The sequence below is a fragment of the Mycobacterium persicum genome (assembly GCF_002086675.1).
GTDB lineage: Bacteria > Actinomycetota > Actinomycetes > Mycobacteriales > Mycobacteriaceae > Mycobacterium > Mycobacterium persicum.
This window is the reverse complement of the sequence record NZ_MVIF01000020.1, coordinates 1-55,852: the sequence shown is the minus strand read 5'-3', so window position 1 is coordinate 55,852 and position 55,852 is coordinate 1. Positions and strand designations below refer to the sequence as shown.

Annotated in this window: 55 protein-coding genes, 6 pseudogenes and 1 other annotated feature (1 of these 62 cut by a window edge); of the genes and pseudogenes, 17 read left to right on the top strand and 44 right to left on the bottom strand. The window is 66.0% G+C overall.

Annotated elements, in window-relative coordinates:
• Positions 1 to 834, top strand: the 3' portion of a protein-coding gene (locus BST40_RS09445; protein ID WP_075546472.1) for an SDR family NAD(P)-dependent oxidoreductase. Its footprint begins 6 nt before the window's first position; 834 of the gene's 840 nt are visible here — the last part of the coding sequence; the start codon falls outside the window, past its left edge; its stop codon occupies positions 832 to 834.
• Between the two features lie 283 nt (positions 835 to 1,117).
• Here the strand turns inward: BST40_RS09445 and BST40_RS09440 are convergent.
• The 9 genes and pseudogenes from BST40_RS09440 to BST40_RS09400 all read right to left on the bottom strand — a co-directional run bounded on the left by BST40_RS09440 (position 1,118) and on the right by BST40_RS09400 (position 10,883).
• Positions 1,118 to 1,863 (bottom strand): annotated as a pseudogene (locus BST40_RS09440) (SDR family NAD(P)-dependent oxidoreductase).
• An 8-nt stretch (positions 1,864 to 1,871) separates the two neighbouring features.
• A complete protein-coding gene (locus BST40_RS09435; RefSeq protein WP_075546471.1) occupies positions 1,872 to 4,319 on the bottom strand; it encodes a CaiB/BaiF CoA-transferase family protein in 2,448 nt (815 codons plus the stop codon).
• Entirely contained in the window at positions 4,268 to 5,236 is a 969-nt protein-coding gene (locus BST40_RS09430; RefSeq protein ID WP_075546470.1) for an enoyl-CoA hydratase/isomerase family protein, read from the bottom strand. The genes BST40_RS09435 and BST40_RS09430 overlap by 52 nt, the downstream gene beginning before the upstream one ends.
• Positions 5,237 to 5,238: 2 nt before the next feature.
• Positions 5,239 to 6,357 (bottom strand): M24 family metallopeptidase, encoded by a 1,119-nt coding sequence (locus BST40_RS09425; RefSeq protein ID WP_075546469.1) that lies wholly within the window; start codon positions 6,355 to 6,357, stop codon positions 5,239 to 5,241.
• Positions 6,347 to 7,567: a M24 family metallopeptidase gene (locus tag BST40_RS09420; RefSeq protein ID WP_075546468.1), complete on the bottom strand. Its 1,221-nt coding sequence runs from the start codon at positions 7,565 to 7,567 to the stop codon at positions 6,347 to 6,349. The genes BST40_RS09425 and BST40_RS09420 overlap by 11 nt, the downstream gene beginning before the upstream one ends.
• A 2-nt stretch (positions 7,568 to 7,569) precedes the next feature.
• A complete protein-coding gene (locus BST40_RS09415) occupies positions 7,570 to 8,631 on the bottom strand; it encodes an amidohydrolase family protein (RefSeq protein ID WP_241780209.1) in 1,062 nt (353 codons plus the stop codon).
• A gap of 142 nt (positions 8,632 to 8,773) precedes the next feature.
• On the bottom strand, positions 8,774 to 9,958 hold the full coding sequence (locus tag BST40_RS09410; RefSeq protein ID WP_089025077.1) for a cytochrome P450: 1,185 nt from the start codon (positions 9,956 to 9,958) through the stop codon (positions 8,774 to 8,776).
• Positions 9,959 to 10,020: 62 nt separating this feature from the next.
• A complete protein-coding gene (locus BST40_RS09405; protein ID WP_075546501.1) occupies positions 10,021 to 10,215 on the bottom strand; it encodes a ferredoxin in 195 nt (64 codons plus the stop codon).
• Positions 10,212 to 10,883 carry a TetR/AcrR family transcriptional regulator gene (locus BST40_RS09400; protein ID WP_075546467.1) on the bottom strand — a complete coding sequence of 224 codons (672 nt, stop codon included), beginning with the start codon at positions 10,881 to 10,883 and terminating at the stop codon, positions 10,212 to 10,214. The genes BST40_RS09405 and BST40_RS09400 overlap by 4 nt, the downstream gene beginning before the upstream one ends.
• Positions 10,884 to 10,981: 98 nt before the next feature.
• Here BST40_RS09400 and BST40_RS09395 point away from each other — a divergent pair, with 98 nt between their 5' ends.
• Positions 10,982 to 11,227, top strand: coding sequence for a hypothetical protein (locus tag BST40_RS09395; protein WP_075546466.1), 246 nt, complete (start codon positions 10,982 to 10,984; stop codon positions 11,225 to 11,227).
• Positions 11,214 to 11,609, top strand: coding sequence for a type II toxin-antitoxin system VapC family toxin (locus BST40_RS09390; RefSeq protein WP_075546465.1), 396 nt, complete (start codon positions 11,214 to 11,216; stop codon positions 11,607 to 11,609). Before BST40_RS09395 ends, BST40_RS09390 begins: the two co-directional genes overlap by 14 nt.
• Here the strand turns inward: BST40_RS09390 and BST40_RS33170 are convergent.
• The 3 genes from BST40_RS33170 to BST40_RS09375 all read right to left on the bottom strand — a co-directional run bounded on the left by BST40_RS33170 (position 11,542) and on the right by BST40_RS09375 (position 12,780).
• Positions 11,542 to 11,934 (bottom strand): cytochrome P450, encoded by a 393-nt coding sequence (locus BST40_RS33170; protein WP_371687265.1) that lies wholly within the window; start codon positions 11,932 to 11,934, stop codon positions 11,542 to 11,544. The genes BST40_RS09390 and BST40_RS33170 overlap by 68 nt on opposite strands.
• 259 nt (positions 11,935 to 12,193) lie before the next feature.
• Positions 12,194 to 12,577, bottom strand: a complete 384-nt coding sequence (locus BST40_RS09380) for a type II toxin-antitoxin system death-on-curing family toxin (RefSeq protein ID WP_075546464.1) — start codon at positions 12,575 to 12,577, stop codon at positions 12,194 to 12,196.
• Entirely contained in the window at positions 12,574 to 12,780 is a 207-nt protein-coding gene (locus BST40_RS09375; RefSeq protein WP_075546463.1) for a CopG family transcriptional regulator, read from the bottom strand. The genes BST40_RS09380 and BST40_RS09375 overlap by 4 nt, the downstream gene beginning before the upstream one ends.
• A gap of 99 nt (positions 12,781 to 12,879) precedes the next feature.
• Here BST40_RS09375 and BST40_RS09370 point away from each other — a divergent pair.
• Positions 12,880 to 13,215: pseudogene (locus BST40_RS09370) on the top strand (nucleotidyl cyclase domain-containing protein); the annotation flags it as partial.
• Between the two features lie 42 nt (positions 13,216 to 13,257).
• Here the strand turns inward: BST40_RS09370 and BST40_RS09365 are convergent.
• The 5 genes and pseudogenes from BST40_RS09365 to lpqS all read right to left on the bottom strand — a co-directional run bounded on the left by BST40_RS09365 (position 13,258) and on the right by lpqS (position 18,154).
• Complete coding sequence (locus BST40_RS09365; RefSeq protein WP_075546461.1) at positions 13,258 to 14,067, bottom strand: SDR family NAD(P)-dependent oxidoreductase; 810 nt, start codon at positions 14,065 to 14,067, stop codon at positions 13,258 to 13,260.
• A 32-nt stretch (positions 14,068 to 14,099) separates the two neighbouring features.
• A complete protein-coding gene (locus BST40_RS09360) occupies positions 14,100 to 14,969 on the bottom strand; it encodes a PPE family protein (protein WP_082275343.1) in 870 nt (289 codons plus the stop codon).
• A 257-nt stretch (positions 14,970 to 15,226) separates the two neighbouring features.
• Positions 15,227 to 16,429, bottom strand: a pseudogene (locus BST40_RS09355) (MDR family MFS transporter); the annotation flags it as partial.
• Complete coding sequence (locus tag BST40_RS09350) at positions 16,429 to 17,619, bottom strand: PLP-dependent cysteine synthase family protein (RefSeq protein WP_198929517.1); 1,191 nt, start codon at positions 17,617 to 17,619, stop codon at positions 16,429 to 16,431. The gene BST40_RS09350 and the pseudogene BST40_RS09355, both read right to left, overlap by 1 nt.
• 118 nt (positions 17,620 to 17,737) lie before the next feature.
• On the bottom strand, positions 17,738 to 18,154 hold the full coding sequence (gene lpqS / locus BST40_RS09345) for a putative copper homeostasis (lipo)protein LpqS (RefSeq protein WP_075546458.1): 417 nt from the start codon (positions 18,152 to 18,154) through the stop codon (positions 17,738 to 17,740).
• 112 nt (positions 18,155 to 18,266) lie between these two features.
• Between lpqS and BST40_RS09340 the strand changes: the two genes are divergently transcribed.
• Complete coding sequence (locus BST40_RS09340) at positions 18,267 to 19,880, top strand: multicopper oxidase family protein (protein ID WP_075546457.1); 1,614 nt, start codon at positions 18,267 to 18,269, stop codon at positions 19,878 to 19,880.
• On the opposite strand, the gene BST40_RS09335 is transcribed toward BST40_RS09340, so the two are convergent.
• From BST40_RS09335 to BST40_RS09300, 8 genes are read right to left on the bottom strand one after another with little or no spacing between them, the layout of a single operon-like run.
• A complete protein-coding gene (locus BST40_RS09335) occupies positions 19,868 to 20,695 on the bottom strand; it encodes an alpha/beta fold hydrolase (RefSeq protein ID WP_075546456.1) in 828 nt (275 codons plus the stop codon). The genes BST40_RS09340 and BST40_RS09335 overlap by 13 nt on opposite strands.
• Positions 20,695 to 21,684, bottom strand: coding sequence for a cyclase family protein (locus tag BST40_RS09330; protein ID WP_075546455.1), 990 nt, complete (start codon positions 21,682 to 21,684; stop codon positions 20,695 to 20,697). Before BST40_RS09330 ends, BST40_RS09335 begins: the two co-directional genes overlap by 1 nt.
• Complete coding sequence (locus BST40_RS09325; protein WP_075546454.1) at positions 21,672 to 22,496, bottom strand: coniferyl-alcohol dehydrogenase; 825 nt, start codon at positions 22,494 to 22,496, stop codon at positions 21,672 to 21,674. The genes BST40_RS09330 and BST40_RS09325 overlap by 13 nt, the downstream gene beginning before the upstream one ends.
• A 20-nt stretch (positions 22,497 to 22,516) precedes the next feature.
• Entirely contained in the window at positions 22,517 to 23,827 is a 1,311-nt protein-coding gene (locus tag BST40_RS09320) for an LLM class flavin-dependent oxidoreductase (RefSeq protein ID WP_083154058.1), read from the bottom strand.
• A gap of 2 nt (positions 23,828 to 23,829) precedes the next feature.
• The gene (locus BST40_RS09315; RefSeq protein ID WP_083154057.1) at positions 23,830 to 25,560 is read right to left on the bottom strand and encodes an FAD-binding protein; all 1,731 of its coding nucleotides are present in this window, start codon (positions 25,558 to 25,560) and stop codon (positions 23,830 to 23,832) included.
• Positions 25,557 to 26,498 (bottom strand): 3-carboxyethylcatechol 2,3-dioxygenase, encoded by a 942-nt coding sequence (locus BST40_RS09310; protein ID WP_445928335.1) that lies wholly within the window; start codon positions 26,496 to 26,498, stop codon positions 25,557 to 25,559. Before BST40_RS09310 ends, BST40_RS09315 begins: the two co-directional genes overlap by 4 nt.
• Positions 26,425 to 28,122: a bifunctional 3-(3-hydroxy-phenyl)propionate/3-hydroxycinnamic acid hydroxylase gene (locus BST40_RS09305; protein ID WP_075546451.1), complete on the bottom strand. Its 1,698-nt coding sequence runs from the start codon at positions 28,120 to 28,122 to the stop codon at positions 26,425 to 26,427. Before BST40_RS09305 ends, BST40_RS09310 begins: the two co-directional genes overlap by 74 nt.
• Complete coding sequence (locus BST40_RS09300; RefSeq protein ID WP_075546450.1) at positions 28,122 to 28,985, bottom strand: alpha/beta fold hydrolase; 864 nt, start codon at positions 28,983 to 28,985, stop codon at positions 28,122 to 28,124. Before BST40_RS09300 ends, BST40_RS09305 begins: the two co-directional genes overlap by 1 nt.
• A 116-nt stretch (positions 28,986 to 29,101) precedes the next feature.
• On the opposite strand from BST40_RS09300, the gene BST40_RS09295 reads away from it, so the two are divergent.
• Both BST40_RS09295 and BST40_RS09290 read left to right on the top strand, forming a co-directional pair.
• Positions 29,102 to 29,767 (top strand): IclR family transcriptional regulator, encoded by a 666-nt coding sequence (locus BST40_RS09295; protein ID WP_075546449.1) that lies wholly within the window; start codon positions 29,102 to 29,104, stop codon positions 29,765 to 29,767.
• A gap of 13 nt (positions 29,768 to 29,780) precedes the next feature.
• Positions 29,781 to 31,397 carry an FAD-dependent oxidoreductase gene (locus BST40_RS09290; protein ID WP_075546448.1) on the top strand — a complete coding sequence of 539 codons (1,617 nt, stop codon included), beginning with the start codon at positions 29,781 to 29,783 and terminating at the stop codon, positions 31,395 to 31,397.
• Between the two features lie 8 nt (positions 31,398 to 31,405).
• Here the strand turns inward: BST40_RS09290 and BST40_RS09285 are convergent, their stop codons facing one another.
• A complete protein-coding gene (locus tag BST40_RS09285) occupies positions 31,406 to 32,587 on the bottom strand; it encodes a sensor histidine kinase (protein ID WP_183155049.1) in 1,182 nt (393 codons plus the stop codon).
• Between the two features lie 246 nt (positions 32,588 to 32,833).
• Between BST40_RS09285 and narL the strand changes: the two genes are divergently transcribed.
• Positions 32,834 to 33,478 (top strand): two-component system response regulator NarL, encoded by a 645-nt coding sequence (gene narL / locus BST40_RS09280; RefSeq protein WP_075546446.1) that lies wholly within the window; start codon positions 32,834 to 32,836, stop codon positions 33,476 to 33,478.
• Between the two features lie 46 nt (positions 33,479 to 33,524).
• Here the strand turns inward: narL and BST40_RS09275 are convergent, their stop codons facing one another.
• From BST40_RS09275 to BST40_RS09250, 7 genes and pseudogenes are all read right to left on the bottom strand, one after another.
• Entirely contained in the window at positions 33,525 to 34,745 is a 1,221-nt protein-coding gene (locus tag BST40_RS09275; protein ID WP_075546499.1) for a sensor histidine kinase, read from the bottom strand.
• A gap of 83 nt (positions 34,746 to 34,828) precedes the next feature.
• A pseudogene (locus BST40_RS09270) lies at positions 34,829 to 35,152 on the bottom strand (hypothetical protein); the annotation flags it as partial.
• Between the two features lie 23 nt (positions 35,153 to 35,175).
• Positions 35,176 to 36,510 carry an MFS transporter gene (locus BST40_RS09265; RefSeq protein ID WP_082275342.1) on the bottom strand — a complete coding sequence of 445 codons (1,335 nt, stop codon included), beginning with the start codon at positions 36,508 to 36,510 and terminating at the stop codon, positions 35,176 to 35,178.
• A gap of 328 nt (positions 36,511 to 36,838) precedes the next feature.
• Positions 36,839 to 37,009 carry a hypothetical protein gene (locus BST40_RS30045; RefSeq protein WP_158084000.1) on the bottom strand — a complete coding sequence of 57 codons (171 nt, stop codon included), beginning with the start codon at positions 37,007 to 37,009 and terminating at the stop codon, positions 36,839 to 36,841.
• A 57-nt stretch (positions 37,010 to 37,066) separates the two neighbouring features.
• Complete coding sequence (locus BST40_RS09260; RefSeq protein WP_075546444.1) at positions 37,067 to 37,366, bottom strand: PE family protein; 300 nt, start codon at positions 37,364 to 37,366, stop codon at positions 37,067 to 37,069.
• 135 nt (positions 37,367 to 37,501) lie between these two features.
• Positions 37,502 to 38,386 (bottom strand): methylmalonyl Co-A mutase-associated GTPase MeaB, encoded by an 885-nt coding sequence (meaB, locus tag BST40_RS09255; protein WP_075546443.1) that lies wholly within the window; start codon positions 38,384 to 38,386, stop codon positions 37,502 to 37,504.
• A gap of 35 nt (positions 38,387 to 38,421) precedes the next feature.
• Positions 38,422 to 39,573, bottom strand: coding sequence for a thiolase family protein (locus BST40_RS09250; protein WP_075546498.1), 1,152 nt, complete (start codon positions 39,571 to 39,573; stop codon positions 38,422 to 38,424).
• Between the two features lie 190 nt (positions 39,574 to 39,763).
• On the opposite strand from BST40_RS09250, the gene BST40_RS09245 reads away from it, so the two are divergent.
• Together BST40_RS09245 and BST40_RS09240 are read left to right on the top strand one after the other, a co-directional pair.
• A complete protein-coding gene (locus BST40_RS09245; protein WP_131808274.1) occupies positions 39,764 to 40,141 on the top strand; it encodes a hypothetical protein in 378 nt (125 codons plus the stop codon).
• Between the two features lie 154 nt (positions 40,142 to 40,295).
• A complete protein-coding gene (locus BST40_RS09240; protein ID WP_131808273.1) occupies positions 40,296 to 40,559 on the top strand; it encodes a hypothetical protein in 264 nt (87 codons plus the stop codon).
• Between the two features lie 16 nt (positions 40,560 to 40,575).
• Here the strand turns inward: BST40_RS09240 and BST40_RS09235 are convergent, their stop codons facing one another.
• Positions 40,576 to 40,977 (bottom strand): DUF732 domain-containing protein, encoded by a 402-nt coding sequence (locus tag BST40_RS09235; protein ID WP_075546440.1) that lies wholly within the window; start codon positions 40,975 to 40,977, stop codon positions 40,576 to 40,578.
• Positions 40,978 to 41,188: 211 nt separating this feature from the next.
• Between BST40_RS09235 and BST40_RS09230 the strand changes: the two genes are divergently transcribed.
• Positions 41,189 to 42,076: a proline-specific peptidase family protein gene (locus BST40_RS09230; protein WP_075546439.1), complete on the top strand. Its 888-nt coding sequence runs from the start codon at positions 41,189 to 41,191 to the stop codon at positions 42,074 to 42,076.
• Between the two features lie 39 nt (positions 42,077 to 42,115).
• Here BST40_RS09230 and BST40_RS09225 read toward each other — a convergent pair whose 3' ends face one another.
• Genes BST40_RS09225 through BST40_RS09210 form a run of 4 tightly spaced genes read right to left on the bottom strand, consistent with a single transcriptional unit; the run spans position 42,116 to position 46,254 of the window.
• Positions 42,116 to 42,883 carry an enoyl-CoA hydratase/isomerase family protein gene (locus BST40_RS09225; protein WP_075546438.1) on the bottom strand — a complete coding sequence of 256 codons (768 nt, stop codon included), beginning with the start codon at positions 42,881 to 42,883 and terminating at the stop codon, positions 42,116 to 42,118.
• The gene (locus BST40_RS09220) at positions 42,884 to 43,972 is read right to left on the bottom strand and encodes an acyl-CoA dehydrogenase family protein (RefSeq protein WP_075546437.1); all 1,089 of its coding nucleotides are present in this window, start codon (positions 43,970 to 43,972) and stop codon (positions 42,884 to 42,886) included.
• On the bottom strand, positions 43,959 to 44,864 hold the full coding sequence (locus BST40_RS09215) for an acyl-CoA dehydrogenase family protein (protein WP_083154072.1): 906 nt from the start codon (positions 44,862 to 44,864) through the stop codon (positions 43,959 to 43,961). Before BST40_RS09215 ends, BST40_RS09220 begins: the two co-directional genes overlap by 14 nt.
• Positions 44,842 to 46,254: a class I adenylate-forming enzyme family protein gene (locus BST40_RS09210; protein WP_083154055.1), complete on the bottom strand. Its 1,413-nt coding sequence runs from the start codon at positions 46,252 to 46,254 to the stop codon at positions 44,842 to 44,844. The genes BST40_RS09215 and BST40_RS09210 overlap by 23 nt, the downstream gene beginning before the upstream one ends.
• 73 nt (positions 46,255 to 46,327) lie before the next feature.
• Here BST40_RS09210 and BST40_RS09205 point away from each other — a divergent pair, with 73 nt between their 5' ends.
• A complete protein-coding gene (locus BST40_RS09205; protein ID WP_240316506.1) occupies positions 46,328 to 46,648 on the top strand; it encodes a 2Fe-2S iron-sulfur cluster-binding protein in 321 nt (106 codons plus the stop codon).
• Between the two features lie 20 nt (positions 46,649 to 46,668).
• Positions 46,669 to 46,989, top strand: coding sequence for a 6-phosphofructokinase (locus BST40_RS09200; RefSeq protein WP_075546435.1), 321 nt, complete (start codon positions 46,669 to 46,671; stop codon positions 46,987 to 46,989).
• Positions 46,990 to 47,007: 18 nt separating this feature from the next.
• On the opposite strand, the gene BST40_RS09195 is transcribed toward BST40_RS09200, so the two are convergent.
• The gene (locus BST40_RS09195) at positions 47,008 to 47,898 is read right to left on the bottom strand and encodes an RDD family protein (RefSeq protein ID WP_241780207.1); all 891 of its coding nucleotides are present in this window, start codon (positions 47,896 to 47,898) and stop codon (positions 47,008 to 47,010) included.
• 400 nt (positions 47,899 to 48,298) lie between these two features.
• On the opposite strand from BST40_RS09195, the gene BST40_RS09190 reads away from it, so the two are divergent.
• The 4 genes from BST40_RS09190 (at position 48,299) to BST40_RS09180 (ending at position 52,403) form a co-directional block, all read left to right on the top strand.
• Positions 48,299 to 48,592, top strand: coding sequence for a hypothetical protein (locus BST40_RS09190; RefSeq protein WP_075546433.1), 294 nt, complete (start codon positions 48,299 to 48,301; stop codon positions 48,590 to 48,592).
• Between the two features lie 108 nt (positions 48,593 to 48,700).
• Complete coding sequence (locus tag BST40_RS33165; protein ID WP_371687264.1) at positions 48,701 to 49,825, top strand: Tox-REase-5 domain-containing protein; 1,125 nt, start codon at positions 48,701 to 48,703, stop codon at positions 49,823 to 49,825.
• A 10-nt stretch (positions 49,826 to 49,835) separates the two neighbouring features.
• Positions 49,836 to 50,765: an Imm52 family immunity protein gene (locus BST40_RS29350; RefSeq protein WP_131808272.1), complete on the top strand. Its 930-nt coding sequence runs from the start codon at positions 49,836 to 49,838 to the stop codon at positions 50,763 to 50,765.
• 484 nt (positions 50,766 to 51,249) lie between these two features.
• A protein-coding gene (locus BST40_RS09180; RefSeq protein WP_089025075.1) for an IS3 family transposase occupies positions 51,250 to 52,403 on the top strand; the annotation gives its coding sequence in 2 pieces (ribosomal slippage) (positions 51,250 to 51,529 and positions 51,529 to 52,403; 1,155 coding nt in all).
• Positions 51,522 to 51,650, top strand: a sequence feature (AL1L pseudoknot). (Overlaps the previous gene by 129 nt.)
• A gap of 96 nt (positions 52,404 to 52,499) precedes the next feature.
• On the opposite strand, the gene BST40_RS09175 is transcribed toward BST40_RS09180, so the two are convergent.
• The 5 genes and pseudogenes from BST40_RS09175 to BST40_RS30040 form a co-directional block, all read right to left on the bottom strand.
• Positions 52,500 to 52,784, bottom strand: coding sequence for a WXG100 family type VII secretion target (locus BST40_RS09175; protein ID WP_075546431.1), 285 nt, complete (start codon positions 52,782 to 52,784; stop codon positions 52,500 to 52,502).
• Positions 52,785 to 52,811: 27 nt separating this feature from the next.
• Positions 52,812 to 53,108: a WXG100 family type VII secretion target gene (locus tag BST40_RS09170; protein ID WP_075546430.1), complete on the bottom strand. Its 297-nt coding sequence runs from the start codon at positions 53,106 to 53,108 to the stop codon at positions 52,812 to 52,814.
• 118 nt (positions 53,109 to 53,226) lie between these two features.
• Entirely contained in the window at positions 53,227 to 54,384 is a 1,158-nt protein-coding gene (locus BST40_RS09165) for a PPE family protein (protein WP_075546429.1), read from the bottom strand.
• Between the two features lie 382 nt (positions 54,385 to 54,766).
• Positions 54,767 to 54,868: pseudogene (locus BST40_RS32830) on the bottom strand (type II toxin-antitoxin system VapC family toxin); the annotation flags it as partial.
• Between the two features lie 109 nt (positions 54,869 to 54,977).
• Positions 54,978 to 55,852 (bottom strand): annotated as a pseudogene (locus BST40_RS30040) (PE family protein); the annotation flags it as partial.

Sequence of the window (55,852 nt, the reverse complement as noted above, 5' to 3'; positions counted from 1 at the left end):
GGATCTACCGGATTTGCCGGGCGCGGGGCGGTCATCACCGGCGGGGCTAGCGGCATCGGTTTGGCCACGGCCACCGAGTTCGCCCGTCGCGGCGCGGCTGTCGTGCTGTCCGACATCGACAAACCCGGGCTCGAACAGGCCGTCGCGCACCTGCGTGCCGGTGGCTTCGAGGCGCACGGTGTGATGTGCGACGTCCGCCATCTGCGCGAAGTCACCCATCTCGCCGACGAAGCGTCCCGCCTACTGGACCGCGTCGACATCGTCTTCAGCAACGCCGGCATTGTGGTCGCGGGTCCGATCGCCGACATGACGCACGACGACTGGCGCTGGGTGATCGATATCGACCTGTGGGGCTCGATTCATGCCGTCGAGGCATTCCTGCCGGGGCTGCTCGAACATGGCGGTCACATCGTGTTCACCGCATCCTTTGCCGGGCTGGTGCCCAATGCCGGCCTCGGGGCGTATGGCGTTGCCAAGTATGGCGTCGTCAGCCTGGCCGAAACCCTGGCGCGCGAGGTCAAGGACCGCGGAGTCGGCGTTTCGGTGCTGTGCCCCATGGTGGTTGACACCAAACTGGTCTCCAACTCCGAACGAATCCGCGGTGCCGATTACGGGCTGGCGGCGGCGCCGGAAGTGACGGGGACAACCGGTTCGTTGCCGGCGCAGGATGACAGCCTCACCGTCGACGACGTCGCGCGGTTGACGGCCGACGCGATTGCGGCCAACCGGCTGTATGTGCTGCCGCACCAGGCCGCCCGGGCCTCCGTCCGCCGCAGGTTCGAGCGTATCGATCGAACCTTCGACGAGCAGGCCGCCGAGGGTTGGCGTTTTTAGCTTTAGCACCGCGTGGATCACATCGGCCACCACAGTCACTGCTGTCCGTTTGCGCCGTGCGCTGACGGCGTCGACTGTGCCGTCAGGGCGGGCCAAGCGTGATATTCCCGCCTTACGCGCACACCCAACGCCGTCGGCGCACACTTGATTGGAGGCATGACACACCACCCGGTGAGCACGAGCCCTCTCGGTGCTGCCCCACCACCGAGCTACCCGACTCATGCCCGGCAATGACACCACAAATCACATCGGATACCCCAAACCCCCAGTGACCCAACTGGCGTCACGATCCCAGCCAGTACTCACCGGTCTGCGGGTCTCGATACCAGCCGCCCGCGGCGTGCGTACCGCCGTCCACGTGCAGCGTTTCGCCGGTCAGGTAGCTCGACATGTCAGAGGCGAGAAACACTGCTACACCGGCGATTTCGTCGACACCTCCGGGACGCCCCAACGGCACCACGGTGCCGATGCCGGCCATCGCCGCGCCACCGCCGAGGCGCTCCAGGACTTCGGTCAGCGTGATATCCGGTGCGATCGCGTTGACTCGGATGCCGTGCGGCGCCAGTTCCACAGCCGCGGTCTTGGTGTAGCTGATCACACCTGCTTTGGCCGCGGCGTATACCGCATAACCGGGTGCGGCACGCACGCCTTCGATCGAGGTCACGTTGACGATGCGTGGCGTAAGTTGGCGCGGTAGAGCGCATCCCAGCCGTTTTCGCTGGTCTCCAGCAGCGGCGACGAGAACACGCCGCCGGCGTTGTTGACCACGATGCTCGCCGGCCCCAATTCGGCTTCGGTGCGCCGCAGTGCGGCGTCGACCTGGCCGCTGTCCCGGACATCGGTGATGATGCCCAGCACTCCGAGAGATCCTGCGGTCTGCGCGCATGTTTCCGGGCCGCGTTCCCAGATGGCCACCGAAGCGCCGAAGGCCGACAGACCGGCGGCGATACCGCGCCCGATCCCCGACCCGCCGCCGGTGACCACCGCGACGCGGCCGTTGAGCAGGATGTCCGACGGGTCAATCGCCATGGCACACGTCAGGTTGCCGAGTACATGGCCGGCGCCTGGCCGATCACGCCGTCGGCTTCCAATTCGGCGATCTCGGCGGCCGACAGGCCCAGTTCGGTCAGCAATTCGCGATTGTGCTGTCCCAGCAACGGCGCCGGCACGGTATGGAACCGGCAAGGCCCGCCGGAGAACCGCATCGGCATGCTGCTGAGCCTAATCGCGCCATTCACCGGGTGATCGATAACCTCGAAAAAACCGCGCGCGACCAGCTGCGCCAGCTCCGGCTGGCGGTGTGGCTGCATCACCTTGGCCACCGGCACACCGGCATCCCACAACGCCGCGACGATCGCCGCGCTGCTGCGCTGCCCGCACCATGCCACCAGATGAGCGTCGATCACATCCTCGCGGGCACGCCGGCCCCCGGTGGTCGCCAGCGCGGGGTCCGTTGCCCAGGAAGGTGATTCAAGTGCATTGCACAGGTGTTTCCACTGGTCGTCGGTAGCCACCGCGATGGCCACCCAGCTGTCGGGGCGGCCGAACTCGTCGATGTCTGCGGTGCGGTACAGGTTCTGCGGCGCCGCAGTCGGGCCGTGGTTGCCTGCTCGCTGCAGCACCGCGCCGTAGGCGGTGTATTCGATGATCTGCTCGGCGGCGATGCTCAGTGCCGCATCCACCATCGCCGCCTCCACCAGCACACCCTGGCCGGTGCGACGGCGGTGCTCGAGCGCTAGCAGCAACCCAATGACCGCGTGCACACCCGAATTGGGGTCACCGACGGAATACGGCTCGAACGGCGGAAGATCGGGATATCCGGTCAGCCAGCTGATTCCGGCCGCGGATTCGATGACATAGGCGAATGCCGGATTGTTCCGCCACGGTCCGTCGAGGCCGAACCCGGGCATGCGCAGCAGCACCGCATCGGGACGAATCGATTGGACGGTCGCGAAATCCAGGCCCATCTGGTCTATTACCCGGGGCGTGAAATTCTCCGCAATCACGTCACAGGTCGCGATAAGCCGATGCAGCACCTCTCGGCCGCGCGGGCTGCCCAGGTCCAGGGTGAGGTCCTTCTTGTTGGTGTTCAGTGCCGCGAAGATCGGCGACTTCTCCCACCACTGATCCTCGGTCACCGGGATGCCGGCGATGAGCCGGGTGCCGTCCGGGTGACGGGTGGACTCGATGTGGATGACCTCGGCGCCGAGCATGGCAAGGAAATGGGTACAGCACGGGCCGGCCCAGAAGGTCGTCATGTCGAGGACGCGAAGACCGCTGAGCGGCAACGCCGTTGGTGTATCGGTAGGCACCGGCTTGGGCGTCAGGCAGCCGGACCGGTAATGGTCGCCGTGTTGGTCCAACCGCGGTGCCGGTTCGGGCCGGCGAAGTTGCGCGGGCCACATCCGATACGGATGACCCGGCTGCAGGAATCCGTCGCGGGGATTGCTCACGAAGGAACCGCGTTCCCGGAAGTGGTCGAGTGACGCGATGTTTGCGCCATTGGCCACAGGTGCGTTGGGAATCCGGAACGCCGTGGCGAGTTCCCGGATTTCGTCGACCGGGTGACTGCGTACCCACGCGTAGATCTCGTCGGCGTGGACGTTGGCCTGTTCGGTGATCGACAGCGGCGACTCTTCGTCGATCCATTCGGGGTGACCGACCATAGCGCACAGGTCGAACCACTGCTGGGCGGTCCCACATCCAAGGTCCACCAACCCGTCTCGCGCCGGCGCCACCCCCGGCACGGTGAGCATGCGGGAGTCGCGCCAGGGCCGCCCCAGCATCTCGAAGTAGGTCACGGGATAGTAGGTCAGACCGAGGATCTGGGCTTCCAGCATCGACAAGTCGATCAGTTCGCCTGCCCCACTGCCGATCTGCCGAACACGGAACGCGAGGGTGGCAGCGCCCGCGTAAGCCCCGGCGAGGTATTCGCCGACCTGACCAGCGACGAACACCGGCGCCCGGTCCGGGACCCCGCGTCCCAAACCGACTATGCCGCCCGACCACGCCTGCAGTGTGAATTCGGTTGCGGGACGGTCGCGCCAGGGGCCCTGCAATCCGAAGGGGGTGATCGAGGTGACGACGAGGTGGGGATGGCGGCGATGCATCTCCTCGGGTCTGAAACGCGCGGCGACCCCCGAACCGGCTGACCACACCACCGCGTCAGCCGAGGCCAACAGCGTCTCGACCAAGTCGACGTCGGCCTCGCTGGCGGGATCGGCTACCACGCTGTGCTTGGCGCCGTTCAGGAAACTGAACAACGCCCCGTCGGCGCCCGGCTCGACGACGGCTCCCGAAGCCGACCAGCAACGCAGCGAATCACCTTCTGGTGGTTCGACTTTGATGACATCCGCGCCGCCGTCGGCCAACAGTTTGGTGCAGTAGGCGCCCGCGATACCGGTGGACAGCTCCACCACGGTGTAGCCCGCCACTAATCCTTCTTCTTCTTGCGGTTGGGGCGATCCTTCTTGCTCAGCCGCCATTCCGGGGGGAACCTGCTGTCGTTGTCCTTGACCGCAGTACCGATCCCCTGCTCGATGGCATCGTCGAGCATCAGGTCGTCGGTGTCGGCCCGCACACCGCTGCCCATCGATTCGAAGAAACCGCTGAGCAGGCTGCCCATATACTCCCCCTGAAACTGCTTCATGATCTCGAAGAACACCTTCTGCATGAAAACGGTGTCGTTGGGCCGGTTGCGCGCGCACGCCAGCGCGTACTTCGCCACCTCGGCTTCGAGTTGGTCGCGGGGCACCACGCTGTTGAGGAAGTTGCAGTCATACATCTCCGCGGCGGTGAAAGCCCGTCCGGTGAAAACCATCTCCTGAAACTTCCGGATGCCCATGGTCTGCGCCCACCACCACATCCGCGGACCCCACCCGTAGTAGCGAAACGACGGATGCCCGAAGAGCGCGTCGTCGCTGGAGATCACCAAATCAGCGTCGGCCGCCTGATAGAAGTGCCAGCCGTAGCAATAACCCTTGACCTCCAGGATGCTGATCTTCTTGAAATCCTGCAGACCACGGATCCCCGAGTTCGGGTTGGCATACCACTGGCTGACCGACGCGCCGTGGCGAAATGATCCCGGTGGCGGATACCGGACTTCGTCTGCCCCGATGCGGAATTCGGCAAGCCGCGGCCCCTGATCGGCCGAATTCATGACGTCCATGAATTCCTCGAGATCGGCGCCCGAACCGAGATCTTCCCCGGCACCGCGGATCACCAGCACCTTGACGTCGTCGTCGATGCTGGCGCGGTGCAGCAGGTCGGCGTAGCGCAACCGGGCGGCGATCGTCGGTGCGTTGAGGTGGCCAGGCCGGTCGAACGTGATGGTGGCGATGCGGGTCTTGGGGTCCTTGTCGTAGCGGATGACCTTTTCCACCGGTGGATCCGATTCGGCCATGGCTATGCCCGCCACATCGGGCTGGAGGTCAGCACTTCGGATCCGTCGGCGGTGATCAGCACGGCCTCGCGGCCGAACACCGCGCCGATCCCCGGTTCCCACACGTACCCCGTCACGGCAAGAACCATTCCCGGCTCCAATCGCTCGTCGGCTGCTGTCTGCGGTAGCTGTGCGGAGATGACCGGCGGGTCGAAGCCCATGCCCAGGCCCCGGGCGACGGGCATCGGCGGGTCCGGCTCCCCGGATGCGGCGTAGGCCGCCAGCAGTTCGCCGGCTCCGGCATCCGGCTGGCATGCCGCAATCAGCTTCTGCCACAGGGATTCCCAGCGTCGGTACAGAGCGGCGGAGGGGGCAGCACCGCCGGCCGGCCAGGTTCGGCCCACCTCGCCGATGTAGCCGCCGGCCAGCACCCCGGCCGCGAAGGCGACCAGGTCGCCGTCGTGCACGTGGCCGTCGCGACTCACCAGGCGCCACGGGTGATCGCGCGAAGTCACCCACACCACATCCTGATTCGACGGAGTGCTCACACCGCCGGCGGCCAGGGCTTCCAGCAGCACCCCGGCCAGGAGCTGTTCGCTCACCCCGGGTCGCAGCTCGGCGACCGCTGCGGCCAGGCCCGATTCGGCCACCGCGATGGCTTGACGCAGCGCGGCCACTTCCTCGCCGGTCTTGATCCGCCGGGCCGCGCGCATGGCCAGTTCGCCGTCCACCAGCTCAGCCTGGGGAAAGGCCGCCGGCAACAGGCGGGCGAAAACCGGTGACAGCGCATCGGTTCCGACACGACGCGCGGTCGCGGCACCCCCGATGCGCTGTAACGCCGCAATGGTGTTGGCCGGATTCCAGGAGATGCCATACAGGTTCTCGTGCGGGATGTCGTCGGGGACGCCTTCGTCCCAGGTGCTGAGCAGATGAACGGCACCGGTGGCGCGCACCAGCACACAGGTCGGGCCGAACGGGCGGGTCCCGGCGACCCACAGTTGCGGTGTGCCCGAGACATACCGGACATTGGCCTGGCGCCCGAGAACCAGCACATCGAGGTCGTGCGCGGCCATCTGCTCCAGCGCCCGTTGCCGGCGTCCCGAACGCAGCGCCCGGTCGTCGGGCAGGACTTCAGCCGGCATACGGGTCGTAGGGGTAGTCGGTCAACCGGGTCGAGCCTTCCTCGGTGATCACCAGCACCTCTTCGCTACGGTAGCCGCCGGTGCCGTCCTCCCACACCACCGGCTCCAGAACCAGCACCATGCCGGGTTGCAGGACGAAGCTTTCGTCGAATGCGTCGCCGAGATCGGTTCCGATCATCGGCATTTCGGCGGCATTGACGCCAATCCCATGGCCCAGGTAAAAGTGCGGCAGCCAGGGCCGGGCGCCGCCGTTGGCTTCCGTTGCGGCTCGGCCCAGCTCGGCGGCGGTGGCTCCGGCGCGGGCCACGCCCACCACCGCGGCCATGATGTCGCGCCATCGGTCGAACTGTGCCTGCTGCCGCGGCGCCGGGTCACGCCCGACGATCCAGGTCCGCCCGAAGTCCGAGCAATAACCCCGGTAGGTGATGCTGACGTCGGTCCACAGCACATCACCGGCGCGCAGTTCCCGCTCGGTGGTGAGCAGCGGCAGCGCCAAGTCGCCGTGGGTGGTCCAGACTCCCTCGGCCCTGCTCGGCGGCATCACCTGCCAGATCGGTTCGAGCATGCTGGCGGTGGCACCCAACTCGAAAGCCCGGCGCAGAAACCGTGCGGACAAATCGATTTGGCGTACGCCGGGCGCCAGTGCGTGGTGGACTTCGACCATCGCCTCGTCGGTGATCCGGACGGCGGTGCGGATGCACGCCAATTCGTCGCGAGTCTTGACCACCTTCGCGGCGCCGACGACGGCGCTGGCATCCTCAGGAAACCCATTGGGGAACAATGTTCCCCGGGCTCGTGACATGGCGCCGGTCAGTTCGTCGACCGCTATCGTCGCGCCGCTGTGGATCATGCCGGCCAGCACGCGGGCGAAAATCTGGACGCCTTCGTCGAATTCGAGATAGACCGGCCCGTGCAAATGATCGGCCGGCAACTCCGACTCCTGGGAAGCGCCGGCACGGTACGGCAGAAAAAGATGCGGCCACTCGTCGTCGCCGAGCACCACCGCCACCGGCCGCTCGACGTAGGACAGCCCGGCGTCCCCGAGGGGCCAACTGGTGCCGGTGGCGTAGCCGACGGCGCTGTTGCCGAGCAGGATCAGCGCGTCAATTCCGCGTTCGGCCATCGCCGTGCGCAGCCGGGCACCGGTTTCCCGGCGCATCCGGGCCAGATCCGGGGTGTCGGGAATCTGCAACTGCGCGAGCGTCGTCACCGTTACAGGCCCAGGAATTCGCTGATATTGCCGCTGACGATCCGCGCCGCGTTGGCCGGCCCGACGGCTTGCACCACGGCCGCCAGTGATTTCTCGGAATAGCCGTAGGTGCTTTCGTTGTGCGGGTAGTCCGACGACCACATGACCTTGTCGATGCCGATCCGGTCGATCAACTCCAGCCCCAGCGGGTCGACCATGAACGAGGCGCTCATGTGCCGGTCCCAGTAGTAGCCGATGTCGTGCTCCAGCGGCCGGTTGAACATGTGCCGGTAGGACGCGACCAGGTGCTCAGCGTCCTGCAGTGCCCAGGGCACCCAGGCGATGCCGCCTTCGAACCAGCCGATCCGCAACCCCGGATGCCGGTCCAGGATGCCGCCGAAGATGTACTTGGCGAACGTTTCCCGGAAGCCGTCGATGTTGATCATCATCCCGACGACCACGCTGTTGAACTCGCACGGACTCTTCGGCGGCGTCTCGCCGATATGGTGGCTGATCGGAACTCCGGATTCCTCGATCTCGTCCCACACCGCGCTCATGGCGGTGCTGGCATAGTCGATCGGATTGCCGTCGTCGTCCTTGCCCGGGTTGAGCGGCATCAGAAACGTCCTGAGCCCCAACGACTTCAGCTCGGCCAGGGTGCGCCGCGTTCCCTCCGGATCCCACCAGTTGATCAGCCCGGCGCCGTAGAAATGCCCACCCGAGCGCTCTTGCAGATCCGCGATGTACTCGTTGTAGATGCGGAACGCCAGCTCGCGAAGTTTCTTGTCCGGGTAGTGAAACAGCGCCAGGACGGCGTTGGGGAACGCCAGCTCCTTGTCGACGCCGTCGTCGTGTAGCTCTTCGATCCGGGCCTCGATGTTTGTGCTGGCCGCCCCGGGCAGGTCGTCGTACTGCATGAGTACCGCGCTGAAGTCGCCCGGCAGGAACGACTGGCCATTGCGCCCCACCTGATATGCGCCGTCCTCGTACCAGATGCGCGGCGCCTTGTCCTTCAGGTCATCCGGGAAGCGCTCGTAGAAGATGTCCGCGGCCAACGAGATGTGGTTGTCCGCGGAAAATACCACGGTGCCTTCAGGTAGACCAGGGTCGGTGTCCACGACATGCCCACGCCGATCTTTGGGTGCCCCAAAGCCTTCGGGCGGGTAGAGCGACAGTGTGCTGGTTCGAGCCGACATCATTGGCCCTCCGTTCGGATTGCGGTAGTGGTCACCAGGTGACCGGCAGTTCGTAGACGCCGTAGGCGAGCCGGTCGTGTTTGAACGGGACGTCTTCGACGGGGATGGCTAGCGCGAGTGTGGGGATGCGCCGCAACAAGGTTCGGTACACGATCTGCAGTTCGGCGCGGGCCAGCTGCTGACCCACGCACTGGTGCCGGCCGTACCCGAACGCCACGTTGCGGTCGGCTCCGGAGCGGTGCAGGTACAGCCGGTCCGGTTCGGTGAATGTGTGCCGATCCCAGTTCGCGGGCGCCAGGTCGATGATGATGCCCTCACCGGCGCGGATGGTTTCTCCGGCAATGTGGATGTCTGCGAGCGCAACCCGACGCTGGCCGTTCTGGATGATGCTGAGATAGCGCAGCAATTCCTCGACCGCGTTGGAGACGACCTGCGGGTCGTCGGCGTCGCGCAGGATGGCCGCCTGGTCGGGATGTTCCAGCAGCGCAAGCACACCGAGGCCGATCATGTTCGCGGTGGTCTCGTGCCCGGCGATCAGCAACCCGGTACTCAACTGAGCGGCTTCTTTGACGCTGAGCTCGCCGGCCTTGACCCGCTCGGCCAGATCGGTAACCGCGTCTTGGGCTGGGTCGTCTATTTTGGCTTCGACCAGCCGGGCCAGGTACGTGTGCAGGCTCATCGCCCCTTTGGCGGTGTCCTCGCCGGTGGCATAGCGCGCCAGGCCGACCGTCGCGTGATGCTGGAACATCTCCGCGTCCTCGTAGGGCACCCCCAGCAGCTGGCTGATCACCAGCGACGGCACCGGCAACGCGAGGGCCGCCACGAGATCGGCCGGCTTGGGACCGGCCAGCATCGCGTCGAGGTGGTCGTCGGTGATCTGCTGGATGGTCGGGCGCAGCCCCTCAACCCGCTTGAAGGTGAACGGTTTTGACAACATCCGCCGAAACCGGGTGTGTTCTTCGCCGTCGGAAGTGAACACCGATCTGGGGCGTTTGTGGACCGTCGACAGCATGCCGGCGTTCCAGTGCGGAAAGCCGGGAAGCCGGTCGTCGACGCTGACCCGTGAATCCGAAAAAAGTTCGCGCACTTGCTCGTAGCCGGTGATGAGCCACGGCGTGCTGCGGTCCCAGATCCGGACCCGCGACAGCGGCCCGGCTTTGGCCAGCGCCATCACGTCCGGCGGCGGCGCGAATGGGCACCGTGGGGCGCGGGGCATCGGATAGTCAGGGATCTCCGCGGCCGCCTCGGGGGGGCTACTGGCGAGTGGGTGCGACACGGTCACTCCTCAATGCGGATGGCCATTGCCGGGCAGGCGGCGGCGGCTTTGCGGGCGGCTTCGGCGCGCTCGGCGGGCGGGTGCGCGGTGAGCAGGACGACGACGCCGTCCTCGTCGCACTGGTCGAACACCTCGGGCGCATGCATGACGCAGTTCCCGGACGAGGCGCAAAAATTTTGGTCCACGCTCACTTTCATCTGCCGGCCCCCCACTCGGGCGATGTCACCGGGGCCAGCCACAGGCCCACGATCGCGTCGATGAGTGCGCTAGCCGCGGCCCGCCAGGAGGGCCGGGGCGTCGAAGTGCCCGTCGCCAACGCACGTTCGAGATCAGCGCAGGTGTGCATCAACAGGTTTCGGGCCATCAGGTTGCGCTGGTAGCGGATGTCGACCGGCAGCTCGGGCAAGCAGCCGTTGATGCCGTCGATCACCCGAACCAGCGACGGCGAGCTCAGCGCGTTCTTGACGACGATGTTGTGGTAGGCCGGATCGGTCATCGCCTGCGCGGCGAACCGGGCATACCACGTGGGATTGCCCAGAGCCTCAAGGTGTTCGGTGAGCGGGCATACCAGGCAGGCGACCCAATCGCGCATGTCGGCAGTCTCGTCCAACTCGGCCACCATCTGCTCGCGAAGCCGTTCGACCGGCAGGCGATGCTTCTGCTCGATGGCACGCACCAAGTCGGCCTTGGTCCCGAAGTGATAGCCGACCGCGGCGTTGTTGCCCTGCCCGGCGGCCTCGCTGACCTGCCGGTTGGACACCGCGAACACGCCGTGCTCGGCGAACAGCCGCTCGGCGGCCGCCAGGATCGCCTCCTGTGTGGAACTCGCCCGCTCGCCGCGAACGGCCCTCCCGACGGTGGTCACATCGCCCAGTCAACCGCTCGGCCGGCAGTTAAGTCAAGCGATTGATTTAGCTGTGGATTTGCATCAGATCATGCGATATCGCATGACATAATGCAGCTGTGCCTAAGACGGTTCAAATACGCGACATCGACGACGAGGTGTACGCAGCCTTGGTGCGGCGTGCCGCGGCAGAGGGCATCACGGTGCCCGAGCTACTGCGCCGCGAGGCCGCTCGGCTGGCGGCCCGGCCGTCGGTCACCCAGTGGCTGGCACGCACCGGGCGGCGGCCCTCGGAGATATCCACGGCCGAGGTGCTGGCGACGCTGGACGAGTGGCGCGGCGAGTGGCCCGATGCTGGTCGTTGACGCTTCCTGCCTGTTCGAGGTCGTCGCGGACACACCGCGGGCGAGTGAGATCTCGACCCGCCTGGCGTCCGACACCGACCAGGTAGCGCCGCACGTGATCGACGTCGAGGTGATGGCAGTGATCCGCGCTCAACACCTGCGGGGGCGCATGGACGGAACGGCCGCCGCGCAGGCCCTCGCTGATCTGCGTGACTGGCCCGGCGAACGATTCGGGCACCGCTGGTTGCTGGAGCGGGCGTGGCAACTGCGGAACTCGGTACGCGGATGGGACGCGTTCTACGTGGCACTGGCGGAGGCGTTCGACGCGACGCTGCTCACGCTCGACGCTCGACTCGCCCGTGCGCACGGGCCGTGTTGCCGGATCGAGGTCCTCGGTCGCTAGCGGGAGTATCGCGTGGTCCGCAACGGTGTGCCTGCGGTATGCGACGGGTGATGACTGTCAATGCCTCGGCCAGTTCGATTCTGGCCAGCTGCGCACCGAGGCAACAGTGCATGCCACCGCCGAAGGTCAGCGTCGGCGCCGGGCCCTGCCGGGTGACGTCGAGCCGCTCAGGGTCGGCGTAGACCGCCGGGTCACGATTGGCCGCGCACCAAAGCGATCGGTTACCGGACCTACCTCCTTTTCGGAGCAGCAAAGGCGCTGCGCCATCGCATGGGAGTGGCGCGATCCAAGGTCTACGACGCCGGCTACCAGGATTCGGTGGCATACGGCGTTGGGCGACAACGCCTTTGATGCTGGCGGCCGAGAGTGCGGCATTGTCCAAGGAGGAGGCGATCGCCTATGCGCAGCGGGGTCGTGGTGAGCGGCCGCGGCCGGCCAACGGGTGGGAATCGCTGACACCCCCGGAACTCGACGTTCGTGCGGCTGGTCGCGCACCGTGCAGGCCCACCTCACTCACGTCTACACCAAACTCGGCCTGACTTCTCGCGTGCAGCTGTCTCGGCAGGCAGCCCGCCGCGGTTGACTCAGCCCTCCTCGTAGCTCCATGCGCGTAGTTGTTCGGCCATCTTGGGAAGGTCGGGCAATGCGCCCGTCGCGACCTGGATGACGAATTCGAAGCGGTCATCCTCGGGGGCGCTGATCCACTGGCCGTTGATGGCGAGCAAAGTCCGGCAGGCCGTCCACGCCAGTCGCTTGTTTCCATCCACCAGCGCGTGGTTCCGCGCCAGGGAGTGCAGCAGCGCGGCGGCCTTGAGATGCAGACTCGGGTAGGCATCTTGACCGAACACCGACGCGCGGGGGCGCGCCAGAGCCGATTCAAGCAAGCCGTAATCCCCGACCACGACATCCGCGCCGACAGCCTCGTGGGCAATGTCGAGCAGATCGTCGAGGTCCAGGTACTCGGTCATGCGTCCTTAAGGCGCCGCAGGACCTCGGCCTCCTCCCGCACCACGCGCTGCAGAGCCGCAGCAACCTTCGCCTTGTGCGTGCGCCGCGCAATGTATTCGTCGATGGCCGACAGTGCCACGGCCTGCATCGACCGTCCTTCCGCGGCCGCCTGCCGGCGCAGCGCTTCAGCCTGCTCAGCACTGGTGCGTAGCGTCATCCCCATGACGGCATGATACCTGATTGATACCACAGGTTTGGTCGCCATCTGAGCCCGCGAAATCCGCACCGGGGATTCGCCCTGGCGGACTGGAGTGAGCCGGGTATGAGCACCTTGCCGACCGGAACGGTGACGTTGCTGTTGGCCGATGTCGAGGGATCGACCCACCTGTGGGAAACCCAGCCGGAGCAGACGGCGGCGGCGATCGTCCAACTCGATCGCACCCTCGCCGGACTCATCGCCGATCACGACGCGGTACGTCCGGTCGAGCAGGGCGAGGGCGACAGCTTCGTGATCGCGTTCAACCGTGCCAGCGATGCACTCGGATGTGCGCTGGCGCTGCAGCGCGCCCCGCTGGCCCCGCTGCGGCTGACCTCCGGGGTGCAGCTCGCCCAAGAAGCGGCCCGCCATAGCCATGCACCCGCCACACCTTCGCCCAACGTGTACTGACTGCGACAATTCCGCGAAATATTCGCAGTGGCTTCACGTTCGGCGCGCGGATCGAATCACCTTGCCCGCCACCGTCCCGCCGTCCACCGGGAGCACGGTGCCGGTGACATAGCGGGACCGCTCGCCGGCGAAATACAACACCGCCTCCGCGATGTCCTCGGGCGTGCCCTCGCGCTTCAGCGGCCGGTCGTCCCGCATGGTCTGGCGAATCGCCGCCTCGTACCGCTCGGTTTCGTCTCGACTCATCCCCGCCGCCGACGACGCCAATAACGGCGTGGGTATGTTGCCGGGCGCGATGGCGTTGACTCGAATTTCGTAGTGCGCCAACTCGATTGCCGCTGATTTGGTGAACTGGATGACGGCCGCCTTGGACGCGCGGTAGGTCATCACGCCGCCGCCGGCCTGGATGCCGCCAATCGAGGTGAGGTTGACGATGGATCCGCCGCCGTGAGCGGCCATGTGCCGGGCGGCATCGCGGGTGCCCGCCATGACCCCCAGGACATTGACGGCCATGACCCGGTGGAAATCGGCCAGGTCGTCGTCGAGGAATCGGCGGTGCATGGTTCCGGAGACACCGGCGTTGTTCACCATGATGTGCACGCCGCCGAAGGTGTCGACGGCGGCTGCCACCACCGCCGCGACCTGTCCGGGATCGGAGACGTCGGTGCGCCGGAACATGGTTTCCGACCCCAGGCGGGCCGCCAGCTCCTGGCCCAGGTCCGCTTGGACGTCGGCGATGACCACCCGCGCGCCCTCGTCCACAAAACGCTCCACCGTGGCACGGCCGATACCGGATGCCCCACCGGTGACGACGGCTACCTTGCCGGCCAGTTCGTTGACCACACGACGAGTTAATCGGCGCGCGCCGCCTTAAGTCAAGCAGTTGATTTAGCGGTGAAGCTCAGCCCGGTTGTGCCGAACGCGGCCGCACCCCAACTGCGCGGCACCGACAACCTGCCGATCAAAGCGGCGCGACTCCAGGCCGCCGACACCACCGGCCGAGATGAGCCGGACATGTTGGTAGCCATCGGCGCCGGCGGCCCGCTCGACGTCATGGCCAGCGGGCCACTGATCGCCGCCACGAAAGCGCTCACCGGCGACGGGAAAGGCTTGAGCCGCAGCATGTTCGCGATCGTCGAAGCGGCCGACACCGACTGCGCCGGCCGCCCGAGGCTGCGTAGCGCAGCAGGCACTTGGGCCATCGTTTGGGCCAACATACCGGGCGTGCCTGCGTCGTCGTCCCACGCCAGGAAGCCGGGCGCGCTCTCACCCAGTGTGGGCGGCGCCAACGGCGTCAGGGTCACCGCCGATGCCGAAGCGTTGGCATAGCGATACATCGCACAGGCGTCCTGGGCCCACATTTCGCCGTAGTCGGCCTCGAGAGCCGCGATGCCGGGTGTGTCCTGAGCGGTCGCGTTTGCGCCGATCAGCGATGCCAGCCGAGCGCGGTTGGCGGCTATCACCGGCGGCGGCACCGTGGCGGCGAAGGCGTTTTCGAAGGCGCAGGCAGCCGCCCGGGCCTGGCCCGCGATCTGTTCGGCCGCTGCGGCTGTACCGGTCAACCAACGCAGGTAGGGCGCAACCGCGGCAGCCATCGAGTCCGACGCCGCGCCCCGCCACCCGTCGTCGGTCAATGCCGAAGTGATCGAACCGACGGACGCGGCAGTGCCGTATAGGTCGTCAGCCAGTTTGTCCCAGGCCGCCGCGGCGCGTAGCAGCGGCTCCGACCGAGGACCCGCATACATTCTCGCTGACGTGATCTCGGGTGGTAGTGCTCCAAAATCCACCTCGCCGCACCTCCGGGTCGCCGCCTGGCTTCGGAATGGCCGATTTCCGAACCAACGTCAGTTACCTTGGCGCTCTTCATAACCGCCGGCCGCGCGGTGTCGACGAGCTGGCGCGAGGTTCGGCCGGGATCGTTATCGGACCTACTGTCAATCGTGATGTCAGAGCCCGGCAGCGCCCGAAAGGAAGGCGGGGTGGGGCGCCGTTGCGAAGATCTGTCCAGCGCGTAGAGCCCGGCGACGGTCGCGAGTCCGACGAGAATCAAACCGCCCCACACGGCATCGGCGTTCACCCGGTGCAGCGCGCTCCACAGCGAGCCGACGCCCAGGTTTCCCAGCAGGATGCCGACTCCCACGATGGTGCTGTAGAACCCGTAGTGAGTCGCCACCAACCGGTCATCCGACAATGCCACCACGGTCCGCATTTCGAACGGAAACAACGCCGCCGAGGCGACCGCGAGCAGACTCGCCGACAGCAAGAATGCCGTGACCGCTGCGACGGTACCGAACCGTTCGACGTCCGGGACCACCGCGAGCGGTACGAACGCCGCACCCAGGATGATGGCCCCGATAACCAGGCTGCGTCCGGCACTCCAGCGTGCGGCGAACCATCGGGTGATGCGCAGCTGCCCGGCGACCGCGACCACCCCCGACACCGCGAACATTGTCGCCACCAGCAGAGATTGGTGGCGTGGCGCCAGCACCGACGCTTGCATGGGGAGGGCCAGGTAGATCTGGAATGACAGCAGATAGGCGCCGGTCATGGCCGCGGCGAAGCACCAGAACGCTCGGTTGCGGACAACCGTCCGCCAGCCCTGCCGAATTGAGGTCTTCTCGTATTCGGGGTCGGCCGACGGCCGCGGCAGCGCCAGCAGCTGGGCCACCGTCAGCGCGGCGAACACTACCGCGGCACCCAGCACGGTCATCCGGAAGTCCAATGCCAGCAACGCCAATCCCACCAGCGGGCCGAGCAGGATGCCCGCCTGGTAGAAGATGTTGAACATCGCGAAGGCTTCGATCTTCCGGTCGCCGGAGTCGACGGCGAGGTAGGCGCGCACCGCCGGGTTGAACAGTGCCCCGGCGAAACCGGTTGCGGCCGAGGCGATCAGCACGGTGGGCAGGGACTGCGCGAACACCAGCATGGCGAACCCGCCGGTACGGATCAGACAGCCGGCCACGATCAGCGGCTTATAGCCGAATCGGTCCGCCAGGGTGCCGCCCACGAAGAACATGCCCTGCTGGGAGAAGTTGCGCACCCCCATCACCAAACCGACCGCCCACGCGGCCAGCCCCAGCGGACCGGCAAGGTAGTCAGCCAGGTACGGCATCAGCATGTAGAAGCCGACGTTGATGCCGAACTGGTTGATCATCAGCAGCTGGCTGGGCCGGTTGAAGCTGCGGAATTGGGTGAGAAATCCCATCACGCCGGCACCCGGTTCGGGTCCACCACCGAGGTGGTGCGGGTCCAGCGGGTCACGACCGCAGCCGACGGCGAGGCGATCTCGTCGGGATCGGCGGCGGGCCGGTCACCGAGCAGCCCGTGCTCGTCGCAATAGTCGTCGTTGTAGATCGTGTCGAAATAACGGTTGGGGCCGTCGGGAAACACCGCGGCGATCGTGGTGCCCGACGGCAAGGTGCGCGCGGCCCATCCGGCGACCAGACCAACAGCCCCGACACTCCAACCGCCGCTGGCGTAGTGGGTGGCGGCCAGATTGCGGCAGGCCCAGACGGCTTCGGCCGGCGCAACCCAGTGGATCTCGTTGAATGCGGCGTAGTCGACGTTGCGCGGATAGATGCTCGAACCCAGGCCGCGCATCAGCCTGCTGGTGGCGGGCTGGCCGAAGATCGTCGACCCGATGGTGTCGACGCCGATCAACCGCATATCCGGATTGAACTCTCGCAATACCCTTGCCACGCCGGCAGAATGGCCTCCGGTGCCCACCGAGCACACCAGCACGTCGACCCGCCCCAGCTGGGCGATCAACTCCAGCGCCAGGGGCCGGTAGGCGGCGACGTTGTCGGGGTTGCTGTACTGGTTCGGATTCCAGGCGGCGGGGTCGGCGGCCAGCAGCTGCGCGACCCGATCTTTGCGGGCCTGCTGCCATCCGCCGACCGGGTGCGGCTCGGCGACCATGTCGACGCGGGCACCGTAGGCGGTGAGCATGCGCGCGATAATCGGTTCCAGGCCCGGGTCGGTGACCAGGGTGACCGGGTGCCGGTATGCGTTGCCGGCCAGCGCTAGACCCAATCCCAATGTGCCGCTGGTTGATTCGATGATCGCGGCACCTGGCGCGAGGTCGCCGCGAGCGCGGGCGCGTTCCACCATGTGCATGGCGGGCCGGTCTTTCATGCCGCCGGGGTTGAATCCTTCGAGCTTGGCCCAGAATCCACGGTCGGCGCTGCCGACCGGCCCGTCGCTTCCCGCTATCCACAGCACCGGAGTGTTGCCGACCATGGTGCCGGGCTGACGGTTACGGCTTGGCGGGAGCTGGTAACGCCGCGGGATGGCACGGTAACGATCCCGGTTCTGTCGCCGTACGGAGGTGAGATGCGAGCGGTTGGGTCGCACAACGCGTGAGTTGTTCAGGTGGGCGGGATTTTCCACGGGCATGTTGAGGTTCATGGTGTCGTCGCTTCGGTCTCGAGCCGCCGATCAAGTGCGGCAAGGTGATAAGGGTCAGCAGTCATCGGCCATGGCGAAATGGTCACCAGGGCCTGACACTGACCGGTCAGCAACGAGACAGGCAGAACCGAGTCAACAAGTCTTGACCGGTGCGCACGTCAACCGGCAAGGTCGGCGGTCCGCGCCCGGCGGTCACCACGGCTGCGATGAGCACACCCGCGACGCCGTTGGCGACCACCACCACGGCAGCCGCGAACGCTGGTGTGTCCGACTGCGGCATCACCGCGCCGGCATGTAGCGGAGGGCACGGTGGCGCCGAGTCGTCGGTGAGATGTGCGTGACCGATGTTCACCGCGAATTCGCTACCCACAGCCGTCGACAGCGGGTGGCTCGGATGCGCCGGTTGGCGATCCAACTGCGGCAGCCAGCATTGAGCGGCTACCGCGGCGACGACCACGACCAGGACGATCGCGATCCACGCGAACCGCGTCCACACCGCCTGCCGAAGGTTCACGTCGGCCACTATATACCCCCAGTGGGTATCACGTAAAGTGCGGTATTGCGGCTTGCGCGGCGGTCGATGTCCTAGCAGGGTAGTAGCGCGGGCCCGAATCAACGAAGACGAGGAGCTGTCCATGCCGCTACAGCCAACGAGCGGTCATCCCCTGGGCGGAGTTCAGCTCAGCAGGCGCGGCTTTATCGGCGCCGGAATCGCCAGTGGGTTGGCGCTCGCCGGTTGCGGCCACTCACAGACACACTCGGCAGACGAGACTGCCATGGCTGCCGCAATCGACGCGGCCGAGCGGGCCCGGCCGCACAGCGGTCGAACCGTAACGGCCAGCCTGGTCCCTCAGCAGGTGGAGATCGACCTCGGCGGGCCGATCGCCCGTACGCTGGCCTACGGAAATACGGTCCCGGGACCGCTGATCCGGGCCGCCGTCGGCGATGAGATTGTGGTCGCGGTGGACAATCGGCTCGACCGCCCGACGTCTGTGCACTGGCACGGCATCGCGCTGCGCAACGACATGGACGGCGTCGTGCCCGCCACCCCGAACATCGAGGCCGGCCACGACTTCACCTACCGATTCTCCGTCCCTGATCCGGGCACCTACTGGGCTCATCCGCACGTCGGCCTCGAGGAGGACATGGGGCTCTATCTGCCGGTCATTATTGACGATCCGACCGAGCCGGGGCGCTACGACGCGGAATGGATTGTGGTGCTTGATGATTGGACCGACGGCGTCGGCCAGAGTCCGCAACAGATTTACGACGCCCTGGTCGACCCGAACAAGCCCACCGCAATGCCCATGCCCACGACGACCCAGCCGACCCCGCCAACCACGACGAGCACGACAAGTACGACGAGCACGACGAGCACGACCGAGACGCCGCCGCCATCCCCGACGCCGGGCATGCCGGGCGGCGACGTGGCGAGCAGCGAGCTGCTCGGTGGCGACGCGGGCGACGTCGCCTACCCCTACTATCTGATCAACGGCCGTATCCCCGCGGCCCCCACGACCTTCAATGCCAAACCGGGACAGCGAATCCGGATCCGGATCATCAATGCCGCCGCCGACACCGCGTTCCGTGTCGCGCTGGCCGGACATTCGATGACGGTCACCCACACCGACGGTTACCCGGTCCTTCCGACACCGGTCGACGCACTGCTGATCGGCATGGGCGAACGTTACGACGTCATCGTGACGGCGGCATCGGGTGTCTTCCCGCTCGTCGCACTGGCCGAAGGCAAGAACGCTGTGGCCCGCTCGCTGCTGTCCACCGGCGCGGGCAGCGCGCCCGATCCGCAGTTTCGGCCGGCGGAACTCACCAAGAGGGTTGGCACCATCGAGATGTTCACCGCCACAACGTCGGCCAATCTGGGCCGGCCCGAGCCCGGCCTCGAACTTCCTGTCGTATTGGGCGGCACCATGGCCAAATATGACTGGACGATCAACGGTGAGCCCTACAGCAGGACCAAGCCGCTGCAGGTGCACCAGGGCCAGCGCCAACTTCTGGTGTTCGACAACACCACCATGATGTGGCACCCCATGCACCTGCATGGCCACACCTATCAGATCATCAGGGCCGACGGTTCCCTCGGCGCCCGCAAGGACACCGTGATCGTCCTGCCCAAGCAGAAGGTCCAGGCAGTGCTCGTCGCAGATAATCCGGGTACCTGGGTGATGCACTGCCACAACATGTATCACCTGGCGGCCGGCATGATGACGCGCCTGGATTACGTCTTCTGACCGCTGAAGAAGTTCAGCAGGAGTTCGTTGACCGCCGCGGATTGCTCGATTTGCGGACAGTGGCCCGCGTCGTCGATCACCACCGCGCGTCCATCCCCGACCTGCTCGGCGAGCTGCGCGGCCCACCCGGCGGGCAGCAGCTTGTCGTCGCGACCTTCGACGACGAGTGTGGGCACCGCGATGCGCTCATACCGGCGCACACTCGACGGGTTAGCGGCCGGCTCAGCGCCGGGGCGACGAAAACGCGCCGCCGCCAAGGCTTCCCACGCTCCCGGAGCGATGCTCGACTGGTAGCGGCGCCGCACATAGTCCTCGTCGGCCGGATAGCGGGCGTTGTGGAATAGCGCCTCGACGATGCGGCGCATGCCCGGCAGCGTGGCGTCGTAACGCTGCAGGGCGTCGAAGTGCCGGTTCTGCTGAATCTGTCCCCCGCCGCAGATGATCGCCATGCTTCGGACCGGCAGCCGGGGTGCATCCGAGGTGGTGTCGGTCAGCAGCATGATGGCGCCCATGGAATTACCGGCGAAGTGCGCGGAGTCGACGCCGACAACGTCGCAGAACCGTGCCACGTGCCGGATGCGCATCCCGCGGCCGTCGACGAAGTCCACGACCTTGGCCGACTGCCCGAACCCGAGCAGGTCGGGCGCCAGCACCCGGTAGCGTGCGGCTAGCGCGACGATGGTGTGCTCCCAGCCCAATTCGGCGCTGGCCCCGAATTCGCCGCCGTGCAGCAACACCACCGGGTCACCCGCGCCCGACTCCAGATAACTGGTGACCAGACCGTCGACCACCTCGGTGCGGCGGTGTATCGGCATCACTTGATCGCGATGGGATTCACCGGCGAGCCCACCGCGCCAATGAATCTCAGCGGCGGCGCGATCAGCTGAAACTCGTAGACGCCGTCGGTGGCGCAGTCGGCTGCCAGCGCCGTGAGGTCCCAATATTCGCCCAGCATCAACCCCATGTCACGCAGGCACAGCAGATGAAACGGCAAGAACAGGCCTTCGACTCCCGAAATAGGGTCTTCCACCTGGATATTGTCCGAGGCCACCGCGGCGACCTCGTGATCGTGCAGCCACTGGGCGCAGCGCCAGTCCAGCCCGGAGTACCGCTCGGTCTTGCTGCCGGTCATCAGAAACCGTGCCCACCAACCGGTTCGGATCAGCACGATGTCGCCGCGGCCGACCGTGACTCCTTGGGCACGGACGACGTCGTCCAGTTCCTCCGGAGTGATCGGGTTGCCATGCTCGAGAAAGACTTCCGCGCCGCGATGACGCACCAGGTCCAGTAGCACACCACGCGAGGTGATGCCCTTGACGTCGACCTTGTCGATGCCGCAATGGAAGGCCCCCAGACTGGTCACCGAACCGGCCGGGAAGCCGTTGTAGAGCTGGTCGTCGTAGTAGACGTGCGACAGCGCATCCCACTGGGTGGCCGCCTGCAACGGCATGATGACCATGTCGTCGTTGAACCGGAACGGATTGTCGACCAGGTAGTTGCCCATCTGTTCGGCCGTCGGATTCTGTGCCCATCCCGGCCCGTACCTGCCCAGGGTGTTCGCATCGCCACCGTCCACGGTCATCACGTGTATCGGGTTGTGCCGGAACCCGAAAGCACCCTGCGGGCCCGACGACCCGAAATCCACGCCGAGCGGAAACACCTTCCCGTGCCGGACCAGGCTGGCGGCGTGCCGGACGGTGTCGGCGGTGATGAAGTTCAGCGTCCCGAGTTCGTCCGTATCACCCCACCGGCCCCAGTTGCTGAGATCGCTTGCCACCCGCCTGAATTCGGTTAGGCTGGCCATGACGCCCGTCCCTTCTCGAGTTCACCCGCGATTGCGGCGCCCAGGTTTCCGCCGTCCACCCAGACGACCTGACCCGAAATATAACTGGCGGCACAGCTATTTAAGAACAGCAGCACCGCGGCCTGTTCGGCCGGATCGGCCACCCGGCCCAGTGGCTTGGCGATGTCGTCGAAGAATTCCGGGCCGTAGGCACGCCTCAGCTGCTCGAGCATCGGTGTCTCGGTCACCGCGGGCCCGGTGCAGTTGATCCGGATACCGCGCGCACCGAGATCGGCCGTACGCCGCATGGTGTAGAGGATGACTGCTTCCTTGGACAATGGGTAGCCGCTGCCCACCGCCTCGGGGTGGCAATCGCACCATTCGATGCCTTCGTGCATCGTTGTGGTATTCAGCAGCGGAGCCACTAACCAGCGATGTTCCCGGTAGGCCGCCGCGGCAAGTGATGACACGCTGACAATCGACGCACCCGCGGCCATCGTCGGGATCAGTGCCTCGGTGAGATGGCGCAGCCCAAGGAAATTGATGGTGACCACCAGTAGCGGGTCGCCGATCCCCGAGGAGACGCCGGCGACGTTGAACAGCGTGTCGACGCGTCCGCCGAGAGCCGCGACGATCCGATCGATGGAATCCGGATCGGCGAGGTCAACCTCGTGGAATTCGTTGATCTCATAACCCGGTCGCTGTTTGTCCAAGCCGACCACGTGCGCGCCAAGTTCGCTGAGTTGATGTACCACCTGCGCGCCGATGCCCGAGGAACATCCGGTCACCACCGCACGGCGGCCGTCGTAGCGCCACAGGTCGTTCAGCCCCAACGCCTACCCAACTTCCGGTGTCATGGACGCGGCTCCGTTGCGCGGCGCGCCGCCAACACGCGGCCCTCGTTGATCTCCGCCATGGCTTCGGGAATCTCGCTGGCCGTGAACTTACCGCCGCGCCCGGTCGGCAGGCCGCCGAACGAGTAACTCTCGTCGAATTGCGGTGCGCCGAAGGGTCGTGTTTCCGGCCGGCGTGCCTCGATTCGCTCGATGACGGGAGCCAGCCTGGCGGCCTTGTCCGCGACCGCCTTGGCGTCGCGTTCGATGAACTCCGGCAGCACCTCGGAGCCCATGATTTCGATGGACTCCATGGTGCCCTCATGACTTCGCGGGTTGAGCAGCAGGATGATCTCGTCCACACCACTCTCCTCGTAGCCGCGCAGGAACTCACGCACAGTAGCCGGCGACCCGATGGCGCCGCGTCCCGGCCCGTAGGCCAGCATCGGATCCTTCTGCACCTCTTCGAGATAGCGGGTCCACACACCCGTGCGCCCGGGTGTGTGCACACCGGTCATGTAGTAGTGCATGATGCCGAACGAGAAGAAGCCGCCGCCCTGCCCGAGGCGCAGCAGCGCCTCGTCGTCTGTGCGCGCCACCATCATCGACAGGTCACCGCCGATGGCCAGGATGTTCGGGTTGATCCGCGGCGTCACCGCGATGCCGTTCTCCTCGAATTCCTTGTAGTAGCCGTTTACCCGCTCGGTCAGCGGACCCGGGCCGGTGTAGGCGAAACTCAGTGCGCCGATGCACTTCTGAGCGGCCATCTGGACGGTGGCGGGCCGGGTGCAGGCGACCCACACCGGCGGGTGCGGCTTTTGCATCGGCTTGGGAATGACGTTGCGGGCCGGCATCTGGATGTGCTCGCCGTGGAAACCGGTGAACGGTTCCTCGATCATGCACCGAATCGCGACCTCGAGAGCCTCCTCCCATTGGGCCCGCTTGTCGGCGGGATCGATGTTGAATCCCCCCAGTTCGCCCACCGAGGATGATTCGCCGGTGCCGAACTCGACCCGCCCGTTGGACAGCAGGTCCAGGGTGGCGATGCGTTCGGCCACCCGCGCCGGGTGGTTGACCGCGGGCGGCAGGTGCATGATGCCGAATCCCAACCGGATGTTCTTGGTCCGCTGGCTGGCCGCGGCCAGAAATATTTCGGGTGCGGTGGAGTGACAATATTCCTCGAGAAAGTGGTGCTCGGTGAGCCAGACGGTGGAAAAGCCTGCCTTGTCGGCAGCCTCGACCTCGTCGAGGCAATCCTGCAGCAGGATGCGTTCGTCGTCGGCGGCCCAGGGACGCGGCAGAGCGAATTCGTAGAACAACGAGATTTTCATGCTTACCTCCTATGAGCATTACGTGCTTGTGCCGCCACGTGTTTTGCCGCGACATAGCCAAAGGTCATGGCGGGTCCGATGGTCGCCCCGGCACCGGCATAGCTGCGGCCCATCACCGGTGCGGAGGTGTTGCCCACCGCGTAGAGTCCACGAACCACGGTGTCGTCGCGACGCAGCACCCGCGCGTGTTCATCGGTGCGCAGGCCTCCCGACGTGCCGAGGTCGCCGAGAACGATGCGGAACGCGTAGTAGGGCGGATCACCCAGCGGGTACAGGTTGGGGTTGGGCAGCGTCGGGTCGCCGTAGTAGTTGTCGTAGGCGCTGTCGCCGCGGTGAAAGTCGTCGTCGTGGCCGTTGCGGGCGAGTTCGTTGAAACGTGCTGCCGTTGCCCGGAGTTGGGCGCCCGGGACGCCGATCTTGGCTGCCAGCTCCTCCCAGGTCCGCGCGGCTTTGACGACGCCGGTCTCCAGCCACGCCGCGGGGACCTTCCGCCCGGTGGGTACCGGCGCTCCGGGAATTTTCGGTATCGGCAGATGCCCGGCGATGACGTAGCGGTTCCAGGACCGGTGATCGGTGACGAGCCAGCACGGGATGTGGGTGACCCCGGATTTCTGGCCCTCGATCATGGCGTGACCGAAGTCCAGGTAGGGCGCGGCCTCGTTGATGAAACGCTTGCCGTCGGCGTTGACGATGAACTGCGACGGCATCATCCGCTCGTTGAGCATGAATTGCATTCGGCCGTCCGGCCATTGCATGGCCGGAAACCACCAGGCTTCGTCGAGCAGGTCGGTGGCCGCACCCAGCCGCTGGCCGGCCCGGATCCCGTCGCCGGTGGCCGCGGGATTGCCGAAGCTCCAGTCCCGGTCCACGATCGGTTGGTGTTGCTTACGCCAGGCCAGGTCGTGGTCGAATCCTCCGCAAGCCAAAACCACCGCGTGCCGCGCGCCTATCCGTGCCGGTACGCCGGCTCTGTCCACCAGCGCACCGATCACTGATCCGTCGGTGTCGGTGAGCAATTCGGTCATCGGCGAGTCCAGCCACAGCGCAACGTCGCGCTCCTTCATCGCCAGTCGCAGCCGCGCTGCCAATGACTGGCCGATCGCCGCGATCCGCTCACCGAGCATCCTGGCCCTGACCATGCGGGCTATCAGCTTCAGCAGCACCACCTTACCGCTCCACGATAGGCGAATCCGGTAGAACGACCGCAATTCGTTTGGCCCCAGCCAGATTCCCTTCGGCGCCAGCGACAGCGGCGCGAGTAGCTTCTCCTCATCGACGCCCAACGAGCGCAGATCGATCGGCGGCACGTTGATGGTGCTGCCCAGCTCGGAGCCGCCGGGTAAGTCCGGGTAGTAGTCGGAGTAGCCGGGCTTCCAGACGAATTCCAGCCACGGTGAGAGCCCTTCCAGGAACTGCAGCATCTTCGGGGCCGACTCAACGTACTGGCGTATCCGCGCCGCACTGACCAGGCCGTCGGTAACCCGGCGCAGGTATTCGATCACATCGGCGGGTGCCGGGGTGTAGCCCGCTCGGCGCTGCGCCGGTGCGCCGGGTACCCAGATACCGCCACCGGACAAGGCGGTGGAACCGCCGAAGTGTCGGGACTTTTCCACCACCAGCGTTTGTAGGCCGGCCGCATCGGCGGCCAGTGCGGCCGTCATACCTCCCGCGCCGGACCCCACCACGAGCACGTCGACCACGTGGTCGAACCCATCGCCGCCGGTATAGGTCATGGGCTCGGCGCCGCCGTCCTGATGGCGAACGCGGTGATCAGGTCGGGAGCCTGTTTGTAGTAGCGCAGTGCGGTCCGGTACGGTCCCGCGGTCGCCAGGGCAGCGAAAGCGGCTATCCACGTGCGGATTTCATGCGCGGAGCCACCGCCCTCGTGCATCACGAACGAGTTCGACCACTGATCCAGGTCGTCCAGGTGTCCCCCGTCGACGATCTCCAGGAATCGCTGATCCCAGGCCGGGTTGAGGGGCCGCAGGTTGCTGTCTCCCGCGGCGAAGTTCTTGGCGGCGTCGATCACCGCCGTCTGCCGGGCTTGTCGTTGCTCGGAACTCATCGGCTTACCGTGCACGATCCGCTCCAGACCGGCCGGGCCGGGGTTGTCCAGCGTGGGCACCGGCGGGCTGTGCGACAGCCCACCCGACCCGATCACCAGCACCCGCTTGTCCAGTGAGGCAAGGAATTCGCCCACCGCGGTACCCAGTGCCCGGCAACGGCGCAGTGGTCCCAGCGGCGTGGCGATCGCATTGATGAAGATCGGAATCACCGGGCGCGACGTCGCCGTGCCGAAAAGCTTCTCCAGCGGCTGGACCGTTCCGTGATCGACGTCCATGCTGGCCGAGACGGCGATGTCGACGTCGGCGCTGAGCACGGCGTTGGCGCACTGCCGCGCGATCTGCTCGGGAATGTCGAGTGGGCCGGCGTAACTGTCGTAGTCGCCGACTCCGTTGGCGCGCAAGCCGATACAGAATGACGGCATCACCTTGTAGAAGAATCCGTTGTAGTGGTCGGGCGAGAAGATGACCACCAGCTCGGGATCGTACTCGCCGGCGAATTCCCGTGCCTTTCCGATCGCGGCATTGACATCGTCAAGCAGGTCCCGCGGCGGCCCCGGTAGATTCAGCAGCGGGCTGTGGGATATACAGCACAGAGCCAGTGGCACTTTGGAAATCACCGCCTCTCGGATTCAGGGTGAGGGCCTTGACTAGTGATGCGCTCAACTCGGGAGCGAGTTGGGCGATACACGCGCCGGCGATACACCGGTCGGGACGCAGGAACACCACCGACTCGTCGTGGGCGTCGAACCAGGACTTGAGGTCTCCGGTGTGGTCACCGACCACCACGACATCGGGATCGTCGTGTCCGGTCCAGTGCAGTTGCACCTGCGGACGCGCGGCGACGAACCGGGCACCCAACGCCTGCCATGTCGCAAATGCGTTCTCGCCAAGGATCTTCCGTGGGTTGTTGTTCCAGCACAATACGGCGAACCAGGCGCCCAGCACGTCGTCCAGCAAGACGTTGCGGCAGCTGCGGGTGGTGACCCGGGGTTGGACGAACAAGGTGCCCACCGGGGACCCCGGCTTGCGCGGCTCGGCGTGCACCACTGCGCCGCGCTCGTAGCGCGGCATTGGCTTGAACCGCATCTCGAGCACATAGCGCTTGAGCGACGGCACAATTGAGGCGGCACGCACGATCAGGTCCCGGCCGGCCGCGATCCGGCGGTCGGTCGGCGAGATCACCCTGCCCACCATGGTGGACAGGTCGATCATCGCCCGGGCGTGTTTGCGGCGTTCCATGTCGTAGGTATCGAGCAGACACTCGCCGGCCTGCCCGGTGACCACCGCGGCAAGCTTCCATCCCAGGTTCGCCGCGTCGCGGATGCCGCTGTTGTAGCCCTGCCCCTGCCATACCGGCATGAGGTGTGCGGCGTCACCGGCCAGCAGCAGGCGACCACTCCGGAAGGCCCCGGCGATTCGCGAGTGATGGGTGTAGACGCGCCGGCGGATCACCTCGACCCGTTCGGGGTATGGGACCACCCGTGCCAGCATCCGGGTCAAGAACACCGGATCCTCCGCCTGCTCGTCGGATTCGTCGGCGTGGATCATGAACTCGAACCGGCGGATCCCGTGTGCGATGGAGATCGAGGCGTACGGGCGCTCCGGATCGGCGCCGACCTCGCTGTTGGGGTGGCCGAGTGGGTCATTGGCGATATCGACGACCAGCCACCGGGTGGGCGAGGTGGTGCCGTCGAACGACACACCCATTGTCCGGCGGATGATGCTGCGGCCACCGTCGCAGCCGACGACATAGCCGGCGCGCACCCGCGACACGCCGCCCTCGCCACCGCACTCGACCGTCACCGTGTCGCCGGTTTGCGCGCAGGAGATCACCGGACGGTTCCACCACACTTCGACGTGGTCGAATCTGTCCAGCCCCCCCAACAATTCGGCATCGACCAGCGGCTGCACGAAACCGTTGCGTCTGGGCCAGCCGAAACGCGCGTCGGCCGGTGCGATTTCGGCCAGTATCCGGCGCTTGGCGTCGACGAACCGCAGAATCTGGTTGGGCACCGTGTGCGGGAGGATCTGGTCGACCAGGCCGATCGACTGAAAGGTGCGCAACGCCTCGTCGTCCAGTCCGACCCCGCGGGGATAGTCGATCAGGCTGCCTCGCTCCTCGGCCACCAGCGTGCGAATACCTTGCAGCCCAAGGATATTTGCCAACGTCAGCCCGACCGGACCGGCGCCGACCAGCAACACGGCTACCTCGTTTCCGCTGCCGGTCATCAGCGGCCCAGCAGGAAGTCGAGGTGCAGGCGATTGAACGTCTTGGCGTCCTCGTACTGGGGCCAGTGGCCACAGCCCGACATCACCTCGAAGCGCGCGCCGGGAATCATCGACGCGATCCGGGTGCCCTCCGACACGTCGGCCGTCGGGTCGTGGGTTGTCCAGAGCACCAGCGTCGGCGCGGTGATGGCCCCGTACTCGTCGGGACCCAGCAGGTTGCGGGCCCGGATCTGCGGATCCTGCAAAGCCATGATGTCGCGCATGGCCGCGACGAACCCGGGCTGACGGTAGATGCGCTGTCGGGCGGCGACCAGGTCGTCGTAGCGCTTGGATTTGTCGGCCATCAGCCACTTGATCCGCGCCTGCACGGTCTCCCAGGTCGGGTTCTCCGCGGCTGCCATGGATAGCGCGACGATGCGCGCCATGACTTCCGGGTCGGCCTGCGAGCCGCCGGCGGTGTTGAGCACCAGGCGGTCGACGACGTCCGGGTGGTCGATGGCGGCCCGGGCGGCCACCCAGCCACCCAGCGATTCACCGCTTAGCTTGATGCGGTCGGCCCCGATGCTGCGCACCACCGCGATCAGGTGCTCGACGTAGTGCCGGATTTCGAGTGGATGCCCCGGTTTGTCGGTGTAGCCGTGACCCAGCATGTCGATCGACCAGGTCCAGAAATGTTCGCCGTGCGCCCCCAGGTTGCGGACGTAGGCCTCGGCGTGACCGCCGGACCCGTGCAACAGCACCAGCACCGGCTTGCCGGGATCGCCGGCGCGCAGATAGCGCGTCCGGATCCCCGCGGCGTTGAGGTAACCCTGCTCGAACGGCACACCCTGCAGATCGCTCCACACGCTCTCGAACTCCGCCACGGCTCCTTCCCGGATGGAAGTCTGGTTCTCGGTTACGGATACGGATTGTGCTATTATCGCACACTAATGTGCGCTATATATAGAGCTTTGCTCTCGTCCGGGGCCCTGTCAAGACTGTGACCGGCTCGCAGACCCTGGCCAGGGGGCTGACTGCGCTGCAACTGGTGGCGGGTTCACCCAACGGGCTCACCATGCAGCAGGTGGCCGACCAGGTTGGCGTACACCGGACCATCGCCTACCGACTGCTGGCCACGCTGACCCAGTTCCGGCTGATCTCCAAGGGCGAAGACGGGCGCTATCGGCCGGCGGCGGGCCTGGCCGTCCTCGGCTCGTCCTTCGACCACAACCTGCGCCAGCTGAGTCTGCCGACGCTGCGAGCGTTGGCCGACGAACTGGGAACCACCGTGTCATTGCTGGTCGCCGAGGGCGACGAGCAAGTGGCGATCGCGGTCATCGTGCCGACCCAGGTCGCCTACCAGCTCGCATTCCACGAGGGCAGCAGGTATCCGCTGGACCGCGGCGCCGCCGGAATAGCCCTGCTGGCGGGCATGCGGCCGCGTCCGGGTGAACGAGACCTGGTCGTCGCCACCCGGGAGCGTGGCTGGGTCATGACCTACGGGGAGATCGAACCCAATACCTACGGCCTGGCCGTGCCCGTGCGCCGCGTCGCGCCGTCCCCGCCGACCTGCATCAACCTCATCTCCCACCGCGAAGACGTGGTGCTCCGGGGAAAGGACGCAGTCATCAAGGCCGCCGAGCAGTTGTCCACGCTGCTGAGCTGAAGGGATACCGGGCATGCAGTGGGATCAGGAATTCGATGTCGTCGTGCTGGGCAGCGGCGGCGCCGGGCTCACCGCCGCATTAACCGCGGCGGTCGCCGGCGCATCGGTAGCGGTGTTCGAGAAGGCGCCGACCATCGGCGGGACCACCGCCGTCTCGGGCGGCATCGCCTGGATTCCGGCTCATCACCGCTGTCCCGACCGCGAGCTGACGGTGGCTGACGCCCTGCGATACCTGCGCGCGCAATCCTGGGGATCGATGGACGACGCCTTGGTGGAAACGTTCGTGCGCACCGGCCCGGCCATGCTCGACTTCGTCGAGAAACACAGCGGCCTGCGCTTCGAGGTCGCCGCCGGATTTCCGGATTACCGGCCCGAGCTGCCCGGAGGACAGCCCGCCGGCGGGCGCTCCCTCAGCGCGGGGCCGTTCGATCTCGACCGAATCGGCAACTGGGCCGGGCGGATCACCTCATTCCCTGCCGATTGGTCCAACGTCGGTTTCGACGCCGAGACCCGGGCCCGGTTGCATGCCGGCGTCGACGCCGGGCCGGGCAACGTGTGCGTGGCCGGCACCGCCCTGATCGCCGGGCTGTTGCAGGGCCTGCTGGACACCGGAGTACAACCGTGCCCGAATGCGCCCGCCGAGGAATTGATCGCCGACGGCTCAACCGTCACCGGAGTGCGAATCACGCGCCACGAACACAGCATCAGCGTTGGGGCCCGTCGCGGGGTCATCCTGGCTACGGGCGGGTTCGAATGGGATCCGGTTCTGGTGCGGGCGTTCCTGCGCGGACCCATGCACGGCGCGGTCTCGCCGCCCAACAACGCCGGTGACGGACTGCGCATGGCGATGGCGCGCGGCGCCGAGCTGGCGAACATGGGTGAAGCGTGGTGGGTTCCGATCGTGCAAATCCCCGGCGACACCATCGGCGGCAGGCAACGCAGCCGCAGCGTGCGCCTGGAGCGCACCCGCCCGCGCAGCATCATCGTCAACCGGGCGGGGCGGCGGTTCGTCAACGAGGCATGCGATTACAACTCGATGGCCGGCGCCTTCCACTACCTCGATCCTCGAGACGGCTACGTCAACGATCGCGGCTGGATCGTGTTCGACTCGATTCACCTGCAGCGCTACGGGTTTCTGGGTGTCGCTCCCGCGCAACCGGTTCCCGGCTGGTTCTGCGAGTCGGCCGACCTGGCCGAATTGGGCGCCAAGGCCGGCATCGACGTCGACGGGCTGACGGGCACCATCGAGCGGTGGAACCGCAATGTCGCGGCCGGCGGCGACCCCGACTTCGGCCGCGGTTCCAGTGCCTACGACGGCTATTGGGGCGATCAGAGCGCCACCACGCTTGCCGGCAAGACCCTTGGCCCGATCGACACCGGCCCCTACTATGCGGTACCGATCTGGGTGGGTGCGATGGGCACCAAGGGCGGACCGCGCACCGACCGCGACGGACGCGTGCTCCACGTCAGCGGCAACCCCATAACCGGTCTGTTCGCCGCGGGCAACACGATGGCCGGAGTCACCGGCCGAGCCTACGGCGGCGCGGGCGGAACCATCGGCCCCGCAATGGTTTTCGGGTATCGCGCCGGATTCGCTGCCGCTACCGGCGCATCCGTCGACCCGCGGTAGCGGTCGTTTCAGGACTTCAGCGGGACCTCCACGCAGACGTGGGTGCCCGCCGGGGTGTCCAGGAAGACGAAAGTCCCGCCGGCGGCGTCGACCCGGGCCCGATGCGAGGCCAGGCCGATATGTCCCTCGCCGAGGCGACGCGCCATGGTGTCGCCGCTGATTCCCACCCCGTCGTCGGCGACATCCAAAACGCAGATGCCGTCGGTGATTCCGAGGGTGACCGACGCGGTGCGGGCCCGGGAATGACGCACCACGTTCGACAGCAGCTCGCGGGCCACGCCGAACATGATCGGGTCGATCTCGTTGCGCACCGGATAGTCGATGTCGGTGCTGACCTTGATGCCCGAACGCTGCGCGGTGGAGGCGGCCAGCTGTTCGACCGCCGCGCCGAGGCCAACCTGTTCCAGGACGGCCGGATGCAGCTCAAAGGTGGCCTGCCGCAGACGTTCCGACGCGCTCTGCAGACCGGCCAAAGCCCGGTTGACGCGCTCGTCGTCGGGCGCAGCCGTCTTTAACTCGATAAGCTCCTGACGGGCGGCCAGCACATCTTGCAGCGGCCCGTCGTGAATGGACTCCGAGATCCGGCGCTGCAATACCTCGGATGCGGTCATGGTTTGCGCCAGCAGCTCCTCACGCAACGCGCTCAGACCCGCGACCGAGCGGGCGTGGCGCTCCTCGATTCGAACGACGATCAATGCGGTGGCACACAGAAAGGCATAGAGAACGAATCGGAATATCGCCTCCGGCCATCCGATCGCCCGCACCATCGCCGGATCCTGGACCACCGCGAGGGCAAATCCGATGAGCGTGAAGGCCAGCACCACCGCCGCCCGCCGCGACGACACGTCCAAGCCCACCAGCACCGGCAGCAAGGTCATGATCAGCAACGGGTAGATCCCGTCGGTGGACAGCAACTGAAAACCGGTCAACGCGAATACGTCGACAGCGGTGAACGCAAAGGGCTCGTATCTGGCCATCCGGACGAATCGGCGCAATAAAACGACGCGTCGGGACGGCGAATACGCCAAGGCCAGGGCCCACAGCGCGGCCAACGCGTAGGCGACGATCAAGGCACATTGCTGCGGCCATTCCGCGTGGTTGGTGCCGACCAGCATGGCGGTGACCATCAGCAGCACAACTCCGATTCGAAGCACCGAAGCGATTCGGTAGGAGCGCATCTGGTGCAGCATGCGCACCCGTTTCAATTCTGCGTCGCTGGTCTCTACCACAAGAACACCGTAGTCATGACCGGAGATGCGATTGAGTGTTGCGCGGCAATATCGCCGATCCGCCAGAGCAAACTGCCGAGCAGGCCCGCGAGTTGTCCGGGAATTGCCGACAGATGGTCGCGGCGAAGGGCTACACTCATCGCCATGGTCGGCCGACACGGACATGACCCGGACATGACCCGGACATGACAGGGAATTGACGCGGACATGACGGCGCCCGAAAAAGTCCGCGTGGTGGTCGGCGATGACCACCCGCTGTTTCGTGAGGGTGTGGTGCGCGCGCTTTCCTTGAGCGGCTCGGTCAACGTGGTCGGTGAGGCCGATGATGGCACGACTGCGCTGGAGTTGATCAAGGCCGAGCTGCCCGACGTTGCCCTGCTCGACTACCGGATGCCGGGAATGGACGGCGCCCAGGTGGCGGCCGCGGTGCGCAGCTACGACTTGCCGACCCGCGTGCTGCTGATTTCGGCGCACGACGAATCGGCGATCGTCTACCAGGCATTGCAGCAGGGCGCCGCCGGATTTCTGCTGAAGGATTCGACACGCACCGAGATCGTCAAAGCCGTACTCGATTGCGCTAAGGGACGCGACGTCGTCGCGCCCTCCTTGGTCGGCGGCCTTGCCGGCGAGATCCGCCAGCGTGCGGCCCCGACGGCTCCGGTGCTCAGCGCCCGCGAGCGAGAGGTGCTCAATCGCATTGCCCGCGGCCAGAGCATTCCCGCGATCGCCGGCGAACTGTATGTGGCGCCGTCCACGGTCAAGACTCATGTGCAGCGGCTCTACGAAAAGCTCGGTGTCAGCGACCGTGCGGCCGCAGTCGCCGAAGCGATGAGGCAGGGGCTGCTCGACTGACTGCCGCTCGACTGACTGCCTCTGGGCCAGCAATCGCGTGCCGCAATCAAGATTTCAGCGGTACTTCCACGCGGACGTGGGTGCCCGCCCGGGTATCCAGAAAAATGAATATGCCCTGCGCGGCGTCGACCCGCGTCCGATGCGAGGCCAGGCCGATGTGTCCCTCGCCGAGGCGACGCGCCATGGTGTCGCCGCTGATTCCCACCCCGTCGTCGGCGACATCCAAAACGCAGGTGTCGTCGCTGATCCCGAGGGTGACCGACGCGGTGCGGGCCCGGGAATGACGCACCACGTTCGACAGCAGCTCGCGGGCCACGCCGAACATGATCGGGTCGATCTCGTTGCGCACCGGATAGTCGATGTCGGTGCTGACCTTGATGCCCGAACGCTGCGCGGTGGAGGCGGCCAGCTGTTCGACCGCCGCGCCGAGGCCAACCTGTTCCAGGACGGCCGGATGCAGCTCAAAGGTGGCCTGCCGCAGACGTTCTGAGGCGCTCTGCAGAGCGGCCAGCGCTCGATCCACCCGCTCGTCGCCTGGCCATGCGATCTGCAGCTCGACGAGTTCCTGACGCGCGGCCAGCACATCTTGCAGCGGCCCGTCATGAATGGACTCCGAGATCCGGCGCTGCAACTCCTCAGAGGCCGTCATGGTCTGAGCCAGCAGCTCCTCGCGCAACGCGCTCAACCCGGCCACCGAGCGAATATGGCGCTCCTCGATGCGCACCACCACCAACGCGGTGGCGCACAGAAATGCATACAGCGAGAAGAGAAAACCGGTATGCGGCCAGCCTCTCGGGCCGAGGAGCACGCCGTCGTGAACCCCGGCCAGCACGAACCCGAGCAGGCTGAACGCCAGCACCGTCATGGCTCGCCGTGACGAGATATCGACGCCCGCCAGCACCGGCAGCAACGTCATGATCAGCAGTGGATACACGCCGTGGGCAGACAGCAGCTGGAAGCCGGTCAACGCCACGATGTCGACGGCGGTGAACACCAGAGGTTCCCACCGGCGCACGCCCGACGATTCCCCCGCTCCGAGCTGTCGTCGCGCCGGAGAAAAGGCCAATGCCAGGGCACACACGGCGGCAACGCCATACAAAGCGACCACGCCAGTTTGCTGGGCCCATTCGCGCTCTGGGGTGCCGACGATCATCGCGGCAATCAGGAACACCAGGACCCCGATGCGAAGTACCGAGACGATCCGGTACGAGCGCAGCTGATGCAGGTTTCGTACCCGCTCCAGCTCCACGTCGCTGGTGATTGCCACGGGAACACCGTACTCACGGCGGCGTGTCACCGCCGGGTGCGGAGCCGGCCGGTCCCTCCGGGCCGGCTTCACCCGCGGACTGCTCAGTAGCATTTGCGGCCCTGGTTGCGCGGCGCCCCATCGATGTCGGCCCCGGCCAAAACACGTGCCAGGGGTGCGCACAGTGCCGTGCCGAGCAGGCCGGCGGTCACGGTGGTGGCGACCATCAGCAGTCGCCCGCCGTGTGCGAGACTCCAGGAAGCCAGAATTGGCGCCGTCACCGCCGCGGCCGCCGTCATCGACCAAACACCTTGGTAACGGCCATTGCTGGCGGGCGCAGTGATCCAGTGGGCGATGCCGGCGCTGACCACGAACCAGACGATCTCACCCGGTGAGCACGCCGCCGCGGCCGCACTGACACCGGCCGTGAGGAACGCGTGCACCCATGCCGTCACCTCGACGCGGGTTGATGACCCGGCTGCTCGTGGCCGGTGACGTGCCGTGTGCGGCAAAGTGGCGCCGCCTCAGGGTGACTCAGTGCCGGGACTGAAGCTGACCGGCGCAGCGCGCGGGCCAGCGGCAGACACAGCGCGGCGCCGGTCAGCCCGACCGCCACGGTGACGATCGCCACCAGGCGATGACCGCCATGAATCAGGCTGTAGGAGGCGATGATTGGAGCTACCACTGAAGCGATAGCCAGCGTCATGGACCAGATGCCATGGTAACGGCCGCCATTGGCGGGCGGAGCGATTCGGTGCACGATGCCGGCGGCGATCACGAACCAGGCGATCTCGCCCGGGGTGCAGACCGCCGTGGCGACCGTGAAGCCGAGGGTGGTGTGTGCGAGCGCGGCGCCCGACATGCTCACCGCCGTCCACACGCCGGCGACGGCCAGGATGTCGAGCCTCGGACGAAGGCGGGCCGCCGCTTTTCGGCCCAGCCACGGTGTCATCACCGGGGTCAGGCCAATCCCGGCAACGGCATTGGCCAGTTGCGCCCAGCCGAATTCGCCTGCGCTCAGACCGCTGTCGGCCATCAGCATGGGTACCGCGGCATAGAGACCACGGACCGCCGTCAGTGTCGCGAGGCTGGACCCGAGCAGCAGGACCAGCCGGGCATCCGAAAATGCTCCGCGGTAACCGATGTGAGCCGTCTGAGCAACCGGCTCGCTGACCGCCGGGGACCGGCGATGCTCCCTGGCCGGGATGCAGCAGGCCGCCAGCAGCGCCAGCATCGCGCACGCAATGGCATTGATCCAGAACAGCACGGGCACACCCGACCAGCCGGCGAGCAGACCGCCCACACCTCCGGTGATCGCACGGCCGATGCTGACGATCCAGCCGAAGCGCCAGGCGTCGATCTTCGCCCGCCGCGCGGGATCGGGCACCATCTCGGCGATCGCGGCGCCCAACACTGGACGCGGCGCGTCGTAGACCACGCCGGTGACCAGAGCGCCGATCAGCAATGCGGGCACGCTGCGGGCCTGGGCCATCAGCACCAGCACCGTGGCGGCCACCAGCATGGTGGACGCCAGCGTCGCGCGCGGGCCGGTGCGGTCCACCAACCAGCCACATGCCAGTTGACCCACCGCCCAACCGACCCCGAAGGCGGCCAGGACCGCGCCGACAGCGCCGGCGGCGTGCCCTCGCCCGGCGACGTGAAAGGCCATGAACGGATAGGCGAACCCGGCCGCGCGCACCACCAGGTTGCCGCCCAACAGCAGCCAAATGACGCGCGGCAGCCCGTGCCGGCAGGACGAGTGGGATGAGGTGTTCGGATCAGACATCCGGCGACCCAGGCCGGGGCCGGCACGGGCACATCGGCGCGGATGACTGGCGGCCAGCGTTCGCAGCCGCAGCAAAGCAGTAGCGAGATCGACGTCCGGACCAGAGGTCAGCACCGGTTGGCTGCCGGCGATGGCCGCGGTTTTCGTCACCAATTGAACGGTAGAGATGATCGCGTTGCGACGACTCCGCCGATCGGGCGAAAAACCGCCGCGATCTCGGTCCACCGATCGGAGGACATGGTCCGGATGGATGGGAATGGATAAAAACGGATCAGGCTGCGCTGCCCAGACCCGCCAGCGGCGCGTATTTACCCGAGTCGCTATCCGACTATCCGATCATCAGTTGCGGCAGCACCCGAAGCGGCTCGATGCCGTCCTGCGCGGCATTGCCGGCCGCGGCCGCCCGTGCGGACGCGCCAGCCAGCGGCAACCCACCCAGCAGATCGGGGGCCGCGCCGGAGACGAGCGAGGAAGCGCCGTTGGAGACGGCGCCCGGCAACGCCGCGATTGATCTCGGGCGGCAGCGCCCCGTACACCATCGCTGCGGAATCGGTCCTTAGCGGGCTGCGATCGCGTTGGCCGCCTCGGTCGCCGCATAGGAACCGCCGCTGGCTCCGAGGGTGGTCACAAAGAGTTCGTGAATCGCCGCGGCCTGTGCGCTGACCGCTTGATAGAGAGAGCCGTGGGCAGCGAAGTGAGCCGCGGTCAACGCCGACACCTCGTCTGCGGCCGCCGGTACGACGCCGGTGATGGGAGCTATCGCGGCCGCATTACTCGCGTTCATGGCGCTACCGATCGACTGCAGGTTCCCCGCTGCCGAGATCAGCGCCTCGGGTTCATTGGTCACGAAAGACATGACACAACAGTGCCGTGGTTCCCCTCCGATGTCTGTCGGGCGAGCGGGCACTTTGCCGGCGGAATCATGCTGTCCACCGATCGACGGAGTTGGTGTCCTCCGGCCGGCGCGATCGGCCGCGCTTGGGTCAGGGTTTCAGTTCGGTCGCGGGTGCGGGGACAGCAACCGCTCGGCAGCCGTATACGGATCGTCGCGGCCGTCGGCCACCGACTCGGCGAGCCGATCGAGGTCCGCGCGGGCCCGCAGCCGGGTGTGTGCCAACGACAGGATCAGTGCGCGGGCGCGGGCGAGCCGGCGGTCGCGGCTGTCGCTGCGATGATGTGCGTCGATGGCGGCCACCAACTCCGCAACGCCATCACCGCGCGCGGCCGCGAGTTTGACGATGGGAGCATCGGTTTCGGCCCGCAGATCCCGCACGGTCTGCTCGGCGCCGTCTCGGTCGGCCTTGTTGACCGCCACAATGTCGGCGACCTCGAGCAGACCCGCTTTGGCGGCCTGCACCGCATCACCCGTGCCGGGGTTGAGGATGACGACGGTCGGGTCGGCGACGGCGGCAATCTCGATCTCCGACTGGCCCACCCCGACGGTTTCCAACAGGACGACGTCGTAGCAGATGGCTTGCAGCAGCCGGATGGCGGCGGGAACGGCGGCGGCCAGACCGCCGAGGTGGCCGCGACTGGCCACCGAGCGGATCAGTACGTCGGAGTCGTCGACGTGTGCGGTCATCCGGATCCGATCGCCGAGCAGCGCACCCCCACTGAACGGCGACGACGGGTCCACGGCCAATACCCCCACTCGGCAGCCGCGCTCCCGGTAGGCGCCGACCAGCGCCGCGATCGTCGTCGACTTTCCGGCGCCCGGCGGCCCGGTGATGCCGACGACGCGGATCTGCGACACCGACGCAGCATTGATGGCGGCCAGTACCTCGTCGCGTCGGTCTCCCTCGACGAGGCTTAGCAGCCGACCTGTCGCGCGGGGAGATCCGTTGCGCGCCCGGGCAATCAGATCGGCAATGTCCATGGGCGTTACGGCTCGCTATGGCTCGTTATGGCTCGCTATGCCGCCGCAACCTCGATGACCGTTGCCGAGCCCATGCCGCCGCCGGCACACATCGCCGCGATGCCGATACCGCCGCCGCGGCGGCGTAGTTCGTGCACCAGCGTCGTCAACATCCTGGCACCGGTGGCCGCCACGGGATGGCCCAGCGAGCAGCCGCTGCCGCTGACGTTGACCCGGTCCGGGTCGAGGTCGAGCATTTTCACGGTGGCCACACACATCGACGCGAATGCTTCGTTGATTTCGAACAGGTCCACGTCGGAGATCGAAAGTCCAGCGCGGGCAACGACTTTCGGGATCACCTCGACGGGCGCCAAGCCGGTGGCCGCCGGGTCCACCCCGACGGATGCCCAGGACACGATGCGGGCCAGCGCGGGAAGTCCCAACCGGTCACTCAGCCGGTCGCTCGCGATGGTCAGCACGGCGGCGCCGTCGTTGGCGCCGCAGGCATTACCGGCGGTGATCGAGAAGCCCGCTATCTCGGGATGCAACGGCTTGAGCGCGGCCAGCTTCGCCATGGTGGTGTCGCGCCGTGGATGTTCGTCGACCGAGAACAGCCCGTGCGGCGTCTCGATGGCCACAATCTCTTCCTTGAACCGGCCTTCGTCGATCGCGGCGATCGCGTTGCGGTGTGACCGCAGCGCCCACGCGTCCATCTCCTCGCGGCTGATGCCCGCTTTGACCGCGGCGTTCCACCCCACCGTTATGGACATGTCCAGGTTGGGCGCGTCGGTCCGGTCGGGGTGGGTCGGCGGGAACCAGTCGACCCATTCGCCGTCGATCTGCATCCGAGACCGCGGCGACGTGGACGCCGAGTTCACTCCGCCGGCGATGACGAGCTGATCCATTCCCGCGCGCACACCGGCCGCAGCGCTCTGCACGGCCGCCTGCCCGGCCGCACAGTGCCGATTGTTCGCCAGGCCGGGCACGTGGCTCAGGCCGGCGGTGATGGCCGCGTGCCGGGCGATCACGCCGCCGCCGTAGAGACCCTCGCCCAGGATCACGTCGTCGACCAGTGCCGGGTCGAGACCGGCGGCGGCTTCGCTGACCACGTGATGGGCCAGATCGAATGCGCTGGTGTCGCGCAGGGTTCCTTTGCGGGCAGTGCCGATGGGCGTACGCAGGGCGGACACGATGACGGCTTCTGGCACAGTCTTCTCCATCCACAGATTGGCGAGAACACTATTCTCTCATTCTGAGAGTGCGAGTTGCAAGAAGGACGGATGCCGCGACCTGGGGATAGGCATTGTCCCCGGCGACATTCGCTAGTTCACTATGGAACCGACCCCGGGCTGCGCAACGCCGGCAACACCCACCACCCCTGCACACAGGAGCAAGCAAATGCCCCCTGATGAAGTACGCCCGCCAAGCACCGCCGACGTCGTGTTAACGCCGATCCTGACGGTCCTGGTGCCGCTGGGGGCGATCGGCTCCTACTTGGGCACCTACGCCTTCAACAATGCGGCCCGCTGCTCGTACAAAGTCTCGCCCGAAGGGACCTGCAACCCGGACCTCTTGGCCACGGGCGGTGTAGTCACCCTCGCCGGAATCCTGGTCGGTGTCGTCGTCGCCATCGCCGGGCTCATCGTGGCGCGCCGCAGGGCCACTGCGAGGTGGACTTGGCCCGCGCTGGGTCTCGCGATTGTCATCGTGACCTATCTGGCCGGGCTGGCAATGGCGTTCGGATCCTCGCTGGGCGGCCCCGCGACCTTCGGCTAATGACTGTCGACCGCGCGGACCACACAAGTACCCGAAATGACTCGGAAAAGCACACCGGCAATGGCTGCGGAGGGCGACTGGAACCTGCGACCGACGCCAGCCAAGACCGGCGGAGCGTACGATGCCAAGCAACCGATTTAGGAGAAACCCTATGTTGACGAAAGTACTGGTTGGCGCGGCCATCGTCCTCGGCGCCGCCGTCGGGGCGGCAGCGCCCGCCATGGCCGACCCCGCCACGGACCCCACCGATGGCATCGGCTCCGTCGCACTCAACTGTGCCGACGACACTGCTTGCCCGCCCGACAGTCTCGGCAATGCACCGACTGCGAACCCGCAACAGCTAACCACGGCGATCAAGAACGGTTTTTCTGGTCCGAGCGATTTCTCTGATCTTCACGCGGACCGAGGCCAGCAGTAATCTGCCACCTTAAGGCTTATGATGCCGCCGCCTCGAGTTGCTCCTCCAAACCCGGCGGTCCGTAGTAATGCGCCGAGACTTTGATGAAGTTGACCGCATTTTGGACGGTGAAATTCACATTCGAATTATCCTTGATGAGCCTGTTGGCTATGGCTGTGATCCCCTTCATCGTGGGGTGCTGGGTCAGGTAGTCAGCGGTGCCATGACCGATCCTGATCGCCGCCCCAGGGTCCGTAAACGGGACACCGCGCTTTCTCAGGTCATCGAGGAAGTACTGATCGCAGGTTGCTAAGTCGAAACCACGGCTTTCGCATGCAGTGCCCTCGGCCCGTGCCAGCGGGGGCGTCATCGACGACACCGAGAGAAATGATGCCAGGACTACAAACACCGCACGCGGAATCATGGTGAAGGTCTTCACAGGTCCACCCCCATACCGTTGCTCGACGAGCAAACTCCCATTCCCGGGTCTTTCTCTCGGACTCGACTTGTACAGTCGGATCGACCTTCCGCTTGAGCAAGATCGGTGTCAAGTCGGAATCACCGCCGGTGCAAGCTGGAGTCGGCCCACGCCGGCGGGCGGCGGACCTGCGCAATACAGCCTTCGTCGGGGCCGGTGGTTGGCTGGTGGCATGACTCGACCAGAGGCGACAATCGCGGTCCCGGGCGGAAACGTGTGGTTCAAGCGGGTCGGCGGCGGACCTGGTCTTCCGCTGCTGGTGGTGCACGGCGGCCCGGGTCTGCCGCACTACTACTTGACCTCGCTAGAACGTCTGGCAACCGAGCGCGAAGTCATCTTCTGGGATCAGCTCGGCTGCGGGAACTCCGACTGCCCGCCGAATCCGGATCTGTGGACGATGCAACGCTCGGTGGCCGAAATGGATGACGTGGTAACCGCGCTGGGCCTCAATGACTTTCACATCTTCGGCAACTCCTGGGGCGGGATGCTCGCCCAGCAGTATGTCCTTGACGTGCCGTCCGGTGCCGTCAGCCTGATCATCTCGAACAGCACCGCGTCCATACCACAGTTCGCCGACCACGTGATCCGACTGAAGTCAACGTTGGACCCGGCGACCCAAGCCGCCATCGACCGCCACGAAGCCGCCGGCACCACGCATTCCGCCGAATACCAGGCCGCGATCACCACCTGGAACGAGACGTATCTGTGCCGCACCCGACCCTGGCCCGTCGAACTCTACGAAGCATTCCGCAACATGGGCGCCGAGATTTTCGAAACGATGTTCGGCCCCAGCGACTTTCACATTGTCGGCACCATCCGATCCTGGGACATTGTCGATCGGTTGGCTGAGATCAGCTTGCCAACGCTGCTGATCGCCGGCAGGTATGACGAATGTTCGCCGGAACACATGCGCGACATGCACCACCGTATCGCCGGCTCGCGGTTCGAGCTCTTCGAGCGAAGTGCTCACCTGCCCTTCATCGAAGAACCGGACCGGTTCGACGCGCTGCTGCGGGACTTCCTGCGGGAACATGACCGTGGCGGCCCCGTGCGGGCGTAACGCCGCGGCCGAAACCGGCCCGAAATGTCGCCGCGCTCGTCAGTTCTTGCCCGCCGTCAGCTTGCCGATGATCGACCGGAAATCCTCCGTGACGAACGACTGCTGTTCGGCCGACAGGGCATAGTCCAGGCTGGCCAGCACCGCACGTTCGAGGTGGATGTTGAGCACCCGCTTGGTGCTCTCGACGGCCTGCTGGGGCAACTCCATGATTCGCTGGGCGCAGGCCACCGCCTCGGCGACCGGGTCGGCGACGACATGGTTGGCCAGCCCGAGTTCGACGGCTCGCTGAGCGCGAATTCGGGTGCCGGTCAACGCGTATTCCTTGGCCAGCATCAGGCTGATGTGCAACGGCCAGGTCAGCGGACCGCCGTCCGCGGCCACCAATCCCACCTGCACATGCGGGTCGGCAAGGTAGGCGTCTTCGGCGATGTAGACGATGTCACTCAGCGCGACCAGGCTGCAGCCCAGCCCGACGGCCGGGCCGTTGACCGCTGCCACCACCGGCACTCGGCAGCGTGCCATACCCAGCACGATGTCGCGCCCGTGCGCGATGGTCTTGGCGCGCAGATCGGCGTCGTGGGCCAACTCGGCCAGATACGTGAAATCGCCGCCCGCCGAGAACGCCCGGCCGGCGCCGGTGAGCACCGCGGCGCGGGCAGTGCGATCGTCGCTCAAACGCGGCCACAGCTGCGCCAGCCCGACGTGCAGATTGTCGTTGACGGCGTTGAGGGAATCGGGGCGGTTGAGGGTGATGATCCGTAACGCCCCGTCGGCTCGAACGTCGATTTCTGCTGGCATGTCGTACATTCAGACTCCCAATCCCAGGATTCGCGACGCGATGATGTTCTTCTGTATCTGTGACGTGCCGCCCATCACGCTTTGCGCGCGGCTGTACAGGTAGGCGCTGAGCAGGTCCGGGTCGCGCGTTCCGCCGACGGCCAGTGCGGCGTGTCCGACGGATTGCTCCACCCACGTCATCAGCAGCTTGTCCAGCGATCCTTCGGGTCCGTGCGAGATCCCGTCGAGCTGTTCGGACAGCCTTCGGCGGACGTGGTGGGTCAACATCTCCGCCTGGACCGCCGCCCATGCGAGTTCGTCGGGTACCGGGTCATCGTTGTGCGCCAGCAGCTCTCGTACCAGCTTGGCGTAGCGGGCCGCATAGCCCAGCGTCGACGGCTCGCGTTCGTGCCCGACCACCGTCATGGCAACCGCCCAGCCGTCACCGGGATCGCCCACCATCCGGTTCGCGGGAACGGTGGCACCGTCGAAGAACACCTGACCGAATTCGTTGCTGACGCCGTTCATCATGCGCAGCGTACGTTGTTGCACGCCAGGCTGTTTCATCTCGATGACGAACGCCGACAGGCCGCGATGGCGCTGCGCTTCCCGATCGGTGCGGGCCAGCAGCAGACACCAGTCGGCGACGTCGGAGTAGCTGGTCCAGATCTTGTGTCCGTGCACCACATAGCGGTCGCCCTCGCGGGTGGCGGTGGTGGTCAGCGACGCCAGATCCGAGCCCGCACCCGGCTCGCTGAAGCCCTGACACCAGCGCTGGGTGCCGTCGATGATGCCGGGCAGGAAGCGTTGCCGCAGTGCGTCGTTGCCGTGCCTGCCGATCCCGAAGACCAGGTAGCCCACGCTGGGGCGCGGCGGCGCGCCGGCACGCGCCAGCTCTTCGTCGACGATGACGTCGTAGACCGGCGGCAACTCCTGGCCGCCGTACTCGCGCGGCCAGGACAACCCGAAGAACCCGGCTCGGTAGAGCGCCCGATGCCAATCGGCCTGCCGGGTCCAGTATTCGTCGCCGGTAGCGCAGAACTCCTTGGCATGCAAGGTAAGCCAGGCTCGCAGTCGTTCCCGGAAAGCGGCCTCCTGTGGAGAATCACGAAAGTCCACGACCGACCTCCTTCAGGCTCACCGGCCACAGGTTGGTCGACGTCAAGGCCCGGCGTAGATACACATGCGCCAGACAATCCCAGGTATTGCCGATGCCGCCGTGTACCTGCACCGCGGTCTCGCAGACCGTTTGGGTGGCACGCGCGCAGTACACCTTGGCGACCCGGGCAGCGCGAACAGCTTCCGGCGGTTCCAGTTCGTCGACCGCCCAGGCGGCGTGCCGCAGGATGCTGATGGAACCTTCGATCAGGGCCAGGCTTTCGGCCAGCAGGTGCGCGACGGCCTGATACGAACCGATCGGCTTGCCGTACTGTTCGCGGATTTTCGCGTAGTCGCAGGCCAGCGTGTGCACGCCGCGGGCGTCACCGACCAGATCCGCCGCGGTGGCTACCAGCGCGAGCGCTCGCCATCGTCCGGCGGCGTCGGCAGATAACTCGCCGACGGGCAGCGGCGGTTCGACAATGCCCGTCGTCACCCTGGTCAGGTCCGCACCGGCGTGGCCCGTATCTAGTTCAGCCGCAAGCACTGTGGTGCCCGATAGCAGCAGGGCCCGCCGATAGCCGCGGGTATCGAATGCCAGGCCGTCGACGGCGATGGTCGAGTCGCCACGCTCGGTGTCCAGGTGGCGGGCCAGGTCGTCGGCCAGCACCGGCCCGAGAAACGGGGCATCGACCAGTCGGCGGCCGAATTCCTCCGCGATGATGGCGACTTCGACGCCTGAAGCCCCGTCGGAACGTAGCGATCGCCAGCCCGTCGCGGCAATCTGGCGGTCCAGCCGGGCAATCCGGTCCTCACCAGCCAGGTCCGATACCGACCCGGGCCCCAGGTCGTCAGCCAATTTTGTTGCGGCGTCGCGCAATTGCTGTTGTTCAGCGGTCAGACGGACATCCATGAAGCTCCTTGAGCACTCGGCGCAGCACCTTGCCCGACGGCAAGCGGGGAATGTCGGGCACAAACACGACCCGGCTCAGCCGTTTGTAGGGCGCCAGCCTCGCCGCTACCCGCTCGGTGAGCTCGGCGGCGACCCCGGCGTTGCCGGGCGTATGCGTGGCGACCGCGGCGACGACCGCTTCCCCGTTGATGCCGTCGGGAACACCGAATACCGCGCAATCGCGGACCGCCGGATGACCGTGCAACACGGTCTCGACTTCGGCCGGCGCGACCTGGAACCCGCGCACTTTGATCATCTCCTTGAGCCGGTCGGTAATTCGGAGCCAACCCTCGTCGTCGAGCCAGCCGACGTCCCCGGTGCGATACCAGCTGTCGCACCACACCTCAGCACCGGCCGCGGCCGGCAGATAGCCGGCCATCAGCGACGCCGAGCGGGCCTGAATCTCACCGACGTCCCCAGAGCCGACCGGTTCGCCGGTGTCCGGCGACACGATCCGCACGTCCACACCGGCAACCGGTCGCCCCACCGAATCCAGGCGGGCCTGGTGGACGGGGTTGCAGGCGATGACCGGTAACTCGGTGGTGCCATAGGCGGGCACCCAGCCGACACCGGTCCGTCGGGTCACCGTCTCCGCGATGCTGGCGGTGACCGGTGTGGCACCCCACATGATGAACCGCAGCGACGACAGATCGTAGGAGTCGAGCCGCGGATGCGACGCGAAGGCCTGTGCGATCGGCGCGACCGCCATTTCGATTGTGATGCGGTCGTTTTCGATGTGTTGCAATATCCGGTCGACGTCGAAGCGCGGATGCAGCCGCACCCACGAGCCGGTGCGTACGGCGGTGACGATGTTGAGCAGGCCGAGGATGTGCGACGGCGGCGTGGCGACCTGAATGCGGTCGTGCGCGGTCAGCTGCAGCGCATCGCGCCACTGGCGAACGGCGGCGTCGAGCGATGCATGGGTGTGCCGCACGGCTTTTGGCATACCCGTGGTGCCCGAGCTGAACACCAGCACCGCATCGTCCCCGGGCCGCGGAGATCCCGTCATCGGCGCTGCGGGCGCTATCGGGTCGTCCAGGTCCAGCATCGGCATCAGGTCGGACAGCACCGGCTGGTCGCCGACGGCGTGGGTCGGTTGGGTCTGGGCAAGGGCGTGGTCGACCTCGTCGCGCTTCCAGGCGGGGCTGATCAACACCGCCGCCGCCCCCAACCGCCAGATCGCGCGCAACGCCGCGACGAACTCCGGCCGGTTGGACGCCATCATCGCGACCCGTTCGCCGGCGACGACACCGCGTTTCCGCAGGCCCGCACCCAGATCGTCGGTCATTGCGTCGAGCGCGCGCAGGCTGAAGCACCGATCCTCGACCACGAGCGCGGCCGGCTCGGTCACTTCTGGTTCCTTCCCCGGGGCACTGACTGTCTTGAGAAGATACTATCGCGCAATGAGAATAGTATTCTCTGTAATGAAGAATGCAAGTGCTGGTCGGTTCGAGAAGGCGGTCATGACGGAGTCCGGCATGGTGACGATCCAGCTCGACCGCAAGAAGGTATCGGTGCCCCTGGTACCCGGCGAGACGCTGTTGGAAAGCGCCCGCCGGGCGGGCCTGGACCCTCCGTTCAGCTGCGAGGCCGGCAACTGCGGAACCTGCATGGCCAGGCTCGTCGAGGGCAGCGCGACCATGCGGGTCAACGACGCGCTCGAGGAAGACGAGGTGGCCGAGGGCTACATTCTGACCTGTCAGGGCGTTCCCGAAACCGCATCGATCACGGTGCGCTACGAGTAGTCAGCAGAGAGGCACCGACCATGGCCAAGGGAATCATCTATGTCGAGACTCGCCCCTGCTCACCCGAACGCGAACCGGAATATCACAGCTGGTACGACGACGTCCACCTTCCCGAATTGGTGGCGCTCGACGGATTCGTCTCGGCGCGGCGCCTCAGACCGGTCAACGATGACGGGCCATACGTGGCGCTCTACGAGATCGAAGGCGCTGACCTGCAGGCGATCCTGGACAACATGATTGCCTCGGCCGGCAGCTTGCACATGTCCGACGCGCTGCAGTTCGATCCCCCGCCGGTGATGCGGCTGCTGGAGGTGACGAGTGTGTATCCGCCGGCAGGTTGATCGCCGGGCCATCCCTGGCTAAACCCGGCGTGCCGCAACGGAACGGGTGATGCCTCGCGCGATCAGCACGCACGTCGCCGTGGTCCCGGCAACGCATGCCAGGAACGCGAACCAATTGTGGTGCCAACCCCATTCGTAACGACCCTGCGCGAAGATCACCATCGCGACGATGCCCGCGATCGGGACCAGCACGTAGGTCGCCCGGTAGTACCGGCGCAGGATGAAGATTCCCGCGGTCCACAGCGGGGTTACCAGCGCCGCCTGGACATAGGGATCGAAAATCTTTGGGGCGCCGTAAGATATCGGGCCGACCGATACCTGCGGCCCGCAGTGCGGATACCGGGCGCCGCCCATGCAGACCCAGCCGCTGGTGGTGTTCAAACAAGCCAGCACGGTGAGCGCGGCCGCGATAGCGAGCACCACGACACCGAGCGCCGTTCGCAGTCTCGGTCTTGGTTGGCGGCTACTCGGCACCCGAGGGGGTTCGTCGAGTATGCAAACCGTATCCATGAGCATGTCGGCGATCGTCTGCCGCTTGGCGGTGAACAACGGCAGCAGGTAACCGATGCCGAAGGTGATCGCGTCCAGAAAGTGGGCGAAGTAGCGCGCGATCGACGATCCGACGCCAATGGGCGCGCCGGTCCGTTCGCTGAGCACCTTGAACTTCAGCACCGACTTGCCCACGGTCGAGCCGGTAATCCCTTGGCGCAAAACCCAATTCCAGACCCAGTACGCCAGCATCGCCAGATTGACGATCAACGCCACGACGCCCTGGAAGCGTGAGCCCGCGCCGGCCCGGGCGATGATCAACCCGCCGACGATCCCGAGAGCCACGCCGATCGCCAACCCCAGCAGGTGGTCGATGAGATAGGCGCCTACCCGCCGGAACCACGAGGCGTAGGCCGCCATCGGCAAGTCATGCACGGGTTGGCTCGGGGCCGGTGGATATCCCGCGGGTGCCGGCGGTGGATAGCCGGAGGGCGGGGGCATAGGCGGCTGTTCAGGCATTTGCCGAGCCTTCCACTTGCGGGTGGGTGCAACCCTACCCGAAACGGACGGTGCCCTGGTCGGATTCGCGGGCAGCTCGGATTGCGACCCAGTTCCACGCAAGTTCTGTACGGCGCGACGCTATTGCTGACCGGAAAGCAGGGAATGCGCATTCGGCTGTTCCGTAAGGCGTTGGTGGCCAGTACTTTGTCGCGTTGTGCGATGACACCCGCAAAGCGCAAGGATGGCCAGGCAACCGACGGGGGCAGTGTCATTCGGCCTCCGATGCGCTGCTGGAGGCCCGCCGCTACACTTCCCGGGGATGGAGCAGGGTCAGTTGCGGATCGATGTCGGTCAGCTAGAAGCTACGGCGGGTCAATGGAGTCAGCGAAGCGTCGAACTTGCCGTCTTAGCACCGCCCTTGCCGGGGCAACCGTTTCAACCCACCGCCGTAGCGGTGGGCAGTGCCCACGCAGCGGTTGACCTGGCTGCGGCGGCGTTGACCGCCCGCACCCAAGCGACGGCCAGCACGGTGCGGGCCGGTGCTACGGGATATGCCAGCAACGAAGCGACGGCTGTGGCCGAGATGGCAGCCGTGCAAGCCAGGTTGGTGTAATCGGTGGCCACCCTTTCCCAAGTCCGAACCTGGAGCACCCAGCATTTGATCTAGGCGGCCACCTACTGGACCAAGACCGCCGATCAGTGGGAAGACGTGTTTTTGCAGATGCGCAACCAATCCCACACCCTGGTGTGGGAAGGCGCCGGCGGTGACGCGCTGCGGGCGCGAATCGGCGCGGACTTCACAGTCGTAAGCGCCAAAGCCGACCAACTACGCCAAGCCAGCAAGATCGCCCGGGACGGCGCCGGAACCATCGGCACCGCCCAACGCCGGGTCCTCTATGCCGTCGAGGACGCTCACAACGCGGGTTTCGCTGTCGCGGAAGACTTCTCGGTGACCGATACCCGAGCCAGCGGCAACGCCGCCGAGCGAGCGGCGCGCCAAGCCCAAGCCGAGGCATTCGCTGCCGACATCCGCCAGCGCGCCACCCAACTGCTGGCGGTCGAACATGTAGTGGCCGGCAAGATCACCGCCGCAACCGCCGGAATCGCGACTACTACCTTTCCGGAAACACCCCACGACCACAGACCGCACATTCAGGCCGTCGACCACCACACCTTCAAAGACAGCCCACAGCAACCGCAGCCGGGTGATCCGTCGGGTATGACAGCTGAGCAGGCACGGACCGCCTATGACCAACTCAAGGAGGAGATCCGCAAGCACAATTCGTGGCGGCCCCCACTCAACGATGCTGGCGCGGTCAGCGCCTACGATCGAGAAGCTGATGCGCTCAACGCCAGAAAGGCCGCCCTAGAGGCGAAGTTGGGTATTTCGGAGACCGCGCCGGCGCAGCTATCGCGGCTGGTGCCCGATTGGGCACAGCCATGGCAACCGCCGGCACACTCGCCAACACCGGTCCCGCATGGCCCCGGCGCCTGGCAACCGGTCACCGAATCCATGTCTGATCGCGCCGCCCAATACCAGATGCAAATCACCGGACACCCCGTCACCGAGGGATACATCGTCGACGGAGTCAAATTCGACGGATTCACAGACGGAACGCTCATCGAAGTCAAAAGCTATTACGATCAGTTTACCGAAAACGGCCAGTGGAAGCCCTGGTTTACCGGAGAGCAGGGAATACTCAACCAGGCGTACAATCAAATACGGGTCGCAGGGACAACACCGATAGAATGGGTATTCGCTCAGCCGGAAACCGCGGCGCTCGTGGAAGATCTTCTGACAAGAAACGGATACGCCATTAGTGTCATAGTGGTTCCGCCCAAGTAGAGAGGGTCGCATGCCTAAAGCGGATGTGGGGGTGTATTGGGGACCCCGTGCTGAATCGCTGGATGAATGCGCTTATCGGGTTGCGCGGCTCGTGACGGCGCTGGCCGCGCTCGATCCCGTGCTTTCAGGCTGGCGTGACGGGGGCCGATCAAAAAGGGACGCGTTAGCCCAGCCGCTGGTAACCAACGAACACACCGACTTGGTGCAGCGACTGCTGGCAGGGCGCAATCGCCGCCCGGACAACAACGAAGTCATCGAACCGTACGGGTACGCGGCGCACTGGTGGAATGGCGGCTCCGACGACAACCGGCCACCTGCTAAATTGTCGATCCGTATCGCTGGGACATCAGCTATCGGGTTAAACAACGTTACGCTCGAGCTTCCCCATCAAGAATCGGCGCCATACTTGTACAGAGCAGAGACCGCGCACCGTATTCTGCAGGCGCTACTGGATATCTTCGACCCCGACTGGGGTGTTTGGACGAACAGCAATCTTCGCAACAAGCAAAAAGAGCCGGATCGCCCTACCAAAGACGGCCGCGGATATGTGCTCGGGAAATTGATTGGACATCCGGCGGGATGGGCTAATTTCCTCAGCGATTCCGATTCGGTAAAATTCGACATGGCGTTGTTGCCGGCTGGCGCAACAGTTGAACGCCTCGGCACCGGAACGTTGGTGCTGCTGGGGCATGACCCAGCTAACCCGCCGCTTCGCGATGTGCTTCAGGTGCGCAGGGCGATGGGTTACGACGTGCCTACACAGCAGACAGAACCATCTCAAGACGTGGGCGCTTCCTCGGCCGGTCCGCCCGCACCACCAGTCGTACCGGGCGGCCCCGTAATGCCCGCGGACGGGGGGCAATCCGACCCTCGACGTGGCACGGAAATGCGCGGTGTCCCCTACCCAGCAAGCAACCCTGATGCTAACCGCAGCGACTAATTCTTCGTTGAGTCGAACCGGTGACCCCTTGCCGGTAGCCCGATTCCAGATCCAGTCCGCCAGAATCACAAGTTTGACGATGAGCAACGGTTAGCAAGAGGATGCTCCGGAGGGCTGTGCCCCGTCGCCCCGGCCCAGCATGACTCCGCAGATGAGTCCGAGACTTCGACTAGGAGCACGACGCCAGCCTCCATCGGCGGGCGACAGCCGACCGCTCCCAGGAAACAGCAACTCAGCCGTGGTGACGCGGCCGATCTTGCGCTGCAAGCCGCGCGGTAAGCTCACCGCCTCCGTCTCGGAGAATCCGCTAACGGTCGCAAAGTCCAATCCCGCGCCCACCAACTCGCTGGCCCAGGAGCACTCCGTCACGTACAACACCCGAGCCCAATCCAAGCTAGTCAGCGCTTGGCCACCAACGACTGCGTAAGAAAGAGGAACCGTCCCCGGTTTTATGCGCACTTCCTTTGTTGGCAAGGATGGCGCGATGCCGAGCAAGTACGACGAGAACACCAAGGCCAGGGCGGTGCGACTGGTCCGGGAACACCGCGATGATTACGACTCGGAGTGCGCGGCGATGAAGGCGATCGCCGGCCGGCTGGGGATGACCGCGGAGACGCTGCGCAAGTGGGTGCGCCAAGCCGAGATCGACGCCGGTGAGGCGGCGGGAGTCTCCACCGAGGAGAGTCGAGACCTGCGGGAACTGCGAAAGAAGAACCGGGAGCCTGAGCAAACTATCGAAATCCTCAAGGCCGCAACGACTTTCTTCGCGCGGGAGTGCGACCCGCTACACCGCTGATATGTGCGTTCATCGACGAACACAAGGAGCGGTTCGGGGTCGTACCGATCTGCCGTGCCCTTGCTATCCAGGGCACGGCGATCGCCCCGCGCACCTACTGGGCGCACCGCGCCTCCGCGCCTTCGAAACGTGCCGTGTGGGACACCACGATCGCCGAGATCCTGGCCGGCTACTACCAACCCGATGCCGACGGGAAACGCCCACCGGAGAGCCTCTACGGCAGCCTGAAGATGTGGGCACACCTGCAACGACAAGGCATCCCCGTGGCGCGGCGCACGGTGGAACGGATCATGCGGCACAACAGCTGGCAAGGCGTTATGCGTGCTCGCCGCCCACCACGCACCACCGAGCGCGACCCGGCCGCGGCCCGCGCACCTGACCTGGTCGGTCGGCGCTGGCGCGTTGGTGCGCCCAACCTGTTGGAGGTAGCTGACTTCACCTATGTCGCGCTCGACACCGGCGGGTTCGGCTACACCGCGTTCGTCGTCGACGCTTACGCCGGACTGATCCCGGGCTGGGAATGTTCGATGGTCAAAGATACCGGTTTCGTTGAGCGTGCGCTGCGCCATGCCGCGACTTTCCGGAGCCGCCAGGGCCATCCGTTCGACGAGACGATTCATCATAGTGATGCCGGAAGTCAATACACTGCAATATATTACGGCTCGCCGTTTCGTCCTGGTCCGATCCGGACCCTGGCCGACCTGGAGCACATGACCTCAGCGTGGGTTAGCTGGTACAACACCAACCGGCTGATGCACCGTCTGGGCCGCATCCCACCCGCGGAAGCCGAGGCTGAGTACTACGCTCGACTCCAGGCCGGGGAGCACACCGGTGACACGTAACGAGGTGTGCACAAAACCGGGGACGGTTCACCCAGAACTACGTTAGTGCTGTGGTGGCGGATGGGGTCCGGCCGCCACCACAGCACTGTTGTGGGGTTAGACCCAGCTGCTGCTGACCGCCGAGTCGGTGTTGGCCATGTTGTTGCCTGCGGCTTGCACCTTTTGTCCGTGGGTGTTGGCCTGTTCGTAGATGACCTGGAAGTTACGACCGAGTTGGCCGATAAACTCTTGGCAGGCTACCGATCCCGAACCGCCCCAGAAGTCACCAGCGGCCAATACGTCACGCACGATCGCTTGGTGCTCGGCTTCTAAAGCTGCAGCCTGAGCCCGGATCGTAGCGCCATGGGCATCGACATCACCGAACTGGTAATTAATCGTCACTATTTCCTCCTCTGGTTGACAAAAGCGCTAGTTAGCCAAAGCCTGCTGCGATGCTTGTTCTTGCTGCTCGTAGTTGTTCGCGTCGCGGGCCAACCCATCTCGCACTCCATGGAGCATGTTCACAATATTGCGGAACGCTTGATTCATTTGACTCATCGTGTCTAAGGACGTCGCTTCAGCAGTCCCGCTCCAGCCAGCTCCCGAAATATTCTGCGAAGACGCCCACATCCGGCGAGCTTCGTCCTCCACTGTCTGAGCGTGAATTTCGAAACGACCCGCCATGTCCCGCATGGCATGCGGGTCAGTCATAAACCGAGAAGCCATCACATTAATCCTTTCCTCAGGATCACATCAAAACAACCCATTTCAATCACCTTGGCGCGCCACACCACAGATCTGATGTGACCGACATACCCCAAAGCCCGGCCGACCACCTCCTGCTCTATCCGACTCCAGCCCGCGGAATCACACTGGGCTGGGCCACCGCCGGTGGGGCGGTTCCCGCACCACCACGAGTGCCCACCGCCGCCTGCGGCGTGGTACTAGCAGCACTTGAGCCCATCGGCATTGGCGGAATCATCGGCATACCCTCAGCAGCCGCCGTAGCCTGACCAACAGGTGCCACGCTCGACGCCAGCCCGGATACCCCCGAGCTGGCCAACCCAGCAGGAAGCGATCCTTGCCAGCTTTGCGGCACCGACATCGGACCCACCAAATTCGCTTGACCCAAGCTAGCTGACATCGCGCCACCGGCGATGCCGCCACTACCTGCCCCAGCCAAGGCCGGAGTAGCGAATTGAGGTCCTCCCATGGCTATCTCGGTCCCGGTCAAACCCGCTGCTGCGCCACCGAATCCGGCCGTGGCACCACGGGCGCCTTGCAACGCCATCATCAACGGGGACATCATCATGCTGGCTGGATACAAAGCAAACTGAGCCAGCGACAACATCGAAGAAACGGGCACATCGTCGGCCACCGAAAACAGCCCCGCCAACGGCGCGAAGACGGTCAAGATATTGGTCGGCAACCACGGTTGCACCGCCGCACCGACTTGGGTGGCTAATCCCGTTAACTGCACCGGAGGCGCGCTGAACGGTGTGAACGACGCCGCCATAGAGACCGAATTGGAGTGATAGGCGATCATTGCGGCGACATCTTGGGCCCACATCTCGGCATATGCGCCCTCGTTAGCAGCGATCGCGGGAGTGTTTTGACCTAAGAAATTCGTTGCCACTAACGACAGAAATGACGTCCGGTTGGCTGTCACCACCGCGGGGTGCACCGTCGCCGATAACGCCGCTTCAAACGCCGCCGCGGCTGCCTGAACTTGGCCCGACGCTAACTGTGCCTGCTCAGCGGCCGCGTTCAACCACGCCACAAACGGAGTAGCCGCCGCTGCCATCGCCACCGACGCCGGCCCCGACCACGATCCGTTAACTAATCCTGTGACCACCGAATCAAACGACGACGCCGAGGCCTGCAGGTCCTGAGCTAACCGCTGCCAAGCCGTCGCTGCTCCGTACAGCGACCCCGAACCCGCACCCGAGTACATCCGCCCGGAGTTAATCTCCGGCGGCAACCACGAAAAATTGATCACCATCCAAACCTCCGACCAACCAGCCGAATCAACGGCTCCGACAATCACATTCCCGGACAACCATCACGCCCGCGGTCATGCACCGCAGCCGAGCGCCTAACGAATGACACCAAAAATCACTCCGCAGAACAACCCCGCGACGGAATCATTCAGCTAAACCCCAAGCTTCGATGCACTGTTCGTATATGTTGAATTATTGAGAGCTGCAAGCGATATCGACGTCTACAGTCGTTAGCCGCACCAATCACCGCAGTTGTAGTACACATAAACCGTAAACCGCCCAACGCTGTTCTCTCGTAACCTCCCGAATCGCCTTGTACTGCATTAGTTTTAAGGGCTCATCCCGGTCGCGACACCGGCGGATGACGTGGTCGATTTCGAACTAATCGAGCCTCGCCAACACAGGCGGCACGGCAGATGGTCCGTCTGGAGCGGCTGCGCAGATGGCTCTAGGAAACTCGACTTCAGTCAAAGCAGGCGTTATCCAAGGTGTTTGGACCGTGCGCCGAGACAGCCCGCCGCCGTCCTGCTGGCCGCCCCTGTAGCGGCTTAGGATATGAGCGTGTCCGGTTTCCTCCCGCGCCGGCACTCTGCGGTTAGGAAGCTCCGTTCATCCCGTTAGCGCCGATAATCGTGCCGCCACTGCCACCGGTGCCGCCACCGCCACCGTTGACGCCATTACCGCCGTTACCACCAAAGCCGAAGAGCGCCGGCGTGAAGGAGCCGTTGGTGCCGATTATCCCGACGTTGCCGCCGTTGCCGCCGTGGGCGGGCCCGACTCCGGCGCCGGCATTGCCGCCGTCCCCACCAATCCCGAGGGTAAACAGGCCGCCGCCGTCGCCGCCGTTACCGCCGTTGCCGCCACTGCCGGAGAAACTGGTGCCACCTTGGCCGCCGCTTCCGCCTTGGCCCAGGCCAATGAGCGTGACGCCTTCACCGCCCAGGCCGCCCGCGCCGCCGGTGCCGCTGTAGGAAAAGCCACCGTAGCCCCCCAGTCCGCCCTGTCCCACGCCGATCAACGCTGCACCTGCGCCGCCCTGGCCGCCCGCACCGCCGGTGCCGCTGAAGGAACCACCACCAAAGCCGCCGAAGCCGCCCACGCCCACGCCGATAAACGCTGCACCTGTGCCGCCCTGGCCGCCTGCACCGCCGGTGCCGGAACCGACGGCGTAGCCACCCATGCCGCCGCTTCCGGCATTTGCGAAGCCAATTATCGCGGCGCTACTACCACCGGTGCCTCCGGCCCCGGCGGTACCAGAGCCCCCGACGCTGCTGCCCCCGACGCCGCCATTACCGCCCTGACCAAAGTAGAAGCCCTCTGCGGCGCCCCCGGCACCTCCGGAACCACCGGTGATGCCGCCAGTTCCGCCGGCGCCACCACTGCCACCCGCGCCAAAGATCAAGCCCTCTCCGGTGCCCCCGGCACCCCCAGCACCACCGGTGATGCTGCCTGTTCCGCCGGCCCCACCAT

What these genes read in the sequence shown, in the direction of transcription:
- BST40_RS09435 (WP_075546471.1), bottom strand. Translation starts at nt 4,319, where the DNA reads ATGGCGGCTGAGCAAGAAGGATCGCCCCAACCGCAAGAAGAAGAAGGA.
- BST40_RS09430 (WP_075546470.1), bottom strand. Translation starts at nt 5,236, where the DNA reads ATGGCCGAATCGGATCCACCGGTGGAAAAGGTCATCCGCTACGACAAG.
- BST40_RS09425 (WP_075546469.1), bottom strand. Translation starts at nt 6,357, where the DNA reads ATGCCGGCTGAAGTCCTGCCCGACGACCGGGCGCTGCGTTCGGGACGC.
- BST40_RS09410 (WP_089025077.1), bottom strand. Translation starts at nt 9,958, where the DNA reads ATGCCCCGCGCCCCACGGTGCCCATTCGCGCCGCCGCCGGACGTGATG.
- BST40_RS09405 (WP_075546501.1), bottom strand. Translation starts at nt 10,215, where the DNA reads ATGAAAGTGAGCGTGGACCAAAATTTTTGCGCCTCGTCCGGGAACTGC.
- BST40_RS09390 (WP_075546465.1), top strand. Translation starts at nt 11,214, where the DNA reads ATGCTGGTCGTTGACGCTTCCTGCCTGTTCGAGGTCGTCGCGGACACA.
- BST40_RS33170 (WP_371687265.1), bottom strand. Translation starts at nt 11,934, where the DNA reads ATGCCACCGAATCCTGGTAGCCGGCGTCGTAGACCTTGGATCGCGCCA.
- BST40_RS09380 (WP_075546464.1), bottom strand. Translation starts at nt 12,577, where the DNA reads ATGACCGAGTACCTGGACCTCGACGATCTGCTCGACATTGCCCACGAG.
- BST40_RS09375 (WP_075546463.1), bottom strand. Translation starts at nt 12,780, where the DNA reads ATGGGGATGACGCTACGCACCAGTGCTGAGCAGGCTGAAGCGCTGCGC.
- BST40_RS09360 (WP_082275343.1), bottom strand. Translation starts at nt 14,969, where the DNA reads ATGTATGCGGGTCCTCGGTCGGAGCCGCTGCTACGCGCCGCGGCGGCC.
- BST40_RS09350 (WP_198929517.1), bottom strand. Translation starts at nt 17,619, where the DNA reads ATGCCCGTGGAAAATCCCGCCCACCTGAACAACTCACGCGTTGTGCGA.
- BST40_RS09340 (WP_075546457.1), top strand. Translation starts at nt 18,267, where the DNA reads ATGCCGCTACAGCCAACGAGCGGTCATCCCCTGGGCGGAGTTCAGCTC.
- BST40_RS09335 (WP_075546456.1), bottom strand. Translation starts at nt 20,695, where the DNA reads ATGCCGATACACCGCCGCACCGAGGTGGTCGACGGTCTGGTCACCAGT.
- BST40_RS09330 (WP_075546455.1), bottom strand. Translation starts at nt 21,684, where the DNA reads ATGGCCAGCCTAACCGAATTCAGGCGGGTGGCAAGCGATCTCAGCAAC.
- BST40_RS09320 (WP_083154058.1), bottom strand. Translation starts at nt 23,827, where the DNA reads ATGAAAATCTCGTTGTTCTACGAATTCGCTCTGCCGCGTCCCTGGGCC.
- BST40_RS09315 (WP_083154057.1), bottom strand. Translation starts at nt 25,560, where the DNA reads ATGACCTATACCGGCGGCGATGGGTTCGACCACGTGGTCGACGTGCTC.
- BST40_RS09305 (WP_075546451.1), bottom strand. Translation starts at nt 28,122, where the DNA reads ATGACCGGCAGCGGAAACGAGGTAGCCGTGTTGCTGGTCGGCGCCGGT.
- BST40_RS09290 (WP_075546448.1), top strand. Translation starts at nt 29,781, where the DNA reads ATGCAGTGGGATCAGGAATTCGATGTCGTCGTGCTGGGCAGCGGCGGC.
- BST40_RS09285 (WP_183155049.1), bottom strand. Translation starts at nt 32,587, where the DNA reads ATGCTGCACCAGATGCGCTCCTACCGAATCGCTTCGGTGCTTCGAATC.
- narL (WP_075546446.1), top strand. Translation starts at nt 32,834, where the DNA reads ATGACGGCGCCCGAAAAAGTCCGCGTGGTGGTCGGCGATGACCACCCG.
- BST40_RS09265 (WP_082275342.1), bottom strand. Translation starts at nt 36,510, where the DNA reads ATGTCTGATCCGAACACCTCATCCCACTCGTCCTGCCGGCACGGGCTG.
- BST40_RS09260 (WP_075546444.1), bottom strand. Translation starts at nt 37,366, where the DNA reads ATGTCTTTCGTGACCAATGAACCCGAGGCGCTGATCTCGGCAGCGGGG.
- meaB (WP_075546443.1), bottom strand. Translation starts at nt 38,386, where the DNA reads ATGGACATTGCCGATCTGATTGCCCGGGCGCGCAACGGATCTCCCCGC.
- BST40_RS09245 (WP_131808274.1), top strand. Translation starts at nt 39,764, where the DNA reads ATGCCCCCTGATGAAGTACGCCCGCCAAGCACCGCCGACGTCGTGTTA.
- BST40_RS09230 (WP_075546439.1), top strand. Translation starts at nt 41,189, where the DNA reads ATGACTCGACCAGAGGCGACAATCGCGGTCCCGGGCGGAAACGTGTGG.
- BST40_RS09225 (WP_075546438.1), bottom strand. Translation starts at nt 42,883, where the DNA reads ATGTACGACATGCCAGCAGAAATCGACGTTCGAGCCGACGGGGCGTTA.
- BST40_RS09215 (WP_083154072.1), bottom strand. Translation starts at nt 44,864, where the DNA reads ATGGATGTCCGTCTGACCGCTGAACAACAGCAATTGCGCGACGCCGCA.
- BST40_RS09205 (WP_240316506.1), top strand. Translation starts at nt 46,328, where the DNA reads ATGAAGAATGCAAGTGCTGGTCGGTTCGAGAAGGCGGTCATGACGGAG.
- BST40_RS09200 (WP_075546435.1), top strand. Translation starts at nt 46,669, where the DNA reads ATGGCCAAGGGAATCATCTATGTCGAGACTCGCCCCTGCTCACCCGAA.
- BST40_RS09195 (WP_241780207.1), bottom strand. Translation starts at nt 47,898, where the DNA reads ATGGCGGCCTACGCCTCGTGGTTCCGGCGGGTAGGCGCCTATCTCATC.
- BST40_RS09190 (WP_075546433.1), top strand. Translation starts at nt 48,299, where the DNA reads ATGGAGCAGGGTCAGTTGCGGATCGATGTCGGTCAGCTAGAAGCTACG.
- BST40_RS33165 (WP_371687264.1), top strand. Translation starts at nt 48,701, where the DNA reads ATGCGCAACCAATCCCACACCCTGGTGTGGGAAGGCGCCGGCGGTGAC.
- BST40_RS29350 (WP_131808272.1), top strand. Translation starts at nt 49,836, where the DNA reads ATGCCTAAAGCGGATGTGGGGGTGTATTGGGGACCCCGTGCTGAATCG.
- BST40_RS09170 (WP_075546430.1), bottom strand. Translation starts at nt 53,108, where the DNA reads ATGGCTTCTCGGTTTATGACTGACCCGCATGCCATGCGGGACATGGCG.
- BST40_RS09165 (WP_075546429.1), bottom strand. Translation starts at nt 54,384, where the DNA reads ATGGTGATCAATTTTTCGTGGTTGCCGCCGGAGATTAACTCCGGGCGG.